General features: G+C 60.2%; 54 protein-coding genes and 3 pseudogenes (2 of these 57 running past the window's edge). 19 read left to right on the plus strand and 38 right to left on the minus strand.

The features are described 5' to 3' along the window. Together NVV94_RS15665 and NVV94_RS15670 are read right to left on the minus strand one after the other, a co-directional pair. Positions 1–96, minus strand: partial view of an error-prone DNA polymerase gene (locus NVV94_RS15665; RefSeq protein ID WP_258443299.1) — the 5' end (the start) only. The gene continues 2,997 nt to the left of window position 1, outside the view; the window shows 96 of its 3,093 coding nt (coding positions 1–96); its start codon is at positions 94–96; its stop codon lies beyond the left edge, outside the window. Beyond that, positions 93–1,508: a DNA polymerase Y family protein gene (locus tag NVV94_RS15670; protein ID WP_258443300.1), complete on the minus strand. Its 1,416-nt coding sequence runs from the start codon at positions 1,506–1,508 to the stop codon at positions 93–95. The genes NVV94_RS15665 and NVV94_RS15670 overlap by 4 nt, the downstream gene beginning before the upstream one ends. Before the next feature lie 477 nt (positions 1,509–1,985). On the opposite strand from NVV94_RS15670, the gene vapB reads away from it, so the two are divergent. After that, positions 1,986–2,216, plus strand: coding sequence for a type II toxin-antitoxin system VapB family antitoxin (gene vapB / locus NVV94_RS15675; protein ID WP_258443301.1), 231 nt, complete (start codon positions 1,986–1,988; stop codon positions 2,214–2,216). A gap of 213 nt (positions 2,217–2,429) precedes the next feature. Here vapB and NVV94_RS15680 read toward each other — a convergent pair whose 3' ends face one another. The 7 genes and pseudogenes from NVV94_RS15680 to lexA form a co-directional block, all read right to left on the minus strand. Further along, positions 2,430–2,669 (minus strand): pyocin S6 family toxin immunity protein, encoded by a 240-nt coding sequence (locus NVV94_RS15680; RefSeq protein ID WP_258443302.1) that lies wholly within the window; start codon positions 2,667–2,669, stop codon positions 2,430–2,432. Positions 2,670–2,742: 73 nt separating this feature from the next. Continuing rightward, positions 2,743–4,029, minus strand: coding sequence for a group II intron reverse transcriptase/maturase (gene ltrA, locus NVV94_RS15685; RefSeq protein ID WP_408733407.1), 1,287 nt, complete (start codon positions 4,027–4,029; stop codon positions 2,743–2,745). Positions 4,030–4,609: 580 nt separating this feature from the next. Then, positions 4,610–4,720: pseudogene (locus NVV94_RS15690) on the minus strand (transposase domain-containing protein); the annotation flags it as partial. 110 nt (positions 4,721–4,830) lie between these two features. Beyond that, positions 4,831–5,091, minus strand: a complete 261-nt coding sequence (locus tag NVV94_RS15695) for a hypothetical protein (protein WP_258443303.1) — start codon at positions 5,089–5,091, stop codon at positions 4,831–4,833. Between the two features lie 157 nt (positions 5,092–5,248). Continuing rightward, positions 5,249–5,536, minus strand: coding sequence for an IS66 family insertion sequence element accessory protein TnpB (gene tnpB / locus NVV94_RS26945; protein WP_408733408.1), 288 nt, complete (start codon positions 5,534–5,536; stop codon positions 5,249–5,251). Between the two features lie 110 nt (positions 5,537–5,646). Next, positions 5,647–6,288: a translesion DNA synthesis-associated protein ImuA gene (gene imuA, locus NVV94_RS15705; protein ID WP_258443305.1), complete on the minus strand. Its 642-nt coding sequence runs from the start codon at positions 6,286–6,288 to the stop codon at positions 5,647–5,649. Continuing rightward, positions 6,288–6,905: a transcriptional repressor LexA gene (gene lexA, locus NVV94_RS15710; protein ID WP_258443306.1), complete on the minus strand. Its 618-nt coding sequence runs from the start codon at positions 6,903–6,905 to the stop codon at positions 6,288–6,290. Before lexA ends, imuA begins: the two co-directional genes overlap by 1 nt. Positions 6,906–7,257: 352 nt before the next feature. On the opposite strand from lexA, the gene NVV94_RS15715 reads away from it, so the two are divergent. After that, on the plus strand, positions 7,258–7,584 hold the full coding sequence (locus NVV94_RS15715) for a DUF3077 domain-containing protein (RefSeq protein WP_258443307.1): 327 nt from the start codon (positions 7,258–7,260) through the stop codon (positions 7,582–7,584). Between the two features lie 257 nt (positions 7,585–7,841). Here the strand turns inward: NVV94_RS15715 and NVV94_RS15720 are convergent, their stop codons facing one another. Beyond that, positions 7,842–8,843 carry an AraC family transcriptional regulator gene (locus NVV94_RS15720; protein ID WP_258443308.1) on the minus strand — a complete coding sequence of 334 codons (1,002 nt, stop codon included), beginning with the start codon at positions 8,841–8,843 and terminating at the stop codon, positions 7,842–7,844. A gap of 223 nt (positions 8,844–9,066) precedes the next feature. Here NVV94_RS15720 and NVV94_RS15725 point away from each other — a divergent pair, with 223 nt between their 5' ends. The 6 genes from NVV94_RS15725 to NVV94_RS15750 all read left to right on the plus strand — a co-directional run bounded on the left by NVV94_RS15725 (position 9,067) and on the right by NVV94_RS15750 (position 13,962). Continuing rightward, positions 9,067–9,411: a hypothetical protein gene (locus NVV94_RS15725; RefSeq protein ID WP_258443309.1), complete on the plus strand. Its 345-nt coding sequence runs from the start codon at positions 9,067–9,069 to the stop codon at positions 9,409–9,411. Beyond that, positions 9,401–10,042, plus strand: coding sequence for a Dabb family protein (locus NVV94_RS15730; RefSeq protein WP_258443310.1), 642 nt, complete (start codon positions 9,401–9,403; stop codon positions 10,040–10,042). Before NVV94_RS15725 ends, NVV94_RS15730 begins: the two co-directional genes overlap by 11 nt. Positions 10,043–10,044: 2 nt before the next feature. Further along, a complete protein-coding gene (locus NVV94_RS15735) occupies positions 10,045–10,917 on the plus strand; it encodes an SDR family NAD(P)-dependent oxidoreductase (RefSeq protein ID WP_258443311.1) in 873 nt (290 codons plus the stop codon). Positions 10,918–10,943: 26 nt separating this feature from the next. After that, complete coding sequence (locus NVV94_RS15740) at positions 10,944–11,705, plus strand: SDR family NAD(P)-dependent oxidoreductase (RefSeq protein ID WP_258443312.1); 762 nt, start codon at positions 10,944–10,946, stop codon at positions 11,703–11,705. Between the two features lie 92 nt (positions 11,706–11,797). Next, the gene (locus NVV94_RS15745) at positions 11,798–12,772 is read left to right on the plus strand and encodes an NADP-dependent oxidoreductase (protein ID WP_258443313.1); all 975 of its coding nucleotides are present in this window, start codon (positions 11,798–11,800) and stop codon (positions 12,770–12,772) included. A gap of 224 nt (positions 12,773–12,996) precedes the next feature. Beyond that, a complete protein-coding gene (locus tag NVV94_RS15750) occupies positions 12,997–13,962 on the plus strand; it encodes an MBL fold metallo-hydrolase (protein ID WP_258443314.1) in 966 nt (321 codons plus the stop codon). 98 nt (positions 13,963–14,060) lie between these two features. Here NVV94_RS15750 and NVV94_RS15755 read toward each other — a convergent pair whose 3' ends face one another. After that, complete coding sequence (locus NVV94_RS15755) at positions 14,061–14,354, minus strand: hypothetical protein (protein ID WP_408733409.1); 294 nt, start codon at positions 14,352–14,354, stop codon at positions 14,061–14,063. Here NVV94_RS15755 and NVV94_RS15760 point away from each other — a divergent pair. Beyond that, positions 14,353–14,529 carry a hypothetical protein gene (locus NVV94_RS15760; RefSeq protein ID WP_258443315.1) on the plus strand — a complete coding sequence of 59 codons (177 nt, stop codon included), beginning with the start codon at positions 14,353–14,355 and terminating at the stop codon, positions 14,527–14,529. The genes NVV94_RS15755 and NVV94_RS15760 overlap by 2 nt on opposite strands. Before the next feature lie 1,176 nt (positions 14,530–15,705). Beyond that, on the plus strand, positions 15,706–16,893 hold the full coding sequence (locus NVV94_RS15765; RefSeq protein WP_258443316.1) for a GNAT family N-acetyltransferase: 1,188 nt from the start codon (positions 15,706–15,708) through the stop codon (positions 16,891–16,893). A 405-nt stretch (positions 16,894–17,298) separates the two neighbouring features. Here the strand turns inward: NVV94_RS15765 and NVV94_RS15770 are convergent, their stop codons facing one another. Next, on the minus strand, positions 17,299–17,733 hold the full coding sequence (locus tag NVV94_RS15770; RefSeq protein WP_258443317.1) for a hypothetical protein: 435 nt from the start codon (positions 17,731–17,733) through the stop codon (positions 17,299–17,301). Positions 17,734–17,798: 65 nt separating this feature from the next. Between NVV94_RS15770 and NVV94_RS15775 the strand changes: the two genes are divergently transcribed. Further along, a protein-coding gene (locus tag NVV94_RS15775; protein ID WP_258443255.1) for an IS3 family transposase occupies positions 17,799–18,961 on the plus strand; the annotation gives its coding sequence in 2 pieces (ribosomal slippage) (positions 17,799–18,054 and positions 18,054–18,961; 1,164 coding nt in all). Here the strand turns inward: NVV94_RS15775 and NVV94_RS15780 are convergent. The 5 genes from NVV94_RS15780 to NVV94_RS15800 form a co-directional block, all read right to left on the minus strand. Then, on the minus strand, positions 18,954–19,157 hold the full coding sequence (locus NVV94_RS15780; RefSeq protein WP_258443318.1) for a hypothetical protein: 204 nt from the start codon (positions 19,155–19,157) through the stop codon (positions 18,954–18,956). The two genes, NVV94_RS15775 and NVV94_RS15780, sit on opposite strands and share 8 nt — an antisense overlap. 169 nt (positions 19,158–19,326) lie before the next feature. Next, entirely contained in the window at positions 19,327–19,509 is a 183-nt protein-coding gene (locus NVV94_RS15785) for a DUF1289 domain-containing protein (RefSeq protein ID WP_258443319.1), read from the minus strand. A gap of 3 nt (positions 19,510–19,512) precedes the next feature. Continuing rightward, positions 19,513–19,884: a hypothetical protein gene (locus NVV94_RS15790; protein ID WP_258443321.1), complete on the minus strand. Its 372-nt coding sequence runs from the start codon at positions 19,882–19,884 to the stop codon at positions 19,513–19,515. 96 nt (positions 19,885–19,980) lie between these two features. Continuing rightward, positions 19,981–20,133 carry a hypothetical protein gene (locus NVV94_RS15795; protein ID WP_408733410.1) on the minus strand — a complete coding sequence of 51 codons (153 nt, stop codon included), beginning with the start codon at positions 20,131–20,133 and terminating at the stop codon, positions 19,981–19,983. Next, entirely contained in the window at positions 20,133–20,666 is a 534-nt protein-coding gene (locus NVV94_RS15800) for a DUF3087 domain-containing protein (protein WP_258443322.1), read from the minus strand. The genes NVV94_RS15795 and NVV94_RS15800 overlap by 1 nt, the downstream gene beginning before the upstream one ends. 377 nt (positions 20,667–21,043) lie before the next feature. On the opposite strand from NVV94_RS15800, the gene NVV94_RS15805 reads away from it, so the two are divergent. Continuing rightward, a complete protein-coding gene (locus tag NVV94_RS15805; RefSeq protein ID WP_258443323.1) occupies positions 21,044–21,400 on the plus strand; it encodes a DUF3077 domain-containing protein in 357 nt (118 codons plus the stop codon). A 43-nt stretch (positions 21,401–21,443) separates the two neighbouring features. On the opposite strand, the gene NVV94_RS15810 is transcribed toward NVV94_RS15805, so the two are convergent. The 5 genes from NVV94_RS15810 to psrA form a co-directional block, all read right to left on the minus strand. Further along, positions 21,444–22,328, minus strand: coding sequence for a LysR substrate-binding domain-containing protein (locus tag NVV94_RS15810; protein ID WP_258443324.1), 885 nt, complete (start codon positions 22,326–22,328; stop codon positions 21,444–21,446). A 271-nt stretch (positions 22,329–22,599) separates the two neighbouring features. Continuing rightward, positions 22,600–23,886 (minus strand): OprD family porin, encoded by a 1,287-nt coding sequence (locus NVV94_RS15815; protein WP_258443325.1) that lies wholly within the window; start codon positions 23,884–23,886, stop codon positions 22,600–22,602. A 131-nt stretch (positions 23,887–24,017) separates the two neighbouring features. After that, positions 24,018–24,845: a phosphonoacetaldehyde hydrolase gene (gene phnX, locus NVV94_RS15820; protein ID WP_258443326.1), complete on the minus strand. Its 828-nt coding sequence runs from the start codon at positions 24,843–24,845 to the stop codon at positions 24,018–24,020. 114 nt (positions 24,846–24,959) lie between these two features. Next, complete coding sequence (locus tag NVV94_RS15825; protein ID WP_258443327.1) at positions 24,960–26,255, minus strand: MFS transporter; 1,296 nt, start codon at positions 26,253–26,255, stop codon at positions 24,960–24,962. A gap of 120 nt (positions 26,256–26,375) precedes the next feature. Next, positions 26,376–27,467 carry an iron-containing alcohol dehydrogenase PsrA gene (psrA, locus tag NVV94_RS15830; protein ID WP_258443328.1) on the minus strand — a complete coding sequence of 364 codons (1,092 nt, stop codon included), beginning with the start codon at positions 27,465–27,467 and terminating at the stop codon, positions 26,376–26,378. A 145-nt stretch (positions 27,468–27,612) separates the two neighbouring features. On the opposite strand from psrA, the pseudogene NVV94_RS15835 reads away from it, so the two are divergent. Next, positions 27,613–28,038 (plus strand): annotated as a pseudogene (locus tag NVV94_RS15835) (LysR substrate-binding domain-containing protein); the annotation flags it as partial. A 58-nt stretch (positions 28,039–28,096) separates the two neighbouring features. Here the strand turns inward: NVV94_RS15835 and NVV94_RS15840 are convergent. Further along, positions 28,097–28,972: a LysR substrate-binding domain-containing protein gene (locus tag NVV94_RS15840; protein WP_258443329.1), complete on the minus strand. Its 876-nt coding sequence runs from the start codon at positions 28,970–28,972 to the stop codon at positions 28,097–28,099. A 143-nt stretch (positions 28,973–29,115) separates the two neighbouring features. Between NVV94_RS15840 and NVV94_RS15845 the strand changes: the two genes are divergently transcribed. Together NVV94_RS15845 and NVV94_RS15850 are read left to right on the plus strand one after the other, a co-directional pair. Beyond that, entirely contained in the window at positions 29,116–29,307 is a 192-nt protein-coding gene (locus NVV94_RS15845) for a Rid family hydrolase (RefSeq protein ID WP_258443330.1), read from the plus strand. 46 nt (positions 29,308–29,353) lie between these two features. Next, positions 29,354–30,745: an FAD-dependent oxidoreductase gene (locus NVV94_RS15850; RefSeq protein ID WP_258443331.1), complete on the plus strand. Its 1,392-nt coding sequence runs from the start codon at positions 29,354–29,356 to the stop codon at positions 30,743–30,745. A gap of 98 nt (positions 30,746–30,843) precedes the next feature. Here NVV94_RS15850 and acs read toward each other — a convergent pair whose 3' ends face one another. The 6 genes and pseudogenes from acs to NVV94_RS15885 form a co-directional block, all read right to left on the minus strand. Next, positions 30,844–32,799 (minus strand): acetate--CoA ligase, encoded by a 1,956-nt coding sequence (gene acs, locus NVV94_RS15855; RefSeq protein WP_258443332.1) that lies wholly within the window; start codon positions 32,797–32,799, stop codon positions 30,844–30,846. A gap of 66 nt (positions 32,800–32,865) precedes the next feature. Beyond that, positions 32,866–34,697: pseudogene (locus NVV94_RS26950) on the minus strand (methyl-accepting chemotaxis protein). A 70-nt stretch (positions 34,698–34,767) separates the two neighbouring features. Continuing rightward, positions 34,768–36,288 (minus strand): aldehyde dehydrogenase family protein, encoded by a 1,521-nt coding sequence (locus tag NVV94_RS15870; RefSeq protein ID WP_258443335.1) that lies wholly within the window; start codon positions 36,286–36,288, stop codon positions 34,768–34,770. 119 nt (positions 36,289–36,407) lie between these two features. Further along, the gene (locus tag NVV94_RS15875; protein ID WP_258443336.1) at positions 36,408–37,745 is read right to left on the minus strand and encodes an MFS transporter; all 1,338 of its coding nucleotides are present in this window, start codon (positions 37,743–37,745) and stop codon (positions 36,408–36,410) included. 524 nt (positions 37,746–38,269) lie between these two features. Continuing rightward, on the minus strand, positions 38,270–38,470 hold the full coding sequence (locus tag NVV94_RS15880) for a YbdD/YjiX family protein (protein ID WP_258443337.1): 201 nt from the start codon (positions 38,468–38,470) through the stop codon (positions 38,270–38,272). Positions 38,471–38,484: 14 nt separating this feature from the next. Continuing rightward, a complete protein-coding gene (locus NVV94_RS15885; RefSeq protein WP_258443338.1) occupies positions 38,485–40,542 on the minus strand; it encodes a carbon starvation CstA family protein in 2,058 nt (685 codons plus the stop codon). 294 nt (positions 40,543–40,836) lie between these two features. On the opposite strand from NVV94_RS15885, the gene NVV94_RS15890 reads away from it, so the two are divergent. Then, positions 40,837–42,204, plus strand: a complete 1,368-nt coding sequence (locus NVV94_RS15890; protein WP_258443339.1) for a cache domain-containing protein — start codon at positions 40,837–40,839, stop codon at positions 42,202–42,204. Positions 42,205–42,237: 33 nt separating this feature from the next. Further along, on the plus strand, positions 42,238–42,873 hold the full coding sequence (locus NVV94_RS15895; protein ID WP_258447717.1) for a response regulator transcription factor: 636 nt from the start codon (positions 42,238–42,240) through the stop codon (positions 42,871–42,873). A gap of 80 nt (positions 42,874–42,953) precedes the next feature. On the opposite strand, the gene NVV94_RS15900 is transcribed toward NVV94_RS15895, so the two are convergent. Beyond that, positions 42,954–43,607 (minus strand): peroxiredoxin, encoded by a 654-nt coding sequence (locus tag NVV94_RS15900; RefSeq protein WP_258443340.1) that lies wholly within the window; start codon positions 43,605–43,607, stop codon positions 42,954–42,956. A gap of 249 nt (positions 43,608–43,856) precedes the next feature. Next, entirely contained in the window at positions 43,857–46,889 is a 3,033-nt protein-coding gene (locus NVV94_RS15905; protein WP_258443341.1) for an FAD-binding and (Fe-S)-binding domain-containing protein, read from the minus strand. 158 nt (positions 46,890–47,047) lie between these two features. Between NVV94_RS15905 and NVV94_RS15910 the strand changes: the two genes are divergently transcribed. After that, entirely contained in the window at positions 47,048–47,932 is an 885-nt protein-coding gene (locus NVV94_RS15910) for a LysR substrate-binding domain-containing protein (RefSeq protein ID WP_258443342.1), read from the plus strand. Positions 47,933–47,937: 5 nt separating this feature from the next. Here NVV94_RS15910 and NVV94_RS15915 read toward each other — a convergent pair whose 3' ends face one another. Then, complete coding sequence (locus tag NVV94_RS15915; RefSeq protein ID WP_258443343.1) at positions 47,938–48,660, minus strand: GNAT family N-acetyltransferase; 723 nt, start codon at positions 48,658–48,660, stop codon at positions 47,938–47,940. 230 nt (positions 48,661–48,890) lie between these two features. Between NVV94_RS15915 and NVV94_RS15920 the strand changes: the two genes are divergently transcribed. Continuing rightward, complete coding sequence (locus NVV94_RS15920; protein WP_258443344.1) at positions 48,891–49,742, plus strand: CAP domain-containing protein; 852 nt, start codon at positions 48,891–48,893, stop codon at positions 49,740–49,742. A 69-nt stretch (positions 49,743–49,811) separates the two neighbouring features. On the opposite strand, the gene NVV94_RS15925 is transcribed toward NVV94_RS15920, so the two are convergent. The 6 genes from NVV94_RS15925 to NVV94_RS15950 form a co-directional block, all read right to left on the minus strand. Further along, complete coding sequence (locus NVV94_RS15925; RefSeq protein WP_258443346.1) at positions 49,812–50,522, minus strand: GntR family transcriptional regulator; 711 nt, start codon at positions 50,520–50,522, stop codon at positions 49,812–49,814. 70 nt (positions 50,523–50,592) lie between these two features. Next, complete coding sequence (locus NVV94_RS15930; protein ID WP_258443348.1) at positions 50,593–51,615, minus strand: proline racemase family protein; 1,023 nt, start codon at positions 51,613–51,615, stop codon at positions 50,593–50,595. A gap of 10 nt (positions 51,616–51,625) precedes the next feature. Beyond that, positions 51,626–53,107, minus strand: a complete 1,482-nt coding sequence (locus tag NVV94_RS15935) for an aldehyde dehydrogenase family protein (RefSeq protein WP_258443350.1) — start codon at positions 53,105–53,107, stop codon at positions 51,626–51,628. Next, positions 53,104–54,402 (minus strand): FAD-binding oxidoreductase, encoded by a 1,299-nt coding sequence (locus tag NVV94_RS15940; protein WP_258443351.1) that lies wholly within the window; start codon positions 54,400–54,402, stop codon positions 53,104–53,106. Before NVV94_RS15940 ends, NVV94_RS15935 begins: the two co-directional genes overlap by 4 nt. Continuing rightward, complete coding sequence (locus NVV94_RS15945; protein ID WP_258443352.1) at positions 54,399–55,442, minus strand: 4-hydroxyproline epimerase; 1,044 nt, start codon at positions 55,440–55,442, stop codon at positions 54,399–54,401. The genes NVV94_RS15940 and NVV94_RS15945 overlap by 4 nt, the downstream gene beginning before the upstream one ends. 59 nt (positions 55,443–55,501) lie before the next feature. Beyond that, a protein-coding gene (locus tag NVV94_RS15950; protein ID WP_258443353.1) for a dihydrodipicolinate synthase family protein crosses the window boundary here: on the minus strand, positions 55,502–56,259 show its 3' portion. 124 nt of this gene lie beyond the right edge of the window; the window shows 758 of its 882 coding nt (coding positions 125–882); its start codon lies beyond the right edge, outside the window; it ends in the stop codon at positions 55,502–55,504.

Consider the following 56,259-nt stretch of genomic DNA (forward strand, 5'->3'; position numbering starts at 1 on the left):
GAACAGCTCGCGGGCGCTCGATGCCCCGCGCTGGAAACTGAAGTTGGACAGGCAGTGCAGCTCTGCATACCCAAGGCCTGCATCACCGAGCCTCATGCGAACCAGCCTTGCAGGAGCAACGGCCCCGCCTCGCCCACCACCCGGTACGCCCAGGCCCGCTGGCCGGAGGCGGTTTCGATCAGGTAATAATCCCGGCGCACATCACCGCCATCCCACCAGCCCGACTCGATGCGCTCGGGCCCGGCCAGCACTCGGGGACGGGCCTCGGTCAAGGCAACCGGCTCGGCCAGCAACCAGCCGGGCCGCGCCACATCGGCTGGCGGCACACACAGCTTGCTCGCACTGCCCGGCCGCCAGGCGCATTCGGGGCGGTGGTCGGCATGGGCTTGCAACGCTTGCACCGCCTCATCGCCAAGGCGCGCACGCAAGCGCTCGCGCAACTGCTCCCACGGCTGGGTCTGCTGTGCGCGGGCATCGAACAGCTCGGCCAGGGCCGGCACAAAATTGGGCAAGTCCCGGGCCTGCAAACGCACCGCCCGCACCGGCTCCGGAATGGTCACCTGCTCCAACCGCCCACGGGCCAGCTCGAACAACATGCCCGCCTCGCGCTCGGCCCCAAGCAGGCCCACCACCACCTTGGTGTCCTCGGCCTGGGCATGCTCCAGGTGCAAGGTAAACCGCTGCACAGCCCCATCGCGCCCGGCCAGGAACGCCGACAGATCATTGATCAAGCGCCGCAGCGGGAACAGCAGCGCCTGATGGGATTCCACATCGAAGTTGAGCTCCAGCCGCGCATCGAAAAAATCCGGCGGCGTGTAATAGTCCAGCGCCTGGGCACGCAGGCCGGTCAGACGATCCAGGTGCTGCAACACCTGGGCCGGGAAGCGCTTGGCCAACGTCTCGCGAGGCAGCGCCAGCACCTGGCTCACACTGTTCAAGCCCATGCGGGCAAAGGCCCTGGCCACCTCGGCGGCCAGACCGACCCGGTCGATCGGCATCTGCTGCACCGCCTCGCGAGTTTGCTCGGCATCGATCACAGCCAAGCCATCGTGCACATTGGCAAGCATGCGTGCCGCCACCGGATTGCTGGCCAGCACAATGCGATGACCAAAGCCGAGCCCCGTCAGCTCCTCGCGCAAACGCGCCTCGAACCGCGGCCACGGCCCGAACAACGCCAGGCTCGACTCGACCTCCAGCAACAGCACACGCGGGTAATGCAGGCTGACCTGGGAACTGAAGCGATAAGCCCAGGCCGCGAGAAACTGCTGCCATTGCTCCACCACCGCCGGGTCGTACTCCACACACTGAAAATCCCGCACCAACGCCTGAGCCGCCGTCAGCGACTGCCCCGCCCGCAAACCCAACGCCCGCGCCACCGGGCTGACCGCCCGCAACACCCGCCGCTGGGCCGGGCCACTGAGCAGAGCCAACGGCGCATCAGGGTCATCATGCCGGCGCAGCACTCCGTCCAGTGCCAATTGCGGCAACAAAATACAGGCCCACAACATGACAATCTCAGACCCCGCGGGCGAACGGAATCAGCGCGATGCGGGCGCGGATGAAGGTGAGGATTGTGGTGCAGCGGGGAGATAGAGTCGTCATGGAGTACATTTGTACTCCTGTAGGAGATTTCTGACTAGCCCCTTCGATCAGGAGGGAAAATACATCCATGAAGTCGAGCCAAATCAAATGGATGCAGAAAGCAAAAATCGACAAGGACCAGCCGATAAACGAACACCCTGCGGTCCTTGTAGCCGCTGCCGCCAGGCTGCGCTGAGGTCCGCAGGACCTCCATTACGGGAATGACGGAGCATCCTGATGAACCTACACTCCCTGGGCCAGTTCGCTAAGGCCCTGTCTAACCGCCCCAAACTAACGGTGGATCCGGCGAGGATGTGAGAAAGCTCCTTGACCTACCCTATGCCTTGCAGATGCATGAGGGCATTGCCATATTGCAGATGCAAGACATATGCAGGAGCTACGTTATGCGAACAGTCTCGATTTTCAAGAACGGCAAGAATCAGGAGATTCACTTGCCGACAAACATGGCTTATGAGGGTGTCGGGGAGCTGGAGATAACGCGCAATGGTGACGTTATCACCCTGCGCCCGGTACGCCCCAGCTGGCAGTCGCTGGCTGAACTGCCCAAGGCTGATGAAGACTTCCTGCAAGAGCGCCCGAGCATTGTGGGTGATGAAGGCAGGTTCAATCTGTAACCACGTTCATGCTGGATACCTGCACTTGCTCGTTCATCATGCGCGAACGCCCCGAGTCCGTATTGCAGCAATTGTGGTCGGGCGATCGCTGGGAGTTTTCGTTGGACGGGAGATTGGGCCGGCGTTGCCGGGTATCGGCGCGTAGGTTTCAGTGCCTGGCATTCGGTGTGCGTGGCGCCTAATGCCCTTCGGGCAGGTCGAGGCATGCCGAATCTATGAGTGGCTACCAATGAACAGCGTCAGCCCTTCTATCACAGACTCACCAAGCACTCCAGCGATAAGCTTTGCTTGCTCTGCCGTTAGCTCTGACTCGCCACCTAAACCATCCTCAAGAGAAGACCAGCCCATTATTTCCAATACCGATGGCTCTGAGTCTTTCTGTATGACTTGTTTGTATTGCAATGAGTCATCTTCATCCGGCTCTGGAAAAAAGCCTGTTATGCGTAAGTACATGATTGGTCTCTCAATGGTCGCGGTAGGGATGGCAGTTACCTGCCACCCCCCGCACAGATCCGTACGTGCGGAACTACCGCATACGGCTCCTGCCTCGGGTACGTGACGCGAAGCGATCCTCAGGATACGGGTGTGCATTCTTTGGGCTCGGTATGTAGTGATCTGTGAGCAACCCGAAGCGAGACCATTGCAGCCGATTTCGCTGGCTGCGTCGCCCGAGAGCCTGACGCCAATATCGGCATATGGCCTTCCTGAAGCCACTCAATAGCTTCAAGTTTCCTGGCACCGCGTGGTAATTGAAGTAACCACTCACCACCCGAGTGAGCCATTGCCCTTGAGCCCGGATGGGTTCATGACGTCGGCGCTTCAGCTCATCCCGAATAGCCAGCAGCGTCGCACGCATTCGCTTCTTGACCGTCAGGCGCAGTATTTGAAACCCACCGCTTCTGTTGGTACTACAACAGTGCGTGAAGCCCAGGAAGTCAAATGTCTCCGGTTTACCTAAGCCTCGCTTCCTACGATTTCTCGCAGCAAAACGACCAAACTCAATCAGTCGTGTTTTCGAGGCATTGAGGGACAATCCGAACTTGGCCAACCGTTCCTGCAACTGCACCAGGAACTGCTGAGCCTGCCATTGCGTCCTGAAACCCACCACGCTGTCGTCCGCATAACGCACGACAATCACATCGCCACGGGCATGCCGCTGACGCCACTGCCTTGTCCACAGATCCAGCACGTAGTGAAGATAGATATTCGCCAGCAGCGGCGAGATCACTGCGCCTTGGGGAGTCCCCTTGGTCGCAGCCACCCTACGGCCATCCTCCATAACACCCGCTTGAAGCCATTTGCAGATAAGCCCGAGCAGGCGCCGGTCTGCAATCCGGTGTCCCAGAAACATCAGCATCCATTCATGGTCGATCTCATCAAAGAACGACGTGATATCCGCATCCAATATCCAGTTCACCTTCTGGCCCTTCAGCGCGACCGTCAACGCATCCAGCGCATCATGCTGGCTGCGTCCCGGCCGAAACCCGTACGAGAATCCCAGAAAGTCCTCTTCATAGATCGCATTCAGAACGGTAACGACCGCCTGCTGTACGATCTTATCCTCCAGAGAAGCAATGCCCAGCGGACGCTGCCTGCCGTCGGCTTTGGGGATATAGACCCGCCGCGACGGCGTTGCCCGATAGGCTCCACTGTGGAGCCTTCCGTGCAAATCGGTCACCCGCTGGAGAAGACCTTTCTCATATTCTCGCCACGACATGCCGTCCACTCCCACTGCTGCATCGCGGCGAAGAGCATAGAAGCTCTGCGCCAATAACTGCGGTGTGATGTGGTGCAGCAATGCCGTGAACTGCATGCCCTTGTTCCTTCGGGCTGCTTCACGTACACCTTCAAGTCCCGTCGACGCGCAATTGATCCGGCTCAGCGTCCGGGGCGCGGGGGGCCTGTCGGTGTTTCCCTTGGCTACGTCCCTTTCCTCCACTATCTCCGCAGGGCCAGGCCCTTTGTTCGATGGCTTCTCAGGTACTACGGACGTATCCGACTTCTCAGCGGCGTGGGCAGCAGGGTTACGGCTTTTGGCCTTTCCTGCTCCGCCCGGTGCTTGCGCACCGGGCACCGCTGAGATCTCCCAGTTTCTGTGCGAAGGACTTCCCGACGTGCACAGGGTCTCCGACCGCGCGGGATCAGAGCATGACTGGCGTATAACGCCATGCTCCGTATTGCCTTCTGCTTCGCTTAACAGCATCGGCATCCCGGATTCCTGATTACGCGGCTCAATGGCTGGCCCATCGGTTTCCCCTGTCAACGCTTCACCCTGCACCTCACGGTGCAACATGCATGACTCGGGGTCTGGTTGATTCGCCATTTCTTACCAGTATCGAACTTTCATCGACTATCCTCCGCCAGCTTTAACTGGCGCACTAAGCAGCCAGCCATCACACCTTGCTGAGCAGTTCCCGGTTATGTGGCAGTAGCTCGGCAATCGTGCTTATCTTCTGTGTCGGCAACCGCTCCAGCACGTCCTTCAGATACTCATACGGATCATGCCAGCCAGAATTGTAGTGGCAGATATAGCAGCGACCGGGGGGGCTTGCCTGGAACAGGTGACGGACGATGTACTTATGCTTCAGGTTCAGGCAGGTCGAGGTATGACAAGTCAGACGTTACACGTAAGAAAAAGCTCCAAATCCTTGGGCAGCTCCAGCGAGCAAAGCTGTTCTATAGCGCTAATTTGCTCCGCAGTAAGCCGATAGTCGTACACACAATCATCATCCTTTACCCAGCCCATTATTGGCTTCAAATCTGCGACAGAAACCGGAATTTCCTTTTCAAAGGAAGCAAAATCAGCACCTTGAGAAACTCCCATAATCACATGTTTCATGGCTCTACGATCTTGCCGAATCAGTTGCTCCCACATGACATTTTCCCTACTAAAGTAACGCGCTCTAATAGTAAGCGGCCAACCGTGCAGCCAGCTACGTAGTTGTTCGGTATCGAGTTGATCAAGAGAAGTGGCAGAAATCATGGCGTCGACTGTGCCCGATTTGTTATTCGGGGCAAATCAGCCATTTCCGTTAAAGCATGCGGAAAATTCTGTTGGAGCCAAGACGCTGCCAGGGAAGACCGATCACCAGCGCTTGAAGCTGTTCGGGACTCAACTCCAGCTGAGAACCCTGGTGGGGGCCGGGCCAGATGAATCGGCCCTGGTGCAGGCGGCGCGCCGCCAGCCAAATCCCCAGGCCATCGTGAGCCAGCACTTTCATGCGATTGCCGCGACGATTGGCAAGGAGATAAGCGCAATGCGGCTGCGCCGCACCAAAGACCGCCACGACGCGAGCCAGTCCATCTCTGTGCCGGCGCACATGTCCATGGGCTCGGTGGCGAGTCAGATGGTGTCGATGCGGATCATTGCGTCAGTCCTCGAACGAATCGGGCACAACCCTCGGGAGTTAAGGCTAGAAATGGTGTCCACTTAATGATCTGCCCCCTTTCCGAACCACGCCCGCCCGGCGAACGGAATCGGCGTCGCCGGCGCCAGCCCGCCACGGCACTTGAGCACCCGCCACTGGGCCGGGCGCACATCCACGGCAATGCGCAGCGCCGCCGGCGACGGGTTATGCGCCTCCTGCTGCGGGCGGCAGGCAAAGGCCAGGGTCTGCCCGGTTTCCGCCGCCACCTGCAGACGACGCAAGGCGCGGTCATCAGCCTTCTGCGGCCAACACAACACCGCCCCGCAACTGCCCGAACGCAAACACTGCTCCGCCGCCCACAAGGCATCGGTACCCCGCGCCTCGATCAACGACAACCAACGCAAATCCACCCCCGCCGCCTGCCACGCCGGCGGGTAAGGAATAAACGGCGCCCCCACCAACACCACCCGCTCACCGCTGCCGGTCAACCGCGCCAGACTCGGCCACAACAACTGCAACTCGCCACAGCCATTGGCCTCCAGCAACAACTCGGTCAACGCCGACGGCGGCCAGCCACCCGTAGGCAACGCCGCATCCAGCACAGCATGCCCGGTCGGCTCAACGCCGATCTCAGGCGCACGCGGCCGGCCCTTCCAGACCCGCCGCTCGTCCAGCAGCCCGTCAAGACTGACCACGGCGCCCATCAGCCGCGCCTCACCAGACCGCAGAACACGCCTTCGATCTCCAGCTCCTGATCCGGCGTGACCACGATCGGCGCATAGGCCGGGTTACGCGGCAGCAACCGCACACAGTCGCGGCTGCGCTCGAAACGCTTGATCGTCACCTCCCCGTTCAACCGCGCCACCACAATCTGCCCATCCCGCGCCTCGGGCTGACGCGAAATACCCACCAGATCACCATCGAGAATGCCATCCTCGATCATCGAATCGCCGAACACATGCAACAGGTAATCCGGCGTGCGCGAGAACATGCGGCTGTCGAGCATCAGCTGCTCATGGATGTCCGCGTCCGGCCCAATCGGCGCACCGGCCGCCACCCGGCCCAGCACCGGGATCTCCAGCAACTCAGGGCGCTTGCCCTGGTGCACCAGGCGGATACCGCGGGCCTGGTTGGGGGCGACCTCGATAAAGCCGGCTTCGGTGAGCGCCACGATGTGCTTGCGCGCCACGCTGCGCGAGGCGAAACCGAAGGCCTCGGCGATTTCGGCCAGGGACGGGGGCTGGCCGTGATCGGCGATGCGGTCGCGGATGAAGGTGAGGATGGCGGTGCGGCGGGGGGATAGGGTTATCATGGAGTACATTTGTACTCCTGTGGGGGATTTCTGGCTAGTCCCTTTGGTCTGGGGGGAGAACACTCACTAGGCGCCCAAGCATTCCCTATTGCACCCTCCCCCCGACCACGCTAACCTTTCCCCCGTCGCTGCCAATTCAGCGACCGGTTTTGACAGACCGAATCAGCAAAAGGCGCAACAGCGCCCCATCCCGATTGCAGGCGCTTTTTTTGCATCCGCAGTTTCGTGTTATGGCGGCTGTGCGTGGGGCACACTCGTGTGCGCCGGGTTCCTTTTGCCCCGGTCTGTCAACCCGCGTACAGCCGTCACCTGATTGTTTGACAGCGACGTGTGGCGGCTCCACTGCAGAAGGAGCTACACCATGATAAAGATCGTCCCCGACCCACCACCCGCCGGCACCATCCTCAAAACCGTCACCACCCCCTTCGGCTCCTGCGACGCAGGCCATGAACCCTTGTTCGCCGTGCGCGGCGGGATCAATGCCGAGGATGCGCTGGTGCATGCTTCGCTTTTGCTCAGATGCGCGACGGATACGGCTTATGCAGCCAATGAATGCGCCGGGGTTCACGAGAAAGGCCTGATGTGGTCGACGATGCATTCGATCGAGATGGCCAAGGCGATTGTCGATGCGTTGGTGGATGGCGCTGAAGGCATGGCACCCAGAGATGACGCCAAAGACAAGCTCTAAACGCTGGCGTTCTGAGTGAGGTGATTGCGCGCGGCTTTGGGCGCTCCGCTGGTTGGCGGGGTAACGGGGGCGCGTGCAGTCTGCCAGAAACTGCCACTGGCAACCGGCCCCTCGCTCACTAAATCAGATGCCATGACAAAGCATCTTGATGAACCTGCACTCCCCGGGCGAGTTCGTTGAGGCCCTGTCTAAACGCGCACCCCGTATCGTGCTGTATAGGGGAGTGTTGTGTGGTGAGTTCACCGGGAGAAGGCGGGTCAGTCGCCCTTGATGCGAAAGTGACTAGGCGCATGCCCGGTCCAGCTCACAAAGGCACGTCGAAATGCCGCCTCGCTGCTAAATCCCAAATGGCCCGCAACACGACCGATCGTCCAGTCGGAGTCGCGCAAGCAGCGCTGTGCCGATTCGCACAGGCAAAGCCTGCGAAGCTGCTGATAGCTGGAACCTTCGGCCGCCAAACGCCTGCGCAAGGTCGGCTCGCTGGTGCCCAAGGCCTCCGCTATCGAGCCGAGGGCGGGCAGTTCAAGTTCATGGGCCAGGGCGGCATCCAGAAAGCTTCGTACCTGTTGCGTGGCTGAAACCACGTTCGGCGGTGCGCCTATAAGGCGGAAAGGGAAGTCCACCAGGAACACCGCCAACTCGGCGGGTTTACGTACTACCTGGCGTGCTAGCAATTCTGCGCCAAAGCTGAAGCCATAGGTCGCCTTACCCACCGACACCGGAGCATCGAAGAGGCCAAGGAAGGGCATGGCGTCTTTGCGCTCTGGGTGGGCCAGGAATACGTTGGACGGACGTAACGTTTGCCCGATCAGCCAAGCGAATAGTTGCAGGTAGCAAAACAGCCCGGTCAGGTCGACCAGGCAGGCCGCCGAGCTGCGCCTTTGACGCAACGAGTCCATGTGAAATGTGGCGCTTTGACCGTGCAACTCCAGGCTCAACTTCCCCGCACGGGGATGCAGCATGGCACAGAACTCTGCGGCACAGTGGATGGCTTCGCCGAGGGTGCCGCAGCTGAGCAGGCAGCGACACATCAGGTCGACTTCGTACTTGCGCATCGGTGGCTGGCCCTCACCCTGCGCAACTTTTTCCTCTAATTGCTCGATGGCCTGTCGGTACAGCGCCACGAAGCTGTCCGCCGAGAGTTGCTCAGCCAATCCATCTTGCCCTGGGGCCTGCAGGCTGTTGCGGTGCAACTCATCAAGCAGTCGAGTGTCCAGCCCGTAAGGAACGCGAACAGCATGTGCAGGTCGGGAAACCATCGTAAATCTCGCATCTTGATTGCGGCAGTAGTGGTTCGTGATTGATCCGGTGACGGTGCAGCCATCGTAGCTGTGGCCCAATGTAAGCAGGTCAGCAATGTTGGGCTCACGCTCAAGTCGTGCCTCCCCCAACGCATCAGTGGAGCATTCATAACATGATTATCGCCGTCACCCGGTTGCCGAATTGCACCAGCCTGTCACCTGACAAGATGGCAGGCAAGCCATGATTCAGATACTCGATGAAATCCGGCTAGCCCCCAACCACGTCCCCACCGTACTGGCTTTGCTGGACGAGCGCTACATGCCGCATGCAGCCGCACGCGGGCTGACTTTACTGCAGCGCTGGGTGTCGCCACCGGTTGCTGTTCCTGGCGAGCAAAACAGGCTCTGGTTGCTGTGGCAGGTGCCCGACGTCTGGGGCTATTACGGCATGCGCCTACGCGCCGGGGCCGAAGTACTGGAGTTCTGGACTGCCGTGGACGAACTATGCCAACACCGCAGTCGACATGTGCTGGGTAGCGCCGATCAACCTCTGCCGTCCCTGGAGGTCGCGGAAAATGTGGCATGAAACCGCACAGATTTATTTCGATCCCGACACTGCGCATGATGAGGTAGAAGGCCAGATTCACCGTTTGGTTCAGGACTTGCCCGGCATTGAACACGCGAGCCTAGGCCGCAATTTCGAAGGCAGTTGGGGCGCCGGTGATTTCACCTTGGACTTGTGTTTTGCAAGTAGCGCATTCCAGGCCAGCACGGCGACTGGCCTGGAGCGGCTGCCGGGCATTCTGCGTGTTGACCGTATGGCCTATCAGCGACTGGGTGGAGGTGAGCGGGCCGCCGGGCTGAGGGGCGGAGTCTGGCGCACCTTGTTGTTTCGCGTACGCCCGCATCAAACCCTTAGTCATATTGCATCCCTGGAGCGTGATCTACTGTGCATGCCGTCGTTTATGGTGGGGATCCGCAACTGGCAACTGAGTCGGGTGTGCTCGAACAGCACCTGGACGCATGTCTGGCAGCAGGAATTTGCCAGAATCGAAGATCTGCAAGGTGAGTATCTGACTCATCCGTTTCACTGGGGTTGGGTGGATCGGTGGTTCGACCCTGAATTTCCCGAGTGGACAGTGGAAGCAATTTCCCATGCATTCTGTCCGTTTTCGAAAAGCATCTTGTCCCTCACCAATTCCAACAATAAGGAGTAACTATGACTCAGGCATCGCAGAAACTGGCCGGCAAGGTCGCACTTGTCACGGGGGCCAGCCGGGGTATTGGTCGCGCCATCGCCCAGCGCTTCGCGGCAGAGGGGGCGACCGTGGTGGTCAGTGCGCGCAGTCTGCAGCAGACGGCTAGCGTGCCAGGCTCATTGGCCGAGACGGTCGAGCTGATCACGCTGGCCGGCGGCAAGGCAATCCCATTGACCGCCGACCTGGAGCTGCCCGCTGAGCGCGACGGTTTGGTCGCACGCGCCGCCGCTGCCGCCGGCGGCTTGGACATCCTGGTCAACAACGCGGGATTCGCCGAGTACTGCGGCGTCGAAACGATGCCGCAAGCCATGTTCGAGCGCACTCTAGATCACTACTTGCGTGTGCCGTTCGCACTCAGTCAGGCTGCAATTCCATTGATGCGTACACGTGGTGGCGGCTGGATTCTGAACTTGGGTTCGGTCACCGCTCTGCCGCCGCTGCGTCCTTATCAGGATCTCGAACGGTTCGGGGGTATCGCTGTATACGCTGCGGCCAAGGCTGCCATCAACCGCTTCACCCAGAGTCTCGCGGCGGAGCTGGAGACCGACAACATTGCGGTGAATACGGTGGGGCCGAGCACCGCGATTCGTACCCCTGGCGGCGGGCGCTACATCCCGGACGACTATCCAACCGAGCCCGTCGAATATCTGGTGGAGACCGCGTTAGCGTTGTGCCATTTGCCTGCCAGCGAGCGTACCGGTCTGATCACACACAGCCTGCACTTTCCTCTAGCCCACGGGCTACCGGTCTTTACGCTGGACGGCCACGATCAGTTGCCGGTACCGATAATTCCGGCATGGGCACACCCGGGCATCGAGCCCACAGGCGCATGAGCCGAACCGGTAGCGGGAGCTGAGCAATGCATAGGCTAATCGACAAAGTGGCGGTGATCGCTGGCGGCGGCTCGGGTATCGGCGCCGCCACCGCTGAACGGCTGGCGATGGAAGGCGCGGCCGTGGTGATCGGTGATCTCCAGGGCGACAGCGCAGAAGCGCTGGCGCAACGTATTCAGGACCGAGGCGGACGAGCCCTGGGAGTGCAGTGCGATATCAGCAATGACGTCTCGGTGGCTGCGCTGATAGCAGCCGCGCTGGATACTTTCGGCGGCGTCGATTTGATGCATGCCAATGCGGCCGACATGGGCGCAATCATGCATGACACCACCGTGCTCGATGTTCCGCTTGAAATATTTGACCGCACCATCGCAGTCAACCTGCGCGGCTACCTGCTGTGCACCCGCCATGCGCTACCGGCAATGCTGCAGCGCGGTGGTGGCGCGATCGTCTACACCAGTTCCGCCGCTGCCTTCATGGGCGAACCGGAGCGAGTCTGCTATGGCATCAGCAAAAGCGGCATTCATGCGCTGATGCGCCACGTCGCATCGGCGTGGGGCAAGCAGGGCATCCGCGCCAACGTGATCGCGCCGGGGTTAATTATGACTGAGGCTCTGCGCGAGCACGCGCTGGTGCAGCTCAAAGCCGATGCGCTCGAACAGGGGCGCAGTCCACGCCTCGGGGAACCGACAGACATTGCTGCCACCGTTGCATTCCTGGCGTCGCGCGACGGTGAGTGGATCAACGGCCAGGTTATCAGTGTTGACGGCGGTGTCAGCATGCGCTGACTCGTCCAAAGGCACACCCGCACTGGTGGGGTCGACGAACCGATGGGTCACCCCACTGCTTTCCTTACAAGAATCCAGAAAGAGGTACTGCTATGCGTGCTGTAGTGATAGATCGCCTTGGGGGCCCGGAGGTATTGCAGTTAGCCACGGTGCAGAAACCGCTGCCGGGGCCTGGTGAAGTCCTGATTCGCGTCCATTACGCCGGGGTCAATCCGGCCGACTGGAAATGTCGCCAAGGCTACCTCAGCCAGTTCATCACCTACAGCTTTCCATTTGTACTGGGTTTCGACCTGTCCGGAACCGTAGCTGAAGTGGGGGAAGGAGTTTCTGACATCCCCGAAGGTACCCGGGTTTTCGCCCAGAGTGATGTGGGGGCCGGAAAGTGGGGGGCTTATGCCGAGTACGTCTGCGTTTCGCGCGCCTCTGTTGTCAAGATACCAGCCAACCTCGATTTCGCCGCGGCTGCGGCTGTCCCCACCCCCGCTCTGGCGGCTTGGGCCGGCTTGTTTGATGAGGGCGGCCTGCGTCCTGGGATGAAGATACTGGTCCATGGCGGAGGAAGTGCCGTGGGAGGGTTCGCCATCCAGTTTGCCAGATCTGCAGGGGGACAGGTTGCCACAACCTGCAGCAATGACAACCTGCCCCATGTGCGAGAGTTAGGGGCCGAGTTCACCATCGACTATCGCCACACTGACATCGGTCCCGCGCTGGAGCAGTGGGCACCCGAAGGAGTCGACATGGTGCTCGACTGCATTGGTGCGGGTACCTTGCCCGACGCCCTCGATCTGCTACGCACTGGCGGTGTGCTGGTTGCGATTCTTACCCTGGTACCAGGCGATACGGGCCCCGACTTTGATGAGGCGGCCAGGCGCGGTCTACGCACGGCAGTCGCCTACAGCCGCATGCCTAGTGGCGAGGCATTGGGGCGTATCGCCAACCTGTTAGCGACCGGACGCGTGCGCCCGCCACGCCTGGAGGTAATGCCGCTGGCGGAGGTGGCGACGGCGCATGACCGGCTGCAGCAAGGACAGGCGCGCATCAAGCAAGTGTTGCAGGTTGTCGAGTGAGCTGATCGTGCTGGCCGATCTTAACGCAGAGCAGCTGGAGGCAGTCGCTGCCACGCTGGGCACGAACGTCGTTACCATGCCAATCAATGTTTGTCTTACAGTCTGCCAGAGCAGCCACACTCTTCACTGCCCCCTGCTCCTATAATCGTCATGGATACATTTTCATGTGTCCCTGCGTCTTTCGGGAGCCGGTTGCCCCGCCTAATCAAGCAGAGGAGACAGCCATGGATCTACAGTTTCTCGGCACCTCGGCCGGGGTGCCCACCCGGGCCCGGAACGTCAGCGGTACCGCCCTGATCGAATCTTCCGGCAAGGGCTGGTACCTGATCGATTGCGGCGAGGCCACCCAGCATCAACTGCTGCGCACCCCGCTGTCGCTGCATGACCTGCGCGGGGTATTCATTACCCATGTCCATGGGGATCACTGCTTCGGCTTGCCCGGGTTGCTGGCTAGCGCCGGCATGGCCGGGCGTACCGAGCCGCTGGACATGGTGCTGCCGGCTGCGCTGCATGACTGGGTGCGCCTTGGCCTGGCCGTCACCGAGTCGCACCTGCCCTTCGAATTGCGCATGCATGCTGTCGAAACCTTCGACGGCTGGTGCAGTGGCAATGTCCGGGTCGGCACTGTTGTCCTGTCTCATCGGGTGCCCTGTCACGGCTATGTGTTCACCGAGATCAATCCTGACCCACGCCTGGATGTGCAACGCCTGCAGGCCGAAGGCATCCCGCGTGGCCCCCTTTGGGGTGAACTTGTTCGAGGGAACTATGTGGAGCATGCCGGGCGCATGCTTCATGCGCAGGACTATCTGCGCCCCTCGCGACCAGCGCGGCGCGTCATCGTCTGCGGCGACAACGACACACCCGAGCTACTGGCCGAAGTAGCAGCGGGTGCGGATGTGCTCGTGCATGAGGCGACATTTACCCAGCCGATGGTCGATCGCACCCGGGCGAGTTATGGGCACAGCACGGCTGCAGCGGTAGCGCGTTTCGCCGAGGCGGCAGGCATTCCAAACCTGGTGCTTACCCATTTCAGCGCCCGCTACCAGGCCAACCCCCAGCGCAGCCCGTCCATCGAGGAGGTTCGCGAGGAGGCCGAGGCTCACTTCAGCGGCCGGTTGATCCTGGCGCGCGATCTGCAGCGCTACCACCTTGGACAGGACGGCCGCCTGGAGGTGATGGCGACCGATTGACAGGTGCGGGTTCACTCGCCGCTTTCAGATCTTTCGACGAATTAGCCAAAGTACCCAACTCTGGTAGCCGTCTTATCGGTAATTCACGGCTGCCGGCCTCACACTTTGAAGCGCGCCACCAGGCTTTGCAGCTCGCTCCCCAGGTGGGCCAGCTCCACACTGGATGCCGCGATCTCGGCGCTGGCAATGGCCGACTGGTCGGCGGTTTCGCGCACGCTCAAGACGCTGCGGTTGATCTCTTCTGCCGCGGCGGTCTGCTCTTCGGCAGCCGTGGCAATCTGTATGCTCATCTGCTGGATGTCCGATACCTGCCGGGTGATGGTTGCCAGCGCATCCCCGGTGTCGCGCACGCCGGTGACGGTCAGATTTTCCAATGCAAACCCACTGGCCATGGACGACAACCTCATGATTTTTATTTATGCGGGGCGGGGGCGGCAACGAAAGGCCACTAAAATGCCATCAGAGAGTACCATTGCGCTTGGCAAACATAAAAAAAACTTGAGAAACGTGAAAACTCTGCTTGTTCGTCAAAGCGGCGGGCAGAAAAATCTCGTACAGGCCGGCTGAGAGGGATTGCGTGATTGCTCGCGAGGGTCTGCTACAGACCCAAGGCGGTCCTTCGCGAGGGGCAACAATCGGCCAGAAGCGGACGTTCGCAGATGACAGCGCTTGGCAGACCTTCCAGTCCCGGTGGTGGAACAGAGTGACAGCGCGGCACCCTTTGTCTGAGCCATGCCCTATGGCATAGTGTCAATTTGCTATCGAAACCTTCCTATGGAATTCAAACGAAGCCGCGAAGCTTATTCCTACCCAGCGGTAGGGCTCCGCGGCACAGTCGCACAACACTCTCACGCTGAATTTGGCACGTCTTCGCAGTTGGATGAGCACCACCACCAGTTACTTCGCTCAACTCAAGATGAGCGTGTGCTGATGGGGTATTTGAGCGTTCTCTATTGGGGCCATTACGCGGGCTCCGATGGGCTTACGAACGGTTCCCGTGCCTTGTCCAAGGTACGGACAGCCATAAATGGATCAAATTTTTTGCATCGGGGGCAGCCCCGCCGACGGCGCGGGCTGGTGGACTTCGATCCCGGTGAAGCCGTTTGTTTGATACGCCAGGCAATACGACTGGTCGATGCGGGGCATTTCGGAGACGGGGTTCGTGTCTTGTGTGGGTTGCCGCAATTGCAATTTGCCTTTGCATCAAAGGTGGTCGCCTTTCTCGCGCCTAACACATGTGGCGTCATCGACTCGGTTATTGCCCGGAAATACCCTCAATACGGATTCAAGCTTCGCGGAGGGTACGTAAGCGTAGTGAACGAGAATTTTCAGCTTTACCAACGGTATTGCACTGCGCTTTCAGCGACCGCTAGCAAACGCAATGAGATGGGTGACGACACCCATTGGAGGGATCGGGATGGCCAAGCTTACCCTTGGCGTGCCGTGGACGTCGAACGTGCGATGTATAGCAAGTAGATGCGCGCCGTCCCGGGTTTAGCCGGGTATTGGGCAATGACTAATTTTTCTGCATTTCAAAGCGGCCCGCTTGAGCCGTTGCTATAGTCCTGCGAGGCCGACGTGAAGGTTGTCCGGGGCAGCATGACCGGCTCCGAAGTGAAGAGAGTCGCTGGCAACCCTGAACTGGGTGAGCAAAATTCACGCGGCGGAGTATTCCCCTTGTGACTGGATCACTTCACTGCTGGGGTGGATGGAGCTTTGCCCTTGCAGGGCAGGATGCGGGAAATGATTATCGAGAGAACCTACGACGCTAGCTCCGCTGTGCCGCAGTGCGCCGACTACCACATCGAGGTCGTTCGCTCGTTGGCGGATGCCGAGCCCTATATCGAAGCCTGGGAGGCGCTGGCCAAGGCCGCTGTCGAACCCAACATGTTCTACTCGCCCTGGGCCTTGCTGTCGGCCCTCGAGCACTTGGCGGGCAACAAGCGCTTCGTGCTGTTGTTCATTCTCAGACCGACCGAGCGAACGATGCGGCCCGGGTTTGTGATTGATGGTTTTTTCCCGCTTTTCGAGCCGGGCGCCTGTGCCCTCTTGCCCTTGTCGGTGGCCAGAATGTTCCGCCACCGTTATTGCTTTTCAGTGGCGCCCCTGTTGCGGAGCGGTCACGAGAGCGGGGTGATGCGCTCTTTCCTGCGCTGGTTACACAGGCATCGAGAGAGCTACCCGCTTTTGCGGATGCGCGATGCGCCTGCCGATGGCCCGCTGGCCGATGCCCTACGCGGGGCGCTGCGCGAGGAGGGGCGGCGCTTCCATGAGGGCGCTCACTGGCAGCGAGCGCTGATGAGGCTGGGCGACGATGCCGAGCGCTATCTGGAGCGGGCGCTGTCGTCCAAGGAACGCAGAGAGTACCGCCGCCAACGTAACCGCCTGGCCGAGTTGGGCGACTTACGTATTCGTGCGCTGCAACCCAGCGGCGAGGACTTGGCGGCCTGGCTCGCGGCGTTCGTCAAACTCGAGCTGAAGGGCTGGAAAGGTGAGTCGCAATCGGCTTTGGGTAGCCGCCCGGAATCCCGCCGCTATTTCGAGGCAGTCGCCAGCGCCGCGTATGCCCGCGGTCAGCTGATGATGCTCGAAATGTCCCTCGATGGCCGTCCGTTGGCGATGCTCTGCGACTTCCTCGCCCCGCCGGCTGCTTTTGCCTTCAAGATCGCCTTCGATGAGGACTACGCCAAATATTCGCCTGGCGTACTCCTCATCCTCGAGTACATCCACCGGCGTAACGAACTCGAGGAGCGCGGCATCGAGTGGATGGACTCCTGCTCGAACCCAGATAACGTCTTGATCAATCGCCTATGGCTGGAGCGCAAGCCGCTATGCACCTTCATGCTCAGCAGCGGTTCGCCGCTGGCCGATCTCTGGGTCAGCCTCTATCCCTATGCGAAACGCCTGAAGGACTGGCTGAAAAGGCGCTAGTCAGGCAGGCCGTCAGGCGATTTGGCGGTGCCGCCCTGGCGCCCGACCCGCACGCGCAGAGCCTCCAAGAACGCCTGGTCGAGGCCCTCACACAGTTGAAACTACTTGGCCATCCTCCTGGGGATGCCGGCAGCGCAAATCAAACCTGATCCGGTGCAGGTAGCCGGGATGAGCGCGGAGGCACGGGCGTTGCGCATGCACTGCCAGACCGCCAGTTGGAGCCTGTCCGCCCAGGGCACGCAGAACAACAGACCAGTGCCTGGATCTCCGCGATCTGCGTGCCCACCTGGCCCACTACTGCAATTATGCAAGGCTCGCAAAAACAACAGGTTATAGAGCGAATGTCCGAATTTTCCGTTATCTCGGCATGACCCCAGCTAAGGTTGGACGCGCTCAGAACGATGGTCAGCAGCGGGTAAGGGCCCTGCTGGCATGTCCTAGGATGCGCTCGATGCTGGCGAGCATGGCCCCGGCATCGGCCAAGGCTCGGGCGTCTACACGCTTGAGCTGTTCCACCTTCTGCTCGAATGTCCACCAGTGCATGCCCTTTGGCTTCGGAATAAACTCGGCAGGTATGGATAGGAAACCTTCGGGGCAACCCAGAGCACTGCGCAGCTTCCACGAATGATCGGCGGCACGGTCGCGCTTGTTGGCCTGCTGGCTCTCGTAGTTGAGGCGCAGACAGTGACGGCAGGCGAACACGCGGCGCAGGTACAGCTTGGCGACTCGCCGGCCACAACAGGGACACAGGAACCACGGACGATTGCCGCCCAGGTGGCAGGGTGTCCAGGTGATCGGGACGGGGTAATCCTTCGACTCGGCTTCTCCCTTCGTTGTCACTTGTAGTGGTCTAATGAAACCGGACACCCATTTAGGCGAGAATGCTCGCCAGATCGAGGTGTCAAATGACCAAACAACGCCGTTCCTTTTCCGCTGAATTCAAACGCGAGGCTGCCGACCTCGTGCTCAAGCAAAACTACAGCTACATCGAAGCCAGTCGTTCACTCGGCGTCGGCGAGTCGGCACTACGCCGCTGGGTTGAGCAGGTTCAGAAGGAGCGCCAAGGTGTCACCCCGCTAAGCAAAGCGCTGACCCCGGAGCAGCAGAAAATCCAGGAACTGGAAGTCCGGATCGCCCGCCTTGAACGGGAAAAATCGATACTAAAAAAGGCTACCGCGCTCTTGATGTCGGAAGATCACGAGCGTACGCGCTGATCAATCAGCTTAGCGTCCACGAGCCGATTGATTGGCTGTGCAAAGTGTTTGAAGTCACCCGCTCGTGTTACTACGCCCAGCGTCTCAGGCGCCGGACTCCTGATATTGAGCGGCTTCGGCTGCGCAGTCGGGTCAATGAACTGTTCACAGAAAGTCGTAGTGCTGCGGGCAGCCGCAGCATCTTGTCGATCATGCGTGAAGACGGCGAGCAACTGGGGCGATTTAAGGTACGCAGCTTGATGCGTGAGCTTGACCTCGTGAGCAAACAGCCAGGTTCTCATGCCTATAAACGAGCGACGGTCGAACGGTTGGATATCCCGAACATCTTGAATCGGGAGTTCGATGTCTCGGCCCCCAACCAAGTGTGGTGCGGCGACATCACCTACATTTGGGCCCAAGGGAAATGGCATTATCTGGCTGTTGTGCTAGATCTTTGCGCGCGCCGGATAGTGGGTTGGGCATTGTCGGAAAAGCCGGACGCCGAGCTGGTTATCAAGGCACTGGATATGGCCTATGAGCAACGAGGAAGACCTCAGGGCCTGCTGTTTCACTCGGATCAAGGGTCGCAGTATGGGAGTCGTTTATTTCGCCAGCGGCTGTGGCGTTATCGCATGCGCCAGAGCATGAGCCGCCGGGGTAATTGCTGGGACAATGCGCCGATGGAGCGTGTGTTTCGCAGCGTGAAAACTGAATGGATACCGACCATGGGCTACCGAACTGCTCAAGAAGCCCAGCGCGATATCAGCCATTTCTTGATGCATCGGTACAACTGGATTCGCCCCCATCAATTCAACGGTGGGCTGGCGCCAGCTCAGGCCGAAGAAAAACTTAACGTCGTGTCCGGGATTAGTTGACCACTACAACTCGATACCGCAGGCGCAGACGGATCAGGCTTTCGGCCTCGATGTCGATTGTCCCGACCAATTCGCCACGGCGCTTCCACCCCCAGTTGCAGGCATAGCCAGCGCGCAGCAGCCTGGCACGGTGTAGCGCCCGAATGTCGAGGGAACGGTAGTCCTCTGTCGAGTTCTTTTCCTTGGCTCTGCCCATTTTTGGAACCTAAATCAATTGGAAAATTCGGTATCGACACCGCGAACCCATGGTCCGCTTCTGGCCGATTGTTGCCCCTCGCGAAGGACCGCCTTGGGTCGATTGCGGTCGGCAAAGTTCGGCCATCCGCAACCACACCCCCGACCGAGCAAACAAAGCCCCCAACGCCTCAAGCATTCTTTTTTCGCAGACCCTTCATGCGCAGGCTTGCTCGTTGCACAGCGGCCATCTTTTCGGGTCGCTTCATGCGCCTCCATTTTTTGATGTCTTCCTTGGTGCGGCCACAACTCACACACAGGTCACCGCTCAACTGGCAAACGGAAATACAGGGGTTTTCGATATCCTTGGCCACGTTTCAACCCCGAGCCTGGCGCTTGTGCGCCAGGCGTTGCTGCCAGTTGCCGGCATTGGCACGCTGACATTGCTCTTCACTGTCGAAATGCACATGGGCCGACACTGGACTGACGACGACATCCGCCTCATTCAACGCCACGGCCGTCAGTTCGACCATGCGCTCACCCTGCCCACTGGACAGGGCCCGGTCCTGGTTGGCCTGGGTATCGAAGACCCAGACCACCATCAGGCTCGCAGGGAACGTCGCGTAGTCCACCTCGTGGGTCAGCCAGCAGAACCCCACTATTTCTGCTTTGGCCGTTTCACAGGCCTCGGTCAGAGTAGCCGCCAAGCGACGCTCGATGTGCGCCTGATCGCGCTTGCTTAACCGCATGGGTGGTGTCCTTGAATGGCTGCCGGAGAAAAAAACCATCATACGATACCTCTTGGCCATTGAAGGTATCGCCTCAGGCTAGGCCTGCAAACCGACTCAAAACGCCCACTTCGTGGTCACCATCAAATTGCGCGGCTCCCCATAGAAAGTCGTATCAAAGTTGCCCAAGCCACTCAGATAGCGCTTGTCGAACATGTTGTTGGCATTGAGCGTGAAGGTCAGGTGCTCGTTGTACTCGTAACGGGTCATCAGGTCCCCGCACCCGCCTTCTGCACGGCCTCAAGCCAGGCCGGGTCCAATCGAGGCTGGTCGGTATCCATCCCCAGCGCCTCCATCGTCGCCTTGTGCTGGTCGATCTCGTGCACCATCTGGCTCAGGGCGCTGGAGTTGGCGTCCAGCTGGTGCATCTGGGTGACGCCCAGGTGATAGAACCGCAACAGTTTCATGGCCGCCGGGTCGCTGACCTGCACGCCCGTTTTGACGTGATGCATGACATTGGTCACGCTCATCAGGCTGCGCTTGAGTTGCCAGCCGTACACCGCCGCAGCCATCCACGGCTGCGACCAGAACTTCACCCGCAGCAGCACAATGCTCAGCACCAGGGCTGCCAGCACACCCGCCACGTTCAAGCGGAAATTATCCCCGCCCGGTACGCCGAACAGCATCACGGCAGCGCTGGACAGCACCATGGCCAGCGCGATGAAGACCAGCGCGATGACCAGGGTGCTGCGCCGGGTTTGCTGACGATAGGTTTCGGGGTTCTGCGGTTTGATCTCGAACATGAAGGTGGCGGGCTCTGAAAAAACGATGGCCGGCATTATCACCCGAGACGGCGTTCAAAAGAATTTGGCAGAGCGCTGTTGTCTGAAAAACATTGCGCAACTTAATGCCTTGCACCCAGCCGCAAAATCCCGCTAGCATTCGCCCGTCGCTGCAAATTCAGCGATCGGGCCTGGAAACCCGTGGAGCAATGGGCGCATAGGCGCCACCATAACGATTGCGGGCGCTTTTTTTGCGTCTGCACGTCTATGGCGGCTGTGCGTGGGAGACCTTCGGGTCTGCCGGGTTCCTATTGCCCCGGTTTTCCAGCCTGCGTACAGCTGCCACCCATTCGCCTGGAAACGAACGTGGTAGCTCAACTAGTGATAGGAGCTACACCATGATAAAAATCGTCCCCGACCCACCACTCAAGAAACCCACCGACCCCGCCTCTTCCCCTGGCACCATCCACCAAACCGCCACAACCCCCTTCGGCTCCTGCGACGCAGGCCACGCCCCGCTGTTCGCCGTATGCGCTGGCATCCCCGCCGAAGATGCCCTGGTGCATGCCTCGCTATTGCTTCGGGGCGCATTCGATACCGCCTATGCAGCGTGCGACAACGCCGGTGATAATCCGAAGAAAGGCTTGTTGTGGTCCACCCTGCATTCGGTGGAGATGGCCAAGGCGCTGATTGATGCCTTGCTCGATGGCGCCGAGTCGGGTGGCAAGCAAGCCGAGCCAGAGCCGACGTTATAGGCTGGCAACGCTGCACAAGGATGGCCCGAATGCCGGGCCATCCCTACCCTCCCCGCGCTGGCTCCGGGTGGGTGCTGGAATCGAAGAGCTCTGAAATAATCGGCCGATTACGACGTATTCCAAGGCAGCAAAGGTAATAGCTGATATGGAAAGGTTGTTCAACGAATGAGATCGCCTTGGTACCGGGTCTGTCGGCATACTCAACCGCTGATACGAAGCCGATGCCTATTCCTTGAACGACAGCATGGACGATAGCCTCCCGACTGTTGAGCTGCATGGCGCAGTCCAGGCTGACACCGTGTGCCTTACAGCCTTCTTCTACCAGCTGCCGGGTGCGCGAACCTTTCTCGCGCAGTACTACACGTTGACCGGTGATTTCCTTGACACTGACCTGCGTCTGGTTCGCCCACGGGTGGTCATCGCGAACCACAGCCAAAATCGGACAGGTTCGATATAGCTGCGTGCTCAAGCGGGGGTCGAACTCCGACAGTGCCAGAATCGCCACATCGATATCAAAGTTATACAAACGGTCCAGCGTTCCTGTTTCAGTGGTGAACGAGGTCTCCAGCTCGACGTCCGGATACTGCTGCATGAGAGCATAGGTCAGGCTCATGGCAATCGGCGGTGATACGGCACCGATGCGAAGCATTCCCTGCTTTCGCTGGCGGAAGCTCTGCAACAATTGCAAGGCCTCGTCCTCCTGGCCGAACAGGCCTTGGGTGATTTCATAGAGCATACGCCCTGCCGAACTCATTTCGATGTATCGTCCGCGGCGATGAAATAACTCCACCGAGAACTTTTTTTCCAGTGCACTGACTTGTTCGCTGATGGTTGGTTGGCCGACACTCAGGTACTCGGCGGCCAGGGTGAAGCTCCCCGTTCTGGCTACGGCATGGAAGGAGCGCAGCCACTTATGATACTGGTACATAAATAGTCCGATTCCTGAAGCGTCAATGAGCCTGCTTGTCTGTCCGATTTGTGCTGAAAAAAAGGTCGCCAGACCACTGAGGCACTACCCAGCGTGCTTTCGTATCTCAGAATGGCTGACGACCCAGGAGGGAATCGGCTGAAACTCAAACAGCTTCAAGATCGTGCGCTTTGTATCAGTTCAAATGATCACTACAGCGAGTTTCTCAGGCAGCATCCCTGCTATCGATTAAGCCGGCGCAGTTGGCAAACTGCAAGCTCGCTTAAGCGCCCTAAAAGTTGATCACATAGCTGGCGATCAGCCTGTTCTCGTCGGCGCTGTCAGCGTAATTCGAACGGTTTGTGGCGTTGCGCCAGCGGAGTGAAAAATTCTTCAGCGGCCCGGATTGAACGACGTAGGTGATATCCGTACTGCGCTCCCATTCGTGCCCCTCCTCCCCAAGGGCACGCAGCTCTGCGGCCTTACTGGTGTTGATATTGGCAGGGTCCACATCATCGCCCTTGACGTAACGCAGGTTGAAGGTCAGGCCGGGGACTCCCATTGTCGCAAAGTCATAACCGTAGCCGGCATACAAGGCTCGTTCATTGGCCAGGGAAAACGTGCTCACCAGCATTTCACCGAACAGGTAGGTGTCGGTACCCGCTATGTAAGCAAAGGCGGTATCGCCCCATCCCTTCTGATAACCAGCACTCAATGTGTGCCCTGCCAGGCTGTAGCCGAAATTGCTACTGAAGGTTCTGTTGTCAACCTCACCAACCAGCTTGCGGCCGCTTTCCCTGGCATCGAAGTAGCGCATTTCTGCAAACACCTTACCAGCACCCAACGGAGCATTGAGCTTCAGCCCGACGTAATCCCGTCGGAAGATATCCTCAAGCTCGCCTACGTGGTAGGACAGGATGAGATTGGGCATCACCTGGTAATCGAGCCCGGCATAAGTGTAGTGGTCACTGCTGACCTTGGTGGAATATCCCCCGAATTGAGACGTAGCCGTAAGATCTTCGGAATTGGAAGAGTCGCGTTGCTTGACCGAATCGACGCGTCCCAGCGTAACCGTCAGAGCATCGATGTCACGGGATACCAACTGCCCACCATTGAAGACCTGAGGCAACAGGCGGCTGTTGTTCGAAGACATCAGCGCAAGGACCGGATTCAACCCGCCGATGCGCAGCTCGCTCTTGGCCAATCGAGCCTTTGCAGTCAAAGACAGCTTGGAGTAGTCGTCTTCTGCGCGCTTGTCCGTTCCCCGCGGTAGAAGCCCGGTTCCAGTCCTGTCAGGACTGGAATCAAGCTTGAGGCCCAGCATTGCGATTGCATCCAAGCCGAAGCCAACCTTCCCCTCGGTGAACCCCGATTGCAGGTTCAATATGAAGCCTTGTGCCCACTCCTCCCGTTTCGATTGGCTCGGTGTTCCATCCCGAAAGTCTCGGCTGTAGTAGAAGTTCCGCAGTTCGAGTGCAGCTTTACCATCACCGACAAAGTCAGCGAATGCAGAGGGCGCGCATGGCGCAAGGGCAACGCAAAGGGCTGTTTTGAGGTAGCGATGAGGTCTTGTTGTCATTATTGTTCGATCTCTACTTTGAGTGGGTCACCCTGAGAAGTCTCTGGTCCGCCAAAAGAATACTCAGGTCGCTACCTGCCCGCCTCGATGCGCAAGTACAGGCAGGTAGCTCCAAAGGCTCAAAACACTCTTCAGCAGGCCTGCGGTACCTCACCGCGAGCCAGCCGCTGGTTGATGTCGTCGATCACCGCCGGCAGGTCGGTGATCGTGTCGATCAGGTAGTGCGGGCGCGAGCCTTCGAACATCTGAGCGATGCGTGCGCGCTCTTGCGTCAGCTGCTCCTCTGACAGAGCCTTGTACTGATCAAAAGTCAGGCCCAGGGCGTTACCGGAACAGGTCAGCGCGACAGTCCACATGCCAGCGCTGCGACCCTCGAGGATCCCTGGCCAGGTGTCATCGACCTTCACGCAGGCAGCCACGTCGTCGATACCCAAAGCGATCACATTGGCCAGGGCCTGGGCTGGGTGCGGGCGGCCATTGGGCACTTCGTCGGTGGCCACTACGTGGTCGGCGACGTAGCCATTCTGGCGAGCCAGCTCTACCACTTTCTCCATCACCACTGCCGGGTAACCGGAGCAGGAGCCGATCTTCAGGCCCTTGCCGCGCAAGGCGGCAATTGCGTCGAGAGCGCCAGGGATCAGTGCCGAATGCAGGGCGATCTTCTCGATCTGAAGCGGCATGAAGCGCTCGTAGAGAGCAGTGACGTCATCATCGGTCGGCAGGCGGTCGAAGGCGGCACGGTAGCGTTCAGCGATTTGCGGTTGGTTGCATAGGGTGCGGATGTGGTCCCACTTGCCCATGCCCATCGGGCCGCGAGCCTCTTCCAGGGAGACGGCGACACCGAACTCAGCGAAAGCTTCGACGAAAATCTGGGTTGGCGCGAAGGAACCGAAGTCGACGACGGTGCCCGCCCAGTCCAGGACTACAGCTTTCAGTTGGGTGGGTTGCTTGTATTGCATGGTGAATCTCCGATTTAGGGATGAGTGGGGACTCCCCTCTCGTACAAGAGGAGTGATCCCGTAGCTTGGTTATCAATATGGGTTAAGGCGGTGGTGACTCTGGCAGGATGCGTTTCAACGTCTGATAAATAGCGCGACCGCGGCGCTGGACAGGCAGGCGGCGGTTACCACGATGAATATCAACGAGGTATTCCCAGTGCTGTCGAGCATGCTGCCGATCAGGGGTTCGGCAAGACCGGCAAACAGGTAGGAAGCGAAGTTCATCACCCCTGTCGCGGTCCCGGCCCGTTTCGCGCCGACCAGATCAGGGCACAGTGCCCAGAAGCTGGAAGCAGGCCCGTAGACGAAGAAACCACACAGGAACAGCGCCACCAGGCCGATGCCGCTATGGGCAGGAAGGCTCCACATCCACAGACTGGTCAGCGCACCAAGGAACATGTAAAGCATGATCGCCAGGTAGCGCTTGGAGCCGAACAACTTGTCGGAAACCCAACCATTGCTCAGAGCGCCGATCGCCATACCAACCGGCAGGGCAACGGTGATCCACTTGGGGTCGATGAAGCTGTCACCGCTCTTCCAATCGGCACCCAGAAAGTGAACCGGCACCCAGACGATCAGGCCGTAGCGGGCGGCGTTCTGGAACCCCAGGGATACGGCGGCGATGATCAGTCGGAAGTTCTTCAGTACCGCCTTGTAGCGTTGCGCGGAAGTTTCCACTTCCCCATGGGCCACTTCTTTATCTTTGTCATCGGCGTTGGCAACACCGGTGTCGGCGAGTGGTTCGAAGCCAAGGTCTTGCGGGCGTTCACGGGCAACCAGGTAGAAGAGGATGCCACCGGCCAGCATCAGCAGAACCGGCAAACGGAAGATCCAGCGCCACTCCAGCTGCAACACTTCGAGAACGACGATCGAAGTAACGTAAGAAAGAATCGACGCACAACCGGCTGCGAACACGTAAAAGCCATAAACCTTGCCGCGCTCGCCAGCGCTCCACCAATTGGACAGCAGGCGACTGCCCGGCGCCCAGCCCAGTGCCTGGAAGTAGCCGTTGATACCCCAGGGCAAGATCAGGCTGACAAGGCCGCCGGCGAAGCTCGTCACCCAGTTGGCGCCACACGACAGCACGGCACCCAGACTCATGATGCGTCGGCCGCCGAACTTGTCGGCCAGGTTACCGTTGATTGCCTGGCCAATGGCGTACGCCCAGAGCATGGCAGCCGATGCCCAGCCGAGCGTTTCCTTGGTCAAGCCAAACTCGGCCTGGATGCCCGGAATGGCAAAACCGAAGGTCTGACGACCGGTGTAGAAAAACAAGTAACAGAACATGGCGGCCAGAAGCATCCGCCACTGGGCCACACGGAACGATGAGGTGGGTACTGCAAGGCCAGACAGGGTATCGGCACGATTCATGATGTTTTCCTTCTTGTTCGTTCCCGCCGGCCGGGGGCTAGCGGGGTGGCACTCTTTGTTGGTGCATCAGGAAATCGCCGCAGCTCGACGAGCCGCAGGCTGGGTTGGGGTGGCAGATCCCTAGGCGGCTCGCGAGCCGATGAAGTTCTTGCCGCGTGCGCCCTGCATGGCGAACTCAATGATCTCCTCGGCTTCCTTGGCCGTCACGCCATAATCGTTGAACTCCGTCTTCACCTGGAGGCTGTGAAGGAACTCGCGCAGCTGGGCCTGGGCCTTGGCCAGGTCATTGCCGAACACCCGTTGCAGGGTCCGGTCGCGCGCTTCGTCGCGGCCCCAGGCCAGGCCAAGGACCAGCGGCAGGGTGAAGGAGCAGGCGATGCCATGGGGCAGCCCATGGCGCAGGGTCATTTCGTAGGAGATGGAGTGGGCCAGCGCAGTCTTGGTGTTGGAAAAGGCCATTCCGGCCTTGAGCGCGGCCAACGCCATCCGCGAACGCAGCTCCCGGTCAGACAGGTCACGATGCAGCTTCGGCAAGCATTCGAGGATGTCCTCGATGGCCGAAATCGCGAAATTGTCCGAGATGGGGTTGGCATTGACGTTCCAGATCGATTCCAGTGCATGAGACAGTGCATCCAGCCCGGTCGAGACAGTAACGCCGGCAGGTACAGTCAGCATCAATTCCGGGTCGACTATGGCTACCGTGGGCCAGGTACTGTCCAGATGCAGCGAATACTTCTTCTGGCTGACAGAGTCCCAGATGGTGGCCCAAGGGGTAACTTCGCTCCCAGTACCGGCAGTAGTCGGCGCCGCGATCAGCGCTTTACTGCGAGCCGGGACGAAGGGCTTGCCAGTAGCCAACAAGGACAGCAGTTCGTCGAAGCTGCCCGTTTCGGTGCCAACGATCAGCGCCTTGGCCGTGTCGATAGCGCTGCCACCGCCCACGGCGATGACAGTCTGGCAGTCGCCAGCCTCGCGCCAGAAGCGTTCGTAGGTACTGCGCAACTGGGCGACATCCGGATTGGGCTGGACATCCTCGACCAGGTACACCAAGCGCTCGCCCAACAGGTCCTGGATACGATCAACCAAGCCCAGCCCGCGGGCCTCGGGGAAGGTCACCAGGGCTACCTTCTGGTCTTCGGTGAGGGAGACAAGCTGCTGGAGGCTGCCGCAGCCGAAGCGCGTGTCAACCGGATTGTGGAAACGAGCAGTCATGATGACTCCTTTGGTTTTTCTTGTTGTAGGAAGGTGTCGCCATAGTCGGCGACCCCGTCCAACAGCTCAAATCGATTGATTGCAGGCGTCGATCGGCCCAGCCGATACTGAGCGCAACACCGCGTCCAAACGCCGGGTGCACTCAGGCCGCCAATTACTGCCGATCGCACAACAACTGGGCATGCTTGAGCTGGAAGCATTCAACCTGCTGCGCGACTCGGGCAAGCTCAATCGCGGCCAGTTGAAGATCGGTGCCGTCGGCCCCTTCCATGCCATCGAGATGGTCGATGCCTACCGTCGCGACTACCCACAAATCGATATTTCGATTCGCATCGGCAACTCGGCATGCGTGTTGGCGGAGCTGGAAAACTACGTCACCGACGTCGGTGTGCTGGCGGGCCTGCATGAAGATCCGGCCTTCAGCGCCGAGCTGTATGCACGCCATCGGATCATCCTGTTTGCCAACGTCAACCATCCCCTTGCGCGCTGCGACGCAATCGAATTGGAAGCATTGCAGGGCCAGCCCTTACTTCGCCGCGAAAGCGGCTCGACGACCCGCGTGGCACTTGAATAGTCAGATTGTTTCGTCATTCCTGAATTGCATAGACAGGCGACCTGAACGCTGAGTCTCACTCAACCAGCCCCTCCCGAACCATGTCGAAAAAGGTCGTCAGGATACGCCGGGAGCTCTGCGCGCGCAGGCAGACCAATGTCTCGGTGAAGCACCGCTGACAGTCGACGATCGGCAAGCCACGAACCCGAGAATCAGAGCCCAGTTCGGCCGCCGAGACGACGCCGACACCCATGCCGATCGCCACGGCTTCGCGCGCCGCTTCGCGCCCCTCCACCTCGATCACCTTGCGGATGCGCAAGCCCGCCGTTGCCATCTCCTCCTCCAGGGACAGTCGCGTTACCGAGCCCTGTTCGCGCAGAACAAGGGGCGTGTTGTCCAGATCGGCGAGGCAGATTGATTCGCGCTGCGCCCAGGGATGGTCATGCGCGACGAAGGCGAGCATGGGATCGCTGCGCAGGTGCAGCGAAAGCAGGCGGTCGTCATCGATGCTGCGCCCCAGCAGGGCAATGTCTGCCTGATGGCCGAACAACCGCATCAGGACCTCATCGGTATTGGCGGTCTCAACCTTCACATCGACGCCGGGGTAACGGGTGCAGAAGCGTGCGACATAGGGCAAAACGTGCACAGGCGCATCCACGGCCAGGTTCAAGGTTCCCGTCGACAGGGTGCGGTAGTCCATCAGCATGTCGTGGGCATCGATGCTGATATCGAACAGGCGCTGGGTCAGGCCGAACAACCGCTCGCCCACCTCAGTCAGGCGCACCTGGCGCTTGTCGCGGTAGAACACCATCACCCCGTAGTAATCCTCGAGCTTGCGCACCTGGTCAGACACCGCTGGCTGGGACAGGCAGAGCTGCTCGGCCGCCCGAGTGAAGCTGCCATTGATTGCTACGGCGTGGAAGGCCTTGAGTTGTGCGTGGGAAATCGTCATTGGGGACCCATGTATAGGTTCAGCTTATTCATGCATACGATAAATCGATTTTATCTATCCACAATGACCTGCAAGCATGGTTTTCGCAAGCCGCTTGACCACTGTCTGACCAGTGCCGAGCCCCTATCAACCAGGAGAGCTTCATGGAAATTGAACGCTTCGCAGCGGTAAAACGCCGTTCGGAAATGGTCCAGTACGACAACCACCTCTACATCGGTGGCCAGGTCGCCGCTGACCTCAGTGGTGATATCGAAGCACAGACGCAGGAGGTGCTCGCCAACATCGAGCAGCTGCTGCTCAGTGTTGGCAGCAACCGCAAGCGGGCCTGCGGCTGACTCCGTCCTGAACCGCCACCCGAACTGACCCAACGGAGACGACCCCATGCGACCCTACTGGCTCGACCAAGCCCTGAAGAACCAACCCGCCACGCCCTGCCCGCCGCTGCGGCAGAACACCCGCGCCGATGTCTGCATCGTCGGTGGTGGCTACACCGGCTTGTGGACGGCAATCATGCTCAAGGAACAGAACCCCGACCTGGATGTGGTGATAGTCGAAGCCGACATCTGCGGTGCCGGTGCCAGTGGGCGCAACGGCGGCTGCGCACTGTCCTGGTCAGCCAAGTACTTCACCCTTGAGCGGCTGTTCGGTCGAGCCGAAGCGGTGCGCCTGGTGAAGGCCTCGGAAGACAGCATCAGGGCCATCGGCGACTTCTGTCAGCAGTACGCCGTGGATGCCGACTATCGCCTCGACGGCACCCTTTATACCGCAACCAACCGGGCACAGCAGGGTGCGACCGATGCCGTGGTCGCGGCCCTGGAGCGCAACGGCATCAACTCCTTCTCCAGGTGCCCGCTGCCCGACCTGCAGCGCATGGCCGGCTCGGCCCGGCACATCGAAGGCTGGTTCTCGCCAGCGGCTGCCAGCGTGCAGCCGGGTAAACTGGTACGTGGACTGCGCCGGGTCGCACTGGAACTTGGCGTGCGTATCTACGAAGGCTCGCCGATGACCGGCCTGGAACAAGGGCTGCCGGCCATCGTCAACACGCCGAACGGGCAAGTCGTCGCCAATCGCGTGGTGTTGGCCATCAACGCCTGGATGGCGCGTGCCTTTCCACAGTTCTCGCGCTCGGTAGCCATCGTCTCCAGCGACATGATCATCACCGAGCCGCGGCCTGACCTGCTCAAGCGAATCGGTTTGACCAGCGGGGTCACCGTACTCGACTCGCGGATTTTCGTGCACTACTACCACAACACCCCGGACGGCCGGATCATGCTCGGTAAAGGTGGCAACACCTTCGCTTACGGCGGCCGCATCCTGCCGGTGTTCGACCAGCCATCGCCCTACGAAGGGTTGTTGCGCAACACCCTGGCGGAGTTCTTTCCGGACTTTGCCGATGTCGGTATCGCCGCCACCTGGAATGGCCCCTCCGATCGCTCGGTCACGGGCCTGCCGTTCTTCGGCCGTATGGGCGCAAGCAGCAACATCTTCTATGGCTTCGGCTACTCCGGCAGTGGCGTCGGCCCCTGCCATATGGGTGGGCAGATCCTTTCCTCGCTGGTGCTGGGCCTGGACAACCCCTGGACGCGCTCGCCGCTGGTGCAAGGTCCGCTCGGCAATTTCCCACCGGAGCCAATCCGCTACTTGGGTTCCCTGATGGTGCGCAACGCCATTCGCCGCAAGGAGCATGCCGAGGACCACAACCGACGCCCGCGGCGACTGGATGTGCGCCTGGCAAAATTCGCCGCGGCCGCCGGCAAGGCGGACAAGGGGTAACAGGATTACGCGCTATCGGCTACAGGGTCCGGCTAGTGATACTGCGCGCACCAATAGAAGGCCCCGCCCGGCAAAGTGCCGGGCGGGGCCTGGGTTTATCAGGCGACGTTCATGGTCTTGTGGGTATCGATCAGGTGCTGCACCACACTCGGGTCGGCCAGGGTGGAGATATCGCCCAGGGCGTCATACTCGGCCGTGGCGATCTTGCGCAGGATACGCCGCATGATTTTCCCGGAACGGGTCTTGGGCAAGCCTGGCGCCCACTGGATCACATCCGGCGAAGCGATCGGGCCGATCTCCTTGCGCACCCAGTTTCTCAGCTCGATGCGCAGCGCGTCGTTGGCCTCCTCGCCACCGTTGAGGGTGACATAGACATAGATGCCCTGCCCTTTGATGTCGTGCGGCACACCGACCACGGCCGCTTCGGCGACTTTCGGGTGGGCGACCATGGCACTCTCGATCTCGGCCGTGCCCATGCGGTGGCCGGAGACGTTGAGCACGTCATCGACGCGACCGGTGATCCAGTAGTAGCCGTCTTCATCGCGACGGGCGCCGTCACCGGTGAAATACATGCCACGGAAGGTCTTGAAGTAGGTATCGACGAAACGGTCATGGTCGCCGTACAGGGTCCGCGCCTGGCCCGGCCAGGAATCGAGAATCACCAGGTTGCCCTCGGCCGCGCCCTCGATCAGGTTGCCCAGGTTATCCACCAGCGCCGGCACCACGCCGAAGAACGGGCGGGTCGCCGAGCCCGGCTTGAGCGCCGTTGCGCCCGGCAATGGGCTGATCAGTACGCCCCCGGTCTCGGTCTGCCACCAGGTGTCGACGATCGGGCAGCGTTGCTGGCCGACCGTGTTGTAGTACCAGTTCCAGGCTTCGGGGTTGATCGGCTCGCCCACCGAACCGAGCAGGCGCAGGCTGGAGCCATCGGCGCCGGCCACGGCCGCCTGCCCTTCGGCCATCATGGCGCGAATGGCGGTTGGCGCGGTGTAGAGGATGTTGACCTGGTGCTTGTCGATGATTTTCGACACGCGGGTGATGTCCGGATAGTTCGGCACACCCTCGAACAGGACGGTGGTGGCGCCGTTGGCCAGCGGCCCGTAGACGATGTAACTGTGGCCGGTGACCCAACCGACGTCGGCGGTGCACCAGTAGACCTCGCCCGGCTTGTAGTCGAACACCCGCTCATGGGTCAGTGCGGCATACACCAGGTAACCGCCGGTGGTGTGCTGCACGCCCTTGGGCTTGCCGGTGGAGCCGGAGGTGTAGAGGATGAACAGGGCCTCTTCGGCGCCCATCTCCTTGGGCGCGCAATGGCTCGACGCAACCTTCATCAGGTCTTCGTACCAGATGTCGCGATGCTGGTGCCAGGCGATGTCGCCACCGGTGCGCTTGCACACGATGATTTTCTGCACGCTGGCGGTTTCCGGGTTGGTCAGCGCCAGGTCGACATTGGCCTTGAGCGCCGTCCGCTTGCCGCCACGCAGGCCTTCGTCGGCGGTAATCACCACTTTGGACTTGCAGTCGATGATCCGCCCGGCCAGGGCTTCGGGCGAGAAGCCACCGAACACCACCGAGTGGATCGCGCCGATGCGGGCACAGGCCAGCATCGCCACCACGGCCTCGGGGATCATCGGCATGTAGATGGTGACCACATCACCACGGTGCACATCCTGACCGCGCAGGGCGTTGGCGAACTTGCAGACCTCGGTGTGCAGTTCGCGGTAGGTGATGTTGCGATGTTCGGAAGGATCGTCGCCTTCCCAGATGATTGCCACTTGATCGCCGCGCTCGGCCAGATGACGGTCGAGGCAGTTGTAGGAGACGTTCAGCGTACCGTCGGCAAACCATTTGATATCGACATGGTGGTCGTCGAAGGAGGTCTGCTTGACCTTGGTAAAGGGCTTGATCCAGTCGAGGCGCTGGGCTTGCTCGCGCCAGAAGCCGTCCGGGTTGATCACCGACTGCTGGTACATGGCCTTGTAGGTGGCCTCATCGGTCAACGTGGTGGCCGCTACCTCGGGACGAACGGGATACAGGGAAGCCGCACTCATCTTTGTTACCTCGGTGGAATAGTTGTTTTTGTATGGGCTGTTTGGGGCTGCCATTGAACGGCGAACTCATACCCTGAAACGGCTGAGTTGTCTGTCTTGTTGGCCGACCTGCTCCACCATCATTGAGCATTGGCTGACCTGCAGCTCGGCACTCCCGGAAACTTCAAGGCTGATATCGCGGATGTTGGTCGTGTTGCGATTGATTTCCTCGGTAGTGGCGCTCTGTTCTTCAGCGGCTGCGGCAATCTGCAGGTTCATGTCATTGATGCGATTGATCGCATCACGTATGCGCCCGAGCACATCATTGGCGGCATTGGCATCTTCGGCGGTCTTGCTGGCGGTGTCGCGGCTTTGCTGCATCTGTGTCTGGGCCTGTTTCACTCCCGTCTGCAATTGGTCGATCATCTGGCGTATTTCCCGAGTGGACTGCTGAGTGCGCGAGGCAAGGGAGCGCACCTCATCGGCAACCACAGCGAAACCGCGGCCCGATTCGCCAGCGCGTGCCGCCTCGATGGCGGCATTGAGTGCGAGCAGATTGGTTTGATCGGCAATGCTGGTGATAACCGAGAGGATCGATTCGATGCTTTGACTGAGCGTGGACAACTCATTGATGGCGTGATCAGTGTTGTCCATTTCCTCAGCCAAGCGCTGAATTGCTCCGGTTGACCTGGAGACCAGGGCGACCCCGCTTGCCGTTTCATCGTTGGCGGCGATCGCAGCCTGGGCTGCGGCTTGAGCATTGCGCGCGACGTCTTCGGCCGTAGAGGCCATCTCCTGCATGGCAGTGGCCAGCTGGTCCAATTCTTGTAACTGGAGCTGAACGCGGTTCGCCGCCTGATCATCACATCGCCGATGAGCGTTTTCAGGTTCTGCAGGAACCGATTGAATTCCTTTGAGACGAGCGCAATTTCATCATTGCCGGTCACGGGTAGTTGGCGGGTCAGGTCGCCTTCCCCACGATTTATGTCTGCCAGCGATTCTTTGAGTTGGTCCAGAGGCCAGAGCAGTCGTCTCACCAGCAACCCCAATATCAGCAGGCTGATTATCACGCCGAGGCTGGTACCGATGACTGCTCGCCAGCTCAGGACATGGGCCGCGGCCATGACGATGTCTTGATCCAGCACTACACCGATATACCAGTCCATGCCCTTCAGATGGGAAAGCGGAATGAAGGATACCAGGAGGGCCTTTTCTCCACTGTTGACCTCCTGGAGCTGGCTGTTAAGCGGTGGAAGGTTGCCTGCGAAAAGCTCGCTATAGGGCTTGCCGTTCAACTGGGCGTGCGGGTGGGAAATGATGTTGCCGTTTCGACTCAGCAGGAATGCATAGCCGGCCCCGCCAAAATCCAGCGTATTGATGGCGTCGGCAACCGCATTCAGGCGGATGTCACCACCAAACACGCCGAGCAACTGACCGGCATCGCTGATCCTGGCGACAGCCGAGATCAGGATTTCCCCCGTGGTGGAGTCCTTGTAGGGCTCGGTCAGAACGGCGTGGCTGCCTGCCTTGCCGGTCGCGTACCAAGGTCGCGAGCGACCATCATAGTCAGGTTTGGGATTCCAGGATGCGGTGTTCTTGATGGGTTTCCCGTCGGACTGAAGGGCGCCGAACACAAGCTTGAATTCATCCTTCAATATTGGGGAATCGATGATGCGTTGGGTGGCTTCTGGACTGTACTGGCGGTCGATAGCCTGGGCCGCCAAGTCCATCAGACGGAGTTTGGCGTTCAGCCAGTTTTCGATCTGCCGTGCCACGGCATTGCTCGATTCGGAGATGCTTGCCTCGACTTGATTGCGCAGTATCGTACGTATCTGACCTACCTGGACCAGAGATAGCAGACTGGTTGTCATGAACAGCACGCAGGCAGCCACAAGGCTTACCTTGTAACGGATTTTCATCGAGGGCTCCAAAGGATCATCGCTCCTCGACAGCGCATATTGCTCGCTGTCGAGGGCGCCTGGCAGGGTCTTAGAAGAAGCCCAGCGGATTGATGTCGTAGCTGACCAGCAGGTTTTTGGTCTGCTGGTAGTGGTCGAGCATCATTTTGTGGGTTTCACGACCCACGCCGGACTTCTTGTAACCGCCGAACGCGGCATGCGCCGGGTACAGGTGGTAGCAGTTGGTCCAGACGCGACCGGCCTTGATCCCGCGGCCCATGCGGTAGGCGCGGTTGATGTCGCGGGTCCAGAGGCCGGCGCCGAGGCCGAACTCGGTGTCGTTGGCGATGGCCAGGGCTTCGGCTTCGTCCTTGAAGGTGACAATGCTGACCACCGGGCCGAAGATTTCCTCCTGGAACACGCGCATCTTGTTGTGGCCCTTGAGCAGGGTCGGCTGGATGTAGTAGCCGCTGGCGAGGCTACCCTCGAGCTTTTCCACCTTGCCGCCGGTCAGCAGCTCGGCACCTTCTTCCTTGGCGATGTCCAGGTACGAGAGGATCTTGTCGAACTGCTGTTCGGAGGCCTGGGCGCCGACCATGGTCTCGGTGTCGAGCGGGTCGCCACGCTTGATCTGCGCGACCTTCTTCATCACCACTTGCATGAATTCGTCGTAGATCGACTCTTGCACCAGTGCACGGGAAGGGCAGGTGCAGACTTCGCCCTGGTTGAAGAACGCCAGGACCATGCCTTCTGCGGCTTTTTCAATGAAGCTGGGTTCGGCTTGCATGATGTCGGCGAAGAAGATGTTCGGCGACTTGCCGCCCAATTCCACGGTCGAGGGGATGATGTTCTCGGCCGCGCATTTCATGATGTGCGAGCCGACCGGAGTGGAACCGGTGAAGGCGATCTTGGCGATGCGCTTGCTGGTGGCCAGCGCTTCACCGGCTTCTCGGCCATAGCCCTGCACGATGTTGAGTACGCCAGGCGGCAGCAGGTCGCCGATCAGCTCGACCAGTACGGTGATGCCCAGCGGCGTTTGTTCGGCTGGCTTGAGCACTACGCAGTTGCCCGCTGCCAGGGCTGGTGCGAGTTTCCAGGCGGCCATCAGGATCGGGAAGTTCCAGGGGATGATCTGGCCAACCACGCCCAGCGGTTCATGGATGTGATAGGCCACGGTGTTGCCGTCGATTTCCGCAGCGCTGCCTTCCTGGGCGCGCAGGCAGCCGGCGAAGTAGCGGAAATGGTCGGCGGCCAGCGGGATGTCGGCGTTCAGGGTTTCGCGAATCGCCTTGCCGTTGTCCCAGGTTTCGGTGATAGCCAGGGTTTCGAGGTTCTGTTCGATGCGGTCGGCGATTTTCAGCAGGATCAGGGAACGTGCCTGCACCGAGGTGTTGCCCCAGGCATCGGCGGCAGCATGGGCGGCATCGAGGGCTTTTTCGATGTCCTCGGCCGTGGAACGTGGAAATTCGGCGATCGGCTGGCCGTTCACCGGCGAAGTATTGGTGAAGTACTGACCCTTGACCGGCGCGACGAATTCGCCACCGATGAAATTGCCGTAACGGGATTTGAAGGAAACGATGGCGCCTTCAGTACCGGGATGTGCATAACGCATGGTGAGTATCTCCTGGTTCTTGTACTTGGTTGGGGGGCGCGCCGTAACACGTGCAAGTCGATGGCTGCCCCCGGCGCCAATCAGGTGCCTTGTGGCTCCTGGGGATGGCGAGTTGGGGTTCAGGACTGGGCGCCGGCTATTGCCGGTTGTCCGGTGGCCGGAAAGCTGCCCGGCGCTTCCAGGGTTTGCGGGCGACTGTTCCAGAACGGCACCAGCATCAGACTGGCCAGCAGCGCCGAGGCAGTGAACACCAGGAACACGGTGATGGTGTCGAAGTAGCCCGGTAGCAGGCCGCCGAGAATAGCGCCCACCGAGCCGCAGCCGTTGACGAAGCCCGCGGCGGAGCCGGCGCTGTCCTGCTTGCCGAAGTCGATGGCGGCCGAGCCGCTAATCATTGAATCCGGCCCGTAGAGGGTCATGCCCATCATGAACAGCAGGCCGACCACCAGGTACAGGCTGCCGCTCTGCATGGCAGGGACGAACAGCGCCAGGCATACGGTCAGGACCAGCAGGCTGAGCACACAGGCGGGTATGCGGCGGGCGCCGAACAGCTTGTCGGAGGCGAAACCGATGAGGATCGGGCCCACCAGACCGGCCACTTCGAAGGCGGTGGGAACGATGGCCGATGCCACCTTGCCGATCGCGGGCATGCGTTCATAGACGATCACCGGGCCCCACAGGAGGATGGCATAGCGCGCCGGCTTGAGCATGAAGTAGGCAAGCCCGAGCACCAGCACGGTGCGGTTCTTCATGATATTGCGCAGGCCGGTCCAGTGGCTTTCACGCGGGCCCGTGGCGATGCTGGTGGGCTCAACCTCGACGGGTGGAAGCCCGACGTCCTGTGGTCGGTTGCGTTGCAGGAAGTAGAACAGTACGGCGACGACCATCACCACTAGCGCACTGGAGATGAAGGACATGCGCCAGTCGTGGAAAACCTGGTAGGCCCACCACCCGGCGAAGGGCGTTGCCACCAGACCGCCGAAGGCATAGCAGGTGCACCAGTAGCCGAGTACGCGGCCGCGTTCGCGGGTGGCGAAGAAGCTACCGATGTTCTTGCACAGGCCCGACCAGCCGGTGGACTGGGCGAGACCCTGTACCAGCATGCAGGTGACGAAGATCGGCAGAGTGGCGAAGGTACCCATGACCAGGGCCGCCAGCGAGGAGATGATAAGACCGCCCAGTACGACCACGCGAGGGCCGAAGCGGTCGGCGACGAAGCCCCAGGTGAACTGGCCAATGGCATAGGCCACCAGGTAGAGGGCATCGAGGTTGGCCATCGTGGCCTTGTCGAGCAAGAAGCTCGAGTCTTCGCCGATGCCGAGCTTGGCGACGGAGAAGGCCTTGCGGGTGAAATAGAAGGCGGCATAGGCCACCCAGGTGATGAGGAAGATCTGGACGCGCCAGCGCTGGAGGGATTTCCAGCCGCTTGCGAGGGCTCCCGCGGTGTTGTTGTTCATGGTGTTCTGACTCTGCGTGGGTTGCCGGACAGCGCAAATGGATGTTGTTTTTGTTTTCGGTACTGCTGGTCTGTCAAAACGCACGACCTGGGTCAGATGGCATTGGGCGTGGCGTCAGGCTTGGGATTGGATTCCGGTTGTCGATGGCTCCTGCCCGGCGCTGCCGAGCGGTGATTTACCAGTTCGAAAAAAGGTCGCCGCCACTAAGGCGTTATACGCAGCACCTTCGCTTGGACGGCGGCGACCTGAAAGGAGGGGGCCAGAGGCTGGTTGAAAGTAGGAAGTTCGGCTTTGGTCATGATCTTCTCCGGCGGTATTGTTTTTGTAAGGAGTGATGTATGGAGTAATAGGACCACTTCCCAAAAAATAAATGAAATCGATTTATTGCATGTCAAAAATAAGCTGAGCTTATTAATTGACCTCAACCGCCCAACAATAAAAAAACCCGGCTGACAAGGCCGGGTTTTTTTATTGCGCTCGATTCGAGCGTTTAAGTGTCCTCAGGATGGACTCTGTGTTGACAATCAACAGCAGCGAGTCTGTCCATTCCCGCCTCCGTAACGAGCCTCCTGGCGCTCCCGAAAGAACACCTCGTAGCTCATCAGCGGCTTGTCCGGGTGTTTGGTGTGCATATGCTCGACGTAGGTGTCGTAGTCGGGCATGCCGACCATCAGGCGCGCGGCCTGACCAAGATATTTACCGAGGCGACTCAGGTCATTGAACATGTTGCAATCCTCGATCAAGCGTCCGGCAGAGCCTGGAATGGCGATTCTTTATCCGTACGTTCCTTGCTGCCCCATGCGGCGATACCGACCTTGAGGGCAAAGAACAGGATGCTGAATACCACGAGCAGGAACAGCACCGTCAGCGTTGCGTTGGTGTAGGCGTTGTAGATCACGTGCTGCATCTGGGTGATGTCCTTGGCCGGCGCGAGGATCTGACCGTTGGCCAGGGCATCACTGTATTTCCTGGCCAGCGCCAGGAAGCCGATCGCCGGGTTGGCGTCGAACAGCTTGATGAAGCCTGCGGTGGTGGTGCAGATCAGCAGCCACACGGCTGGCAACATGGTGACCCAGACGTAGCGTTGGCGTTTCATTTTGATCAGTACGACAGTCGCCAGCATCAGCGCGATACCGGCCAGCATCTGGTTGGAGATACCGAACAGCGGCCACAAGGTGTTGATGCCACCCAGCGGGTCGATCACGCCCTGGTACAGCAGGTAACCCCACATCGCCACGCAGCCGGCGGTGGCGATCAGGTTGGCGGTCCACGACTCGGTGCGTTTGAGCGATGGCACGAACGAGCCGAGCAAGTCCTGCAGCATGAAGCGTCCGGCACGGGTACCGGCGTCTACAGCAGTCAGGATGAACAGCGCTTCGAACAGGATCGCGAAGTGGTACCAGAACGCCATGGTGTTTTCACCCGGCAGAACGTGGTGCAGGATCTGCGCGATCCCCACCGCCAGGGTCGGCGCACCGCCGGCACGGGCCAGGATGGTGGTTTCACCGATGTCCTTGGCCACCGTTTGCAGGGCTTCAGGAGTAATGGCAAAACCCCAGCTGCTGACCGTCTGAGCCACCGAAACGGCATCACTGCCGACAATGGCTGCCGGGCTGTTCATCGCAAAATAGACGCCCGGCTCGATCACCGAAGCGGCAACCATTGCCATGATCGCCACGAAGGACTCCATCAACATGCCGCCGTAACCGATGTAACGGGCATGGCCTTCGCTGGCGAGCAACTTGGGTGTAGTGCCCGAAGCAATCAGCGCGTGGAAGCCGGACACCGCACCACAGGCGATGGTGATGAACAGGAACGGGAACAACCCGCCCTTCCACACCGGCCCGGTACCGTCGGTGAACTGGGTCAGTGCCGGCATTTTCAGCTCGGGCATGGTGATCAGGATGCCAATCGCCAAAGCGACGATGGTGCCGATCTTGAGGAAGGTCGACAGGTAATCGCGCGGTGCCAGAATCAGCCACACCGGCAACACCGCGGCGACGAAACCGTAGCCAATCAGCATCCAGGTAATCTGGATGCCGGTGAAGGTAAAGGCTTTGGCCCAGACCGGATCGGCGGCAATCTGCCCGCCCAGCCAGATCGAACCCAGCAGCAACAGCACGCCGACAACAGAGATTTCACCGATGCGGCCCGGGCGGATGTAGCGCATGTAAATGCCCATGAACATTGCGATCGGGATGGTCGCCATCACCGTGAAAATACCCCACGGGCTTTCGGCCAGGGCCTTGACCACGATCAGTGCCAGCACCGCGAGGATGATGATCATGATCAGGAAGCAGCCAAACAGCGCGATGGTGCCGGGGATGCGGCCCATTTCTTCACGGACCATATCGCCCAGGGAACGGCCGTTACGGCGGGTGGACATGAACAGAACCATGAAGTCCTGAACGGCACCGGCCAGCACCACCCCGGCAATCAGCCACAGCGTACCGGGCAGATAGCCCATCTGCGCCGCCAATACCGGACCGACCAGCGGCCCCGCGCCGGCGATGGCCGCGAAGTGGTGACCGAAGAGGACGTGTTTGTTGGTCGGCACGTAGTCCAGACCATCATTGTTGAGCACAGCGGGAGTGGCTCGATTGGGATCGAGTTGCATCACCTTGTTGGCGATGAACAGGCTGTAATAGCGGTAGGCAACAAGATAGATAGCGACTGCTGCGACTACGATCCAGAGGGCGTTGATGGCTTCGCCGCGGCGCAGGGCCACGACACTCAGCGCAAACGCTCCCAGGACAGCCACGGCAAACCAGGCGAGGTGTTTAGCCAGACGGGGCATAGCGTGTCTCCTGCCGACAGCCAGTGGACTGCGGCGGTAATTTTTATAATTGTGTCCGCTGTGCGGAACTGGCCCAATATCCGCGCATCCCGTCTACAAATAAATCCGCAGAACTACGTACGCAGCATCTACGTAGTTCTACCGAGATGACGCGTTCAACCTCGAAATCCGCCGGTCATTCCGTCCAGCAGCGCTACTGGGCGAGCGTATCTTTGGCATATGATGCCGGGTCTTCGCCGTACCTCAGGCGACATGAGTCCATGCACCCTGTGTTCGGTCTGGACAGGAGTAGAGATGCAGCTCAAACACAAAATCGTCGCGCTCGGGATTCTGCCGCTAGTGTTGGCGATCGCCGTCATCTGCGCGCTGGTGATTTCTCTGAACCGCCAACTGGGTGATCAACAGGCGCAACTGATCGAAGACAGCATTCTGGCCAGCAAGCGTGCAGAACTGAAAAACTACGTCGAAATGGCGCAAAGCCTGATCGCGCCGCTGTACGACAACGGCCAGGGAGACGCGCAAGCGCAGCAACAAGTGCTGGAAGAACTGCGCAAGCTCAGCTTTGGCATCAATGGCTATTTCTTCGTCTACGACCGCCAGGGCCGTAGCCTGATGCACGCGCGGCAGTCGGAGCTGGTGGGCAAATACCTGTGGGACATGAAGGATCCCCACGGGCTGCCAGTGATCCAGGCGTTGCTCAAAAGTGCGCAATCAGGAGAAGGCTTTCAACGCTACGCCTGGAACAAACCCTCTTCCGGTCAGGTGACCGACAAGCTCGCCTACGTGGTGATGCTGGATCGTTGGGGGTGGATACTCGGTACCGGCATCTACCTTGAGGACGTTGAGCGCGCCACACAGCAGGCGCGTGACGAGGTGGCCCAGGGCATCCGCAAAACGATGCTGGCGATTGCCGTGGTGGCACTCGTGGCGGTGCTGTTGGTCTTCGCCAGCGGCATGGCGCTGAACGTCAGCGAACACCGCCTGGCCGACAAAAAACTTCAGCGCCTGACCCAGCGTATCGTCAGCTTGCAGGAAGAAGAGCGATCACGGGTTTCCCGTGAACTGCACGACGGCATCAGTCAGCTGCTCGTCTCCATCAAGTTTCAGTTCGAACTGGCCAGCCATGTCCTGGAGAATGGACAAGGTCAAGACAAGGGTTCGAGCATTTTGAAAGACGCCACGGAGCGCTTGGGGGATGCGATTGGCGAGATCCGCAGCCTCTCTCACGACCTGCGCTCGTCGTTGCTCGACACCCTGGGCCTGCCGGCGGCGATCGGTCAACTGGCAGCAGAATTCGAGCAACGCAGCGGGCTCACGGTGACCTACGACAACAACGAATTCGACTGTCACTTGGTCGATGGGGCACCGGTCTCGTTGTTTCGCATTGTGCAGGAAGGCCTGACCAACATCGAACGACACGCACAGGCTAAAAACGTCTCCATTACCCTGCACGGGTCTGAAGAATCCATACGGTTGACGGTGGTCGATGACGGTATCGGTTTCAACGTCGCCCAGGTCGAACGTCGTCACGCAGGCATAGGCCTGCGCAATATCCGTGAACGTGTCGAGCATTTTGGGGGTCGATTCGACCTGATATCGATACCGGGAAGAAGTGAGCTGGACGTTCTGCTGCCGATGAAAATGCCCGGTACAAAACGCTGACTCGCCCCATAACAGCAAGAGTGAATGCCCGCGATGAACCTGCCCTACCCGATCCGCGTCGCCTTGGTCGACGATCACTCCCTGGTCCGCGATGGGATCAAAGCGCTGCTGGCGGTCATGGCGCCCCTGGAAGTGGTGGGAGAAGCCGAGAATGGAGCTGATGCGATCGAGATGGTCGGGCTCTGCCAGCCGGACCTGTTGCTGGTCGACATCAGCCTCAAGGACATGAACGGGCTGGAGCTGACCCGAGTGTTACGCAGCCAGTGCCCCTCGCTCAAGGTGCTCGTGCTCAGCATGTACGATAACTATGAATATGTGAGTGAATCCGTACGCGCGGGCGCCAGTGGCTACGTGCTGAAGAACGCACCTTCACGGGAAATCATTGCTGCAATCGAAGCCATTGCCAGTGGCGGGACGTTCTACAGTGCCGAAATCGCGCAGAGGCTCATCGCCGATAAGAGTACCGACAACGAGGAGCTGACACCGCGCGAGAGCCAGGTGTTGTACAAGATGGCTCAGGGGCTGAACAACAAGGAAATGGCCCGTGAGCTGGACATCAGTGTCCGGACCGTAGAAACCCATCGCCTGAGCATCCGCCGCAAACTCAACATCGACAAACCGGCAGCCTTGATAAAATACGCGTTCGATCATGGGATCATTTCGCGTTAGGCCTCTCATTCTGTGGGAGGGGCCGGCCGGTCAAGACCGGCAGAAAACGGCAAGCATGACCGGCCCCCTGCTGGTTATTGTTACTTCGGTTGCGCCACGGTGCGTAAATAAGGCTTCAACGTAGTGAAACCCTGCGGGTACTTCTTCCTGGCCTCCTCGTCGGATACCGAAGTAGGAATGATGACGTCCTCACCCGGACGCCAGTTCACTGGGGTGGCGACGGTGTGCTTGGCGTTCAATTGCAGAGAATCGAGCAGGCGCAACACTTCATCGAAGTTGCGCCCGGCACTCATCGGGTAGATCAGCATCGCCTTGACCTTCTTGTCCGGGCCGACGATGAACACCGAACGCACTGTAGCGTTGTCCGCGGCGGTGCGTGAGCCGCCACTGGCATTGGGGTGAATCATGTCGTAGAGCTTCGCAACCACCAGGTTGTCGTCGCCGATCATGGGATAGTTGACCGCATGGCCCTGGGTTTCCTGGATGTCGCCGACCCAGGCATGGTGGTCACTGACCGGGTCGACGCTGAGCCCGATTATCCTGGTGTTGCGTTTGTCGAACTCCGGCTTGAGTCCGGCCATATAGCCCAGTTCAGTGGTACATACCGGGGTGAAGTCCTTCGGATGCGAGAACAGGATGGCCCACTTGTCGCCAATCCACTCGTGGAAATGGATCGGGCCTTCGGTGCTTTCGGCAGTGAAATCGGGTGCTTCGTCGCCAATACGAATTGCCATGTTCGATCTCCTTGCAGTGATGGGTAGGGAAACGGTCACAACGCTGACCGCTGCTGCGACCGCGTTCGGTGCCTGCGTTGAGCCTGCAACGCGAATCAGTATAGGAGACGAACCATGACATGGCGCAAAACTGTAGCCGCTGCCGCCAGGCTGTCGCAGTGGCGCACCAGCTGGAGTCCCGCAGGGGCTCCCCCGGCGATCTGGAGATCCTGCGCGCGCTGCGCACGCGAGCGCAGCCTTCGGCAGCGGCTACAGATAGACGTCCAGCAAAACTTGCAGCGGATGGCGCAGATTGCGCTCCGACAGCCGCTTGGCCTGGCTACGGCAGGAATAACCGGTGGCCAGCGCCTCTCCCTGCTCAGGGGGCGCCTGGACGTGCGCAGCCCATGACTGATCGAATATGGCAACCGACGTAGGCTTGTTTCGCGCCTCGTGACCATAAGTGCCGGACATGCCGCAGCACCCGACGGCCTGGCTGGTCAATTGCAAACCCGCACGCTCGAACAACTGCTCCCACTGCCTGGAGCTTGCAGGTGCATTGGTCTTTTCCGTGCAATGGGCCAGTAACCGAAAGCGCGCGACCTCCCTCTGCTGCTCTTTTTCGGGCAACACGTTCAGAAGCCACTCTTGCAGCAAGGCCACCTCGGGATAATCTTTTATTCCAGGGACCTTCAGGTACTCCTGGCGATACACGAGGGTCATTGCCGGATCCAGCCCCACCAGCGGTATTGCGAAACTGCCCAGCACTTGCAACTGAGCGGCGTTGCGCACCGCTGCCCGATTAAAGGCATCGAGAAAGCCCTGCACATGCAGCGGCTTGCCGTTGGGCTGGAATGGCGCAAGAAAAACCTGATAACCGAGCCGCGAAACCAGCTCGATCAGGTCTATCAGCAAAGGCGTTTCGAAGTAACGCGTAAAGGCATCCTGCACCAGGATGACACTACGGACGCGCTGCTCCTCGCTCAGTGCTGCCAGATTTTCAGGCGTCGCCGGACGCACTCGCCAGCGCTGTACAGCCCCGTTGAAATCAGTGCGACTGAGTAATGGGCTGTCCACCAGCCCACCCCGTTTTTCCAACAATCGACGGGTGAAGCGAGCGTTCATCAGCGCGTTGTACAGCGATGGAATACGCGCGAACCAGGGTATGGTGTGTTCCAGCGATGCAATGAGGTAGTCACGGGGCGGCCGCAAATAGCGAGTATGGTAAAGCTCTAAAAAACGCGAGCGCATTTGCGGCACATTCACCTTGACCGGGCACTGCCCCGCACAAGACTTACAGGCCAGGCACCCCGCCATGGCATCGTAGACTTCATGGGAAAAGTCCTCTGCGCCATTGCGTTGCGCCCGCGTGTTGCGCCAGCGCTGGATCAGCCCCTTGAGAAAAGAAGGACGCCGATGCGCTTGCGACAACACGTCGATACCCGCCTGGCCTTGTAGACGAAGCCACTCGCGAATCAGCGACGCCCGGCCCTTGGGCGAATGCATCCGCTGACGGGTCGCTTTCCACGAAGGGCACATGGCGTCGTAGGGGTCGAAGTTGTAGCAGGCGCCATTGCCATTGCAATGCATCGCGGTGTCATAGCTCTGCCATACCCGCTCATCGATCTGACGATCCAGATCGCCTCGCAGAGTGACTTCGTCGATTTTCAGCAAGCCGGTCGTGCTGGTCGTCGGGGTCGCTATTTTTCCCGGATTGAGTTGGTTGAAAGGGTCAAATGCGCCTTTGAGTTCCTGCAGGGAAGCGTAGAGCTCCCCGAAGAACGCCGGGGCGTATTCCGATCGCAGCCCCTTGCCATGCTCGCCCCACAGCAGCCCGCCGTAACGCTGGGTAAGGGCCGCGACACCATCGGAAATCGGCCTCACCAGCGCCGCCTGAGCGGGATCCTTCATGTCCAGGATCGGGCGCACGTGCAACACCCCGGCATCCACATGACCGAACATCCCATACTGCAAACCATGGCTATCCAACAGGTCGCGCAACTGCGCAATGTATTCAGCCAGTCGCTGCGGCGGTACGGCTGTGTCTTCCACAAAGGGTTGCGGGCGACCCTCTCCCTGAACGTTGCCCAACAACCCAACGGCTCGCTTGCGCATACCGTACACCCGGGTGAGCGCCGCATTACCCACCGCGAGAGTATGCCCGAGCCGTTCGACGCTGGTGTCGGTCGCAAGATGCTCGATAAACGCAGCCACTCTCTGCTGGACCTCATCGGGATCGTCACCGCTGAACTCCACCAGATTGATGCCCAACGTCGGTTGCTGCGCGGACGCAGGAAAATACTCCGCGACGGAGTGCCAGACGATGTCCTGCATCGCGAGCAACAAGACTTTCGAGTCCACCGTCTCGATGGACAGGGGCTTGTGCTCCATTAGCGCACGGGCATCGCGCAGCGCATCCATGAAGCCTGCATAACGAATATTGATCAAGGTCGAGCATTTCGGAATCGGCAACAGGTTCAACTTGGCCTCGACGACAAACCCCAACGACCCTTCGGCGCCGCAAAGCACGCTATTGAGGTTGAATCGGTTGTCGGGCTCACGCAAATGGGCAAGGTCATAACCGGTCAGGCAGCGGTTGAGGTCCGGAAAACGCGCCTTGATCAAGTCGCGCTTGTCTTCGCTGATATGACGGGCACAGCGGTAGACCTCCCCCACCCGATCCTGACGTTTGCACATCAGCTCCAGCTCATGCTCACTCAATGGCCGGGTGTGCAGGCGCTCTCCACCTTGCAAAATGCTATGCAGCTCGAGCACGTGATCACGGGTTTTGCCATAGGTGCAACTTCCCTGGCCGCTGGCATCGGTGTTGATCATGCCGCCGATGGTGGCGCGGTTGGAGGTGGACAGCTCCGGCGCGAAAAAGAGACCGGCAGCCTTCAACGCAGCATTGAGCTGGTCTTTCACTACCCCGGCCTGAACGCGAACCCAACGCTCCTGGACATTGATTTCCAGAATTCGATTCATGTGCCGGGATAGATCGACAACGATGCCATCGGTCAGCGACTGACCATTGGTGCCTGTACCACCACCGCGGGGCGTCACGGCAATGTGTTGGTAGGCAGGTTCGGCCAGCAACCGGGCAAGCCGCTCGATGTCGTCGGCATCCACCGGGAACACGGCGGCCTGGGGAAGACGCTGGTAAATGGAATTGTCCGTGGCGAACACCACGCGACTTGCATAATCGGCACTGATCTGGCCCCTGAACCCGCGTTCGGCCAAGTTCACCAGGAATTCACGGTACTTCAGCGCCATGGCGGGGGAAGGAAGAAGTTGGGCGATCATTGCGCAAAGGTCCTCGTCGAAAATTCCGGTCGCTCAACGAAGAACACTTGCATGAATCGAATGCTTGCATCAGTGTTCTACGTCACAGGCTGCAATCTTTACGGGATATCGGGCCCGCCACAAACGTAAATTCGACCCTCAATAGATGAATAAAACGAATGAATCCTCGACATCTGACCCCTTCCATGTCGCTGCTTCTGGCTTTCGAGGCTGCCGCCCGGCATGAAAGCTATACCCGTGCCGCGCACGAGCTTTCATTGACCCAGAGCGCGGTGAGTCGTCAGGTGCAGACACTGGAAAAGTTGTTGAACATGCGGCTGTTCATTCGCGAGGGCCGACACGTCATCCTTACTGATGTCGGCCGCATGTACCAACGAGAACTCAGCGAGGCGCTGGGGAAGATTCGCGGTGCCACCCTTCAGGCCATGGCCTTCCAATCGGGCATTCACAGCTTGCGATTGGCAACCCTGCCTACCTTTGGTTCGAAGTGGTTGCTGCCACGTTTAAAAGACTTTTACGCCGCTCACCCGGGCATTACCGTGCACCTTCACTCGCGGATCGAAGCCATAGACTTCGATGCCACCGAGATCGACGCAGCCATCAGCGTCGGCATGGGCGACTGGCCCGGCTTGACCGCCCATCGCCTGCATACCGAACAGTTGGTGGTGATTGCCAGCCCACAGTTAACCGAGCAAGACCCGCGACTTACCGAGCAAAACATTCCAAATCAGCTGTTGCTCAATGTGAGCAGCAACGCTCAAGCCTGGGCCGAGTGGTTCTCACACCATGCATTACCGCACCGGTCGATGCGCATGGGGCCAAGCTTTGAAATGACGTCGCATCTGATCCAGGCCGTGCGCGCCGGTATAGGCATTGGCCTGGTACCGCGAATTCTGATCGAAGACGAGTTACGCAACGGTGAATTGGTCAGCCTGGGCAACCCCATTGCCAGTCGGCGCAGCTACTACCTGCTCTATCCACCGCGCAATGAAATGCTGCCGTCATTGAAGGCGCTGCGCGATTGGTTGGTCCAAACGATTTAGGCCTCCTAGACCAAGCGTGGCATGCGCCCGCTGTTCAAGCCGGTGGCCTCGCCAAGACGCTCGCGCACAAAGGCCTGGGCCTGGCGTGTCATTTGGTCGAGGTGCCGGTCACGCTGCTTCTCGGCATCGACCATGGCTTTTTTGCCATGTTGCTTGAGCAGGTACGCATGAATCTGCCGCACCTCCACGGAGTTATAGATCGGTGCCACGTCCAGCACCGCCAACAGGCCGCTCGACCCATGGTCACGGGTATTCATGAGCACCTGAGGGCCGCGCGCGCCCACCACCTGAAACCCCATCGCCTCGAAATACGGCACCTTGGCAACGAAGCAGGCCAGCTCGGCATGCGGGTAGCGGCCGACCATTTCCTGCACCATCGCGCGTGCAACGCCCCGACGCCGGTGGCTTGCCTGCACCCCCATATAGGCCACTGCGCAGGCCTCGGGGTCGTCCTTCACCGGCAGGTACAGCAAGAAGCCGATAACCGTGGAAGGGTCCTGGGGATCCGACGCCACGATCAATTCGACTGGAATGCCTCTGGAACCATCCATGGCGTCCAGGTAGAGATGGACCTCGTAGCCGATACCATATTGATACAGGTTGTAGAGCGGATTGCTCGGCGCGATGGCCACCATGCTGATATCGGTTACGTAGTCCACGACCATCTGCAGGATCTGGCTTTTGATCGGCTCGGGCGGTGGGGTTTGAAAGAGGGTGATGGTGGACATCGGGTTTATGACTCCGGGACTAAGGCGTGCCCGCGACGTGAAGACCTGCGCTGGGCGGGGTCATCATAGCGTGAATAGTTTAGTAGCAAAGTCATTCCACCCGACGCCAAACGAATTCCGCTTCGAGGTGAAAAGGCATTGCGCCAGGTGGGGCGAAATCGCGCATCATGGGCGCAGTCAGTTCAAGGGCATAGTCAGTTCAAGGGCACAGTCAGTTCAAGGAGAGGTCCATGCGCTTCATATCATCCGTTGTGCGTCTTGCCGCGCTGTCGCTGGGGCTGGTGTTCGCTGCCAGCGCCTTGGCGACCGAGGAGTCGCAACTGGTCGAGTCGATCAACGTCTACCGCAGCCAGGCGCAGCGCTGCGCGGGCCAGGTGTCTCAAGAGCTGCCGCCGCTGACGGCCGATCCGCGTCTGGTGCTCTCGGCCAGCAGCATCGGCGACCTGCAGCAGGCGCTGGCGCGGGCCAATTATCCGATGGTCAGCGTGCAGGCGATCAGCTTGTCCGGGCCGCGTGATGCGCAGTCGGCCATGAAGGCGGTGCAAGAGAGTTTCTGCCAGGTTGTGCTGAGCCCGCAGTTCATCGATATCGGCGTGAGCCGGGAGGGACATGAGTGGCGCATCGTACTGGCGCGTCCCCTGCTGACGGGGCGCCTGGGCGACTGGCAGGCAGAAGGCCAGAAGCTGCTGGAAACGATCAACACCGCCCGTGCGCAGCCGCGCCAGTGCGGCGGCCAAGCCTTTACCGCCACCACGCCGCTGGCCTGGAACGCCACGCTGGCGACGGCGGCCGAGACCCATACCCGAGCCATGGCCAATAACAACTTCTTCGATCACAAGGACCGCGATGGCCGCACGCCGGGTGACCGGGCTGAACTGGCAGGTTACGTCGGCCTGCAGATCGGCGAGAACATCGCCGCCGGGCACGACACCGTGCGCAGGGTGGTCGATGGCTGGCTGGCCAGCCCCGGCCACTGCGCCAACCTCATGAACCCACAGTTTCGCGAACTGGGCGCAGCCTATGCGGTTGATCCGAAGAGTGATGCGGGGATTTACTGGACGGCCATGTTCGGTGTGCAGTGAGTGCTTTGGCCGCAAATTGCGTTGCGGGCCAGTCGCGCATTTGTGACGTCACCCGTTGTCCACGCCCCCTCAAGCAACGGACATCTTCTCGGTGAGGTTCTGTTGCATGTAAGCCAGGAAACGTCGCTGGAACAACATCGTATGTTCGTGCGCCGCCTGCTCGGCTTCGTCGGGCTTGCGCGCGGCGATGGCATTGACAATATCATCGTGGTCTCGCCCCAATCGGGTCGAGGTGCTGGCAGTACTGATGATGTAGTCGAAGTGCAGGTGCAGGAGCCGCTGGCCTTCGCCCAGGAGTTTTTCGTAGTAGCTGATGAAGTACGGATTTTTTCCGGCTTCGGCGATCGCCATGTGAAAGGCCTTGTTGCGCTCGGACATGGCCTGGAAGTCGCCGGTAGTGACCGCCTCCAGATAGGCCGCGTCCGCCTCGCGTATACGCGCCAGGTCGTCATCGGTCCGTTGCAGCGCTGCGAGCCGGGTGACTGCGCGCTGGATCAGGTCCAGGGCGGAAATGTAGTTGGGGAACTCTTCGATTTCGAAGGGCGTCACCAGGGTCGTACGGTTGGGCAAGATGGTGACCAGCCCCTCGCTGATCAAACGGGCCAGCGCATCGCGCACCGGCGAGCGGGAAAGACCGAACTGCGCCGCCAGGGAAACCTCGTCCAGCGGCATGCCTGGCTTAAGCTTCAGCGTCAGGATCTGCTTGCGCAATTCCTCGTAGATGTAGCGACCGCCATGGCGTTTCGCACCAGCCGCTGTTTCAGTCGTTTCTTTGCTCATGGGTCATTTTCTCGGCAGTGCCGGCCAGTTATCTGGCCAGCCTGCAATTTTAACACCTGCCAGAGGCTGGTTAGAATCCTTCACCCCAGGTATCACTAAGCATGAAGCCCTCGGACAACGGATCATCCGGGTCGACCCCGAGCTGATGAAGCCCGTATACCCAGGCCCGCCCGGTAACCCTGGGCAGAACCGCGGGTTTGCCGCCCACTTCCGTCAGGCCAAGCAGCTCGACCTTGAACTCGCCGCCGATGGTCGAGCGCGACGTGAGTTTATCACCCACCTCCACCAGGCCTCGAGCACTCAAGGTCGCCAGGTTGGCAGAGCTGCCGGTGCCGCAGGGCGAGCGGTCGACACGGCCTGGCGGCAAGGTGGTGCAGGTCTGGTAGGTGCTCTTGTCCAGGCGGTTACGGAACATCACGTAGGCCACCTCATCGAGTTCCTTGAGCAATGGGTGACAGACGTGGATTTGCTCGTTGATCAAGCCCTTCAGGCGCACACCCTGGGTCGCCAGTTCGCGGGCATTCTCCGGGGCGATGGTCAGGCCGACCTGGTCAACGTCGACCAAGGCGTAATACACGCCGCCGAAGGCAATATCCGCCTTGATGGCACCGAACTCGGCCGTCTCGATGACTGCGTCCAGCTTTTCGACAAAGGACGGCACCATATCAAGGGAGACGCTGGTGCAGCGCCCCTCCTTGCACTGCGCCCGGGCCGTCACCAGCCCAGCGGGCGTATCGAGCACGACCGTCGTCATCGGCTCGGCCATCGGCAGCATGCCCAGCTCCAGCAGTGCCGTCACCACGCAGATGCAGTTGCTGCCCGACATCGGGTGAGCCTTGTCCGCCTGCAGCACGATGAAGCCCGCGTGGGCTTCGGGCCGGGTCGGCGGCAAGAGCAGATTGACCGACATCTGCAGGCAGCCACGCGGCTCGAGCACCACCAGCCGCCGCAGACTATCGTCGACTTCGTTGATGTAGTTCATCTTGTCGAGCATGGTCTTGCCGGGCACATCGATGACGCCGCCGGTGATGACCTTGCCAATCTCGCCTTCACAATGCACATCGGCCATTTGAAGCGTTTTTTTCCAGCGCATGGCGGGCCCCTTACTTGATGTACCAACCCCAGGGTTGCTCACTGTCGTAGCGCGTGATCTGCTTGGTTTCAAGGTAGTTGTTCAACCCCCACTCCCCCAGCTCACGACCTATTCCACTTTGCTTGTACCCTCCCCAAGGCGCCTCGGTAAAGGTCGGTTGCGAGCAATTGATCCATACGATACCCGCTCGCAGGCGGCGAGCGACGCGCTCGGCACGCTCCAGGTCGCGGGACATCACGGCAGCGGCCAGGCCAAAGCGCGAGTCGTTGGCACTATGCAGCGCCTCGGCTTCATCATCGAAAGGCCGAACGCACACCACCGGCCCGAAGATTTCTTCCTGCCAGATCCAACTGTCCTGCGGCACGTCGGCGAAAATCGCCGGCGTCAGGTAGTAACCCTGGGTGCAATGGGCCGGGCGGGTGCCGCCGGTCAGCAGCGTCGCCCCTTCTTCTCGACCACGGGCGATGGCTTCGAGGACCTTGTCGTATTGGCCACGGCTCACCAGCGGACCGAGCAGTACGCCCTCGCCCATCCCGTTACCAATGTTCAGGCTTTGCGTTTGCTCGACCAGGCGCTTGAGCAGCGGCTCATACAGTTCACGCTGGACCAGTACCCTGGAGGTGGCCGAACAGACCTGGCCCTGGTTCCAGAAAATGCCGAACATGATCCATTCGACCGCCGCTTCGATATCGCTGTCATCGAAGATGATGAACGGCGATTTGCCACCCAGTTCCAGGCTGATGTTTTTGATGTCGCGCGCGGCTGCCTGCATGATCCGCGTCCCGGTCGGCACGCTGCCGGTAAAGGCCAGTTTGTCGATGCCGGGGTGCTCGCTGAGCGGCGCCCCCGCCTCTGCGCCCAGGCCGGTCACGACATTGAGCACACCGGCTGGCAGCCCGGCCCGGTGGGCAATATCCGCCAGCTCCAGGGCCGTCAAAGGGGTCAGCTCCGAGGGTTTCAACACCATGCAGCAACCGGCGGCCAACGCCGGGGCAACCTTCCAGGCCGCCATCAGCATGGGGAAGTTCCAGGGAATGATCGCCCCTGCTACGCCCATCGGTTCTTTACGGGCGACGGAGCTGAAGCGTTCGTCGGCGAGCGAAACCGCTTGCTCGCGGTGGCCGTCCAGATCGTCGGCCAGGTCGGCGTAGAAATCGAAACAGCCGGCGGTATCGCCGATGTCCCAGAGGGCTTCGGGCAACGGCTTGCCGTTGTCGCGCACTTCCAGCTCAGCCAGCCTGTCCTGGCTCTCGCGGATGCCATTGGCGATTGCCCGCAGGATCTTCGCGCGTTCGGCCCCGCTCATTTGCGGCCAAGGCCCCTCGTCGAACGCACGGCGCGCGGCCTTTACCGCCAGGTCGACATCGGCAGCGGTGGCCGCTGCGACCTTGGCGATGACCGCCTCGTTGCTGGGGTCGATGGTTTCGAAGGTGCCACCCTGGCTCGGGCGCACCCACTGGCCATCGATATAGAGCTGATCATAGGATTTCATGCGTGGCCTCCAATAAGGCTAAAGCGTTTGGCGCTAAAAGGGGTCAGATCCTGAGCCGGCTCGCGGCCGGCAACCATGTCTGAAATGAGCCGTCCGGTGGTCGCGCCCAAGGTCAGGCCGAGCTGGCCGTGGCCGAATGCCAGGAACACGTTCGACAGACGGGCGCTACGATCAATGATGGGTTTGGTGTCGGGCAGGAACGGGCGATAGCCGACGCCGTACTCGATGTTGTCCAGCTTCAACTGCGGAAATATTTTGCGTGCTTTCTCAAGGATGATTTCCGCCCGCTTGAAGTTGGGTTCGGCATTGGGGCTGGCGAATTCGATGGTGCCGCCGATTTGCAGGCCACGGGTCATGGGGCTGAAGCAGAAACCGCCGTCGGCATAGATGACCGAGTGGCGCAGCTCCACCCCCGGGGTCGGCAATAGCACCTGATAGCCGGCGATACCGACCAACGGGGCATGGGTGCCGATCTGATCGAAGAACTGCCGCGAACCCGTGCCCGCTGCAATCACTACGTGGTCCGCCGGGTAGCGTTCACCGGTGGCCAGCATGACCCCGCTGGCACGGTCGGCCACTTCATCGATCCGTTTGACCTGGCCACGAACGCGAACGCCGCCTTGATCGATAAAGCTTTGCGTCAGAGCCGCGATAAAGCCTTTGGTATCGCTGACGGCACGCCAGTCCGGGAACAACAGACCATGACTGAATTTGCCAGCAAAGGAGGGTTCCAGGTCCGCGATAGCGGCGCGGTCTAGCACCTCGGACTTGAACCCAAGGGATTTGCGCAACGCCAGGTGGGGCAGCTCATGATCCAGGCCCGACGCCGACTCGAACACCTCGATGATGGGCCGCGCGCCCATCAGCGCCTTGTCGGGGCAGGCATCGAGCAAGGGCGCATAGTCTTCGTAGACATGGTGCGTGAGCGTTGCCATGTCCTCGGAGATTTCGACGATCTTCGAATGGCGGGCACAGGCCACGAAACGCAGGAACCATGGCAGGATGCCCGGCAATGCGCTGGGCCGTAGTGCCAGCGGGCCTTTCTGGTCGAGCAGCCAGCCCGGCACCTTCTTCAGGATCCCGGGCTTGGAAAGCGGTATGACCTCACTGACAGCCATCTGCCCGCAGCTCCACTTGGCGGTGCTGTCACCGGGTGCTGCCGGATCGATCAGGGTGACTGCATAACCTTCGCGTTGCAGGTATAGGGCACAACAGACGCCAACGATACCCGCGCCGACCACGACAGCTTTTTCACGCAGGCCAGGCTCTTGTACGGCAGACTGCAGAGGTGTCATGGCAAAGTCTCTTGTGCAGAAGCGGGAGCGGCAAAATCTTCCAGGCTGAAGCCGTCCCACCAGGGTTGGGTATCGTCGACGATAAACTCGGCGCGACCAGTGATCCACGCACGTCCTTCAATGCTGGGTCGAATGGCAGCCTGCCCCCCTTCCAACTGAAGTTGCTCTGCCACACGCCCCACGAAGCAACTGCCGATCAGGCTCTCATGGCGATAGGCCGCGTCGGCGTCAAGCCAGCCGCGGGCGAAGCGCTGGGCGACGCGTGCCGAACTGCCGGTGCCACACGGAGAGCGATCGATGAGGCTCGCCCCCGCTATCACCACGGCACGCCCCCAGGATTCCGCCGACAGCGGCTTGCCCGTCCACATGCAGTGCCTGACGCCTCGGATCGCCGGGTTTTGCGGATGAACCACGTCCAGGGAGCGGTTGACCAGGTCCTGCATCTGCCGCCCCCATTCCAGCAACTGTTGCGGGCTGAAATGCTCACAACCCGGGTAGTTGGGTTGCACGTCGACAATGGGATAAAAATTGCCACCGTAGGCGATATCGACCTTCAACAGCCCAAGTGGCGGGAAGTCGATGGCCAGGTCACGATGCAACAAAAAAGACGGCACATTGGTGAAACATACCGAGCTGACTTTGTCGCCGCTGAGGGTGTAGGCAGCGTGAATCTGGCCTGCCGGAACATCCACCACCACAGTACCCGCTACCTTCGGAACAATCAGCCCGGCCTCAAGCGCGAAGGTAATCGAACCCAAGGTGGCGTGCCCGCACATCGGCAGGCAGCCGGAGGTTTCGATGAACAGCAGGCTGAAGTCACTGTCGGCGCGCAACGGTGGATAGAAAATCGTGCCCGACATGTGTGAATGCCCGCGTGGCTCAAGCATCAAGGCACGGCGAACCCAGTCGAATTCGGCGATGAAATGCTCGCGCCGCTCGCTCATGGTCGCCCCTGCCAGTTCTGGAACCCCACCTGTTACCATCCGCACAGGCATTCCTTCGGTATGGCCTTCGATGCAATTGAAAACGTGTCGGGTCATGTCATATCACTCTGAAAGACCGCACCGGCCGAGCGTGGCGGCCGATGCGGCGGGCGCCATTAACGCTGTGCCAGTTCGAAAGCCTTGCGGAAGTTGGCTTTTTCGTCGGCGGTGAGTGGTTGCAGCGGCATCCGTGCATTGCCCGCTTCAAAACCGGCCAGTTCACAGCCGTACTTGACCTTCTGAATGAACTTGCCGGACTCCATGTCCGCCAGCACCGGAAACAACGAGCGCACGATGTCCTGGGCACCGGCCAGGTTACCGTTGGTGTACTCGGTGTAGAAGTCGCACACCTGCTGGGTCAGGCAGTTGGCCGGGCCGCAGATCCAACTGGTCGCGCCCCACAGGAAGAAGTCCAGCGCCTGGTCATCGGACCCGCAGGACAATTGGTAGTGGTCCTTGTAGGTGCCGCCGATTTCGATGGCGCGCAGCAGGTTGCCACTGCTTTCCTTGATGCCGATCACGCGCTGGTTGTCCTTGAATGCCTCCAGAACGCCAAAACCGACCTCGACGTTGGTGCGCACCGGGTAGTTGTACAACACCACGTTGATGTCCGGCACCGCATCGAGAATGGCCTGGTAGTGGCCGATCAGTTCTTCCTGGGATGGCAGCGCGTAATAAGGCGGCGCGATCAGCAGGTTGCTATAGCCGGCATCACGGGTCTGCTGGACCTGCTCGATGACCTCGCGGGTGCAGGAGCCATTGGCACCGGCAATCAACAGGCCGCGATCAGCCACGACCTCGCGCACGGTGGCCAATACCTGGCGCCGCTCTTCGTTGGTCAGGGCGTAATACTCGCCGGTCGAGCCCAGCGGCA

Source organism: Pseudomonas sp. LS1212, assembly GCF_024741815.1.
Taxonomy (GTDB): Bacteria; Pseudomonadota; Gammaproteobacteria; order Pseudomonadales; family Pseudomonadaceae; genus Aquipseudomonas.

Excerpts from the sequence above, each read along its gene's own strand:
- NVV94_RS15890 (WP_258443339.1), top strand. The coding sequence starts at position 40,837 with ATGCAGCTCAAACACAAAATCGTCGCGCTCGGGATTCTGCCGCTAGTG.
- NVV94_RS15930 (WP_258443348.1), bottom strand. The coding sequence starts at position 51,615 with ATGCGCTGGAAAAAAACGCTTCAAATGGCCGATGTGCATTGTGAAGGC.
- NVV94_RS15725 (WP_258443309.1), top strand. The coding sequence starts at position 9,067 with ATGATTCAGATACTCGATGAAATCCGGCTAGCCCCCAACCACGTCCCC.
- NVV94_RS15870 (WP_258443335.1), bottom strand. The coding sequence starts at position 36,288 with ATGCGTTATGCACATCCCGGTACTGAAGGCGCCATCGTTTCCTTCAAA.
- NVV94_RS15740 (WP_258443312.1), top strand. The coding sequence starts at position 10,944 with ATGCATAGGCTAATCGACAAAGTGGCGGTGATCGCTGGCGGCGGCTCG.
- NVV94_RS15840 (WP_258443329.1), bottom strand. The coding sequence starts at position 28,972 with ATGACGATTTCCCACGCACAACTCAAGGCCTTCCACGCCGTAGCAATC.
- lexA (WP_258443306.1), bottom strand. The coding sequence starts at position 6,905 with ATGTACTCCATGATAACCCTATCCCCCCGCCGCACCGCCATCCTCACC.
- NVV94_RS15920 (WP_258443344.1), top strand. The coding sequence starts at position 48,891 with ATGCGCTTCATATCATCCGTTGTGCGTCTTGCCGCGCTGTCGCTGGGG.
- NVV94_RS15795 (WP_408733410.1), bottom strand. The coding sequence starts at position 20,133 with ATGACCCGTTACGAGTACAACGAGCACCTGACCTTCACGCTCAATGCC.
- NVV94_RS15940 (WP_258443351.1), bottom strand. The coding sequence starts at position 54,402 with ATGACACCTCTGCAGTCTGCCGTACAAGAGCCTGGCCTGCGTGAAAAA.
- NVV94_RS15805 (WP_258443323.1), top strand. The coding sequence starts at position 21,044 with ATGATAAAAATCGTCCCCGACCCACCACTCAAGAAACCCACCGACCCC.
- NVV94_RS15925 (WP_258443346.1), bottom strand. The coding sequence starts at position 50,522 with ATGAGCAAAGAAACGACTGAAACAGCGGCTGGTGCGAAACGCCATGGC.
- acs (WP_258443332.1), bottom strand. The coding sequence starts at position 32,799 with ATGAGTGCGGCTTCCCTGTATCCCGTTCGTCCCGAGGTAGCGGCCACC.
- NVV94_RS15850 (WP_258443331.1), top strand. The coding sequence starts at position 29,354 with ATGCGACCCTACTGGCTCGACCAAGCCCTGAAGAACCAACCCGCCACG.
- NVV94_RS15815 (WP_258443325.1), bottom strand. The coding sequence starts at position 23,886 with ATGACAACAAGACCTCATCGCTACCTCAAAACAGCCCTTTGCGTTGCC.
- NVV94_RS15880 (WP_258443337.1), bottom strand. The coding sequence starts at position 38,470 with ATGTTCAATGACCTGAGTCGCCTCGGTAAATATCTTGGTCAGGCCGCG.
- NVV94_RS15715 (WP_258443307.1), top strand. The coding sequence starts at position 7,258 with ATGATAAAGATCGTCCCCGACCCACCACCCGCCGGCACCATCCTCAAA.
- NVV94_RS15670 (WP_258443300.1), bottom strand. The coding sequence starts at position 1,508 with ATGTTGTGGGCCTGTATTTTGTTGCCGCAATTGGCACTGGACGGAGTG.
- ltrA (WP_408733407.1), bottom strand. The coding sequence starts at position 4,029 with ATGCAGTTCACGGCATTGCTGCACCACATCACACCGCAGTTATTGGCG.
- NVV94_RS15905 (WP_258443341.1), bottom strand. The coding sequence starts at position 46,889 with ATGATCGCCCAACTTCTTCCTTCCCCCGCCATGGCGCTGAAGTACCGT.
- NVV94_RS15745 (WP_258443313.1), top strand. The coding sequence starts at position 11,798 with ATGCGTGCTGTAGTGATAGATCGCCTTGGGGGCCCGGAGGTATTGCAG.
- NVV94_RS15845 (WP_258443330.1), top strand. The coding sequence starts at position 29,116 with ATGGAAATTGAACGCTTCGCAGCGGTAAAACGCCGTTCGGAAATGGTC.
- vapB (WP_258443301.1), top strand. The coding sequence starts at position 1,986 with ATGCGAACAGTCTCGATTTTCAAGAACGGCAAGAATCAGGAGATTCAC.
- NVV94_RS15680 (WP_258443302.1), bottom strand. The coding sequence starts at position 2,669 with ATGTACTTACGCATAACAGGCTTTTTTCCAGAGCCGGATGAAGATGAC.
- NVV94_RS15750 (WP_258443314.1), top strand. The coding sequence starts at position 12,997 with ATGGATCTACAGTTTCTCGGCACCTCGGCCGGGGTGCCCACCCGGGCC.
- NVV94_RS15695 (WP_258443303.1), bottom strand. The coding sequence starts at position 5,091 with ATGTGGGAGCAACTGATTCGGCAAGATCGTAGAGCCATGAAACATGTG.
- NVV94_RS15875 (WP_258443336.1), bottom strand. The coding sequence starts at position 37,745 with ATGAACAACAACACCGCGGGAGCCCTCGCAAGCGGCTGGAAATCCCTC.
- NVV94_RS15735 (WP_258443311.1), top strand. The coding sequence starts at position 10,045 with ATGACTCAGGCATCGCAGAAACTGGCCGGCAAGGTCGCACTTGTCACG.
- NVV94_RS15800 (WP_258443322.1), bottom strand. The coding sequence starts at position 20,666 with ATGTTCGAGATCAAACCGCAGAACCCCGAAACCTATCGTCAGCAAACC.
- psrA (WP_258443328.1), bottom strand. The coding sequence starts at position 27,467 with ATGACTGCTCGTTTCCACAATCCGGTTGACACGCGCTTCGGCTGCGGC.
- NVV94_RS15790 (WP_258443321.1), bottom strand. The coding sequence starts at position 19,884 with ATGCGGTTAAGCAAGCGCGATCAGGCGCACATCGAGCGTCGCTTGGCG.
- NVV94_RS15720 (WP_258443308.1), bottom strand. The coding sequence starts at position 8,843 with ATGGTTTCCCGACCTGCACATGCTGTTCGCGTTCCTTACGGGCTGGAC.
- NVV94_RS15945 (WP_258443352.1), bottom strand. The coding sequence starts at position 55,442 with ATGACCCGACACGTTTTCAATTGCATCGAAGGCCATACCGAAGGAATG.
- NVV94_RS15765 (WP_258443316.1), top strand. The coding sequence starts at position 15,706 with ATGATTATCGAGAGAACCTACGACGCTAGCTCCGCTGTGCCGCAGTGC.
- NVV94_RS15760 (WP_258443315.1), top strand. The coding sequence starts at position 14,353 with ATGGACGACAACCTCATGATTTTTATTTATGCGGGGCGGGGGCGGCAA.
- NVV94_RS15825 (WP_258443327.1), bottom strand. The coding sequence starts at position 26,255 with ATGAATCGTGCCGATACCCTGTCTGGCCTTGCAGTACCCACCTCATCG.
- NVV94_RS15885 (WP_258443338.1), bottom strand. The coding sequence starts at position 40,542 with ATGCCCCGTCTGGCTAAACACCTCGCCTGGTTTGCCGTGGCTGTCCTG.
- NVV94_RS15935 (WP_258443350.1), bottom strand. The coding sequence starts at position 53,107 with ATGAAATCCTATGATCAGCTCTATATCGATGGCCAGTGGGTGCGCCCG.
- NVV94_RS15915 (WP_258443343.1), bottom strand. The coding sequence starts at position 48,660 with ATGTCCACCATCACCCTCTTTCAAACCCCACCGCCCGAGCCGATCAAA.
- NVV94_RS15810 (WP_258443324.1), bottom strand. The coding sequence starts at position 22,328 with ATGTACCAGTATCATAAGTGGCTGCGCTCCTTCCATGCCGTAGCCAGA.
- imuA (WP_258443305.1), bottom strand. The coding sequence starts at position 6,288 with ATGGGCGCCGTGGTCAGTCTTGACGGGCTGCTGGACGAGCGGCGGGTC.
- NVV94_RS15730 (WP_258443310.1), top strand. The coding sequence starts at position 9,401 with ATGTGGCATGAAACCGCACAGATTTATTTCGATCCCGACACTGCGCAT.
- NVV94_RS15910 (WP_258443342.1), top strand. The coding sequence starts at position 47,048 with ATGAATCCTCGACATCTGACCCCTTCCATGTCGCTGCTTCTGGCTTTC.
- NVV94_RS15780 (WP_258443318.1), bottom strand. The coding sequence starts at position 19,157 with ATGGGCAGAGCCAAGGAAAAGAACTCGACAGAGGACTACCGTTCCCTC.
- NVV94_RS15755 (WP_408733409.1), bottom strand. The coding sequence starts at position 14,354 with ATGGCCAGTGGGTTTGCATTGGAAAATCTGACCGTCACCGGCGTGCGC.
- phnX (WP_258443326.1), bottom strand. The coding sequence starts at position 24,845 with ATGCAATACAAGCAACCCACCCAACTGAAAGCTGTAGTCCTGGACTGG.
- NVV94_RS15895 (WP_258447717.1), top strand. The coding sequence starts at position 42,238 with ATGAACCTGCCCTACCCGATCCGCGTCGCCTTGGTCGACGATCACTCC.
- NVV94_RS15900 (WP_258443340.1), bottom strand. The coding sequence starts at position 43,607 with ATGGCAATTCGTATTGGCGACGAAGCACCCGATTTCACTGCCGAAAGC.